Below are 53,029 nucleotides of genomic sequence, written 5' to 3' on the forward strand. Positions count from 1 at the left end.
GCGGGCTCGCCGCCCGCTCGCAGGCGCCGGGCCCGGTGCGCGGAAACGTGAGCGTGGAGCCGGTGCTGTCGCGGCTCTCGCACTGGCGGTCAGCAGTCCGGTCCCGGTGACCACCGGCGGTCCGTAGGCCCGCAGGCGGCCCCGCGGACCCGCGGATCAGTCGTGATCGTCGTGCGGGTATCGCAGGCCGATCAGTTGCCTCACAGCGTCCAGCGTACGGAGAACCGCGAGTGTGCCGTCCAGGGGCACCAGCGGCGACTCGCTCTGCCCGGCCAGCAGGCAGCGCATCACCTCGGCGGCCTCCAGCCCGTAGCCATTGCCGATGACGGCCGGAGCGGGAAAGTGCACCGGCTCGCCGACCTCGCGATGGAGGACGATCCCGGGCGGGTTGAACAGGTTCGCCGGGATATCGATGCGTCCACGTGTTCCGTAGACGACGGCCGCCTGGCTCAAGGTCGCGGCGAAGGAACAGGTCAGCGATGCGGTGGCCCCACCGGGGTGGCCGAGCAGAATGCTCGTGTGCTCGTCCACGCCTTCCGGCGTCAGCTGGGCCCGCGCGTGGACGCGGTCCGGGCTGCCGAGCAGGAAGTGCGCCAGCGCGACGGGGTAGACGCCGACATCGAGCAGGGCGCCGCCGCCCGCCGCAACGTCGCGAAGCCGATGCCCTCGGTCGACCTCGGCCCGCCAACCGAGTTCGGCGTGCAGGGATCGGACCTCACCGATCGCACCGTCGGCGAGCAGCTCGGCCGCCTTGCGCAGGGCGGGGTTCAGGAGCATCCACATGGCTTCCATCAGGAACGTCCCGCGCTCGCGGGCGAGGGTGATCAGCCCCCGCGCCTGCACGCTGTTCACGGTGAGAGGCTTCTCGCAGAGCACGGGCCGCCCGGCGTCCAGCAGCATCTCGACGGCCTGGTGGTGGTAACCGTGCGGCGTGGCCACGTACACCACGTCCACGTCCGGATCGTCCGCCAGGTCCCGCCACGATCCGTGAGCTCGCGGGACCGCGTGCCGGGCGGCGAACGCGCGCGCCGTCCCCGCGTCGCGGGAGGCGACAGCCGCGACCACCGCGCCCGGAGTTCGGCGAAGATCCTCGGTGAACGCCGTGGCGATCCCCCCGGTGGCCAGGATGCCCCAGCGGATGGGACGTTCATGAGCCGAGTCCACAGACCACCTCTTGTCTAGACCAATGATGCGTCGCGGCAGTACGGTACGGGAGGCTCCACGGACCGGCAACCATCACCCGGACTTGCCGTTCAGTACCCGCAACCCGCGCACCGCCCCCCTCAGCTCCCCGCGGTCCACCCCGTGAGCCCGTCAGGCTGCTCCAGCGGCCCGGCGCCGGGCGGGCATCGGTGCGCAGGTCGGCGTCCGCCCGCTGCCGGTGGCGTGCTCGGGTGGTGTCGCGCGTGGGGCGCCGGGGCGGTTGCCGACCTGGTCCGGTGCGCCGGTCCGGGTGTCAGCCCACGGGGTGGTTCGCCCAGAGCGCCGGATCGTTCACGTTGTCCTTGGTCACCAGGGGCGCGGGGAGCTGGTCCTCCAGGCCGTTGGGCAGCTGGATGATGGTGGACTGGTGGTCGGTGGGACCGGTCTGGAAGGACTTGCCCTGGGCCGCGGCCCGGGCGTAGAAGAGGGCGTACTTGGCGTAGAGGTCGGCGGGCTGGGAGACGGTGGCGTCGATCTGGCCCTCCCGGATGGCGGCGAGCTCGGTCGGGATGCCGTCGTTGGAGACGATGGTGATGTGGCCGCTCTGGCCCGCGGGCTTGAGTAAGCCCTTCTGGCGCAGGACGTCGAGGGTGGGCTGGAGGAACACCCCGCCGGCCTGCATGTAGATGCCGTTCAGGTCGGGGTGGGTGGCCAGCGTGGACTGGAGCTTCGCGGCGGCGACATCACCCTTCCAGTCGGTCGGCAGCTCGATGACCTGGATCTTGGGGTAGTTCCGCTTCATGCAGGTGGCGAACGCCTCGGAACGGTCGTAGCCGTTGACCGAGTTGAGCGCGCCCTGGAGTTCGGCGACCTTGCCCTTGCCGCCGAGCTGCTTGCCGAGGAACTCGCAGGCCTTGGTGCCGTAGGCCTTGTTGTCGGTGCGCACCACCATGTAGACGTTGCCGTGTTCCGGCTCGGTGTCGACGCTGATCGCGTTGATGTTGGCGGCGAACAGCCCGGAGAGCGTGACATCGGTGGTCACGGTGTTCTGCGGCGCCATCACGATGGACTTGGGGCGGCGGCGCTGCAACGCCTGGATGTTGGCGGTGAACTTCGCCTCGTCGCCCTCGGAGTGGGTGAGCGGCAGGACGTCCAACTGCTGGGCGCCGATCTCCTGCTGGAGGTACTTCGCGTAAGCCTTCCAGAAGTCGGAGTCGGTGCGGGGGATGTCGATGCCGATCTGCTGGGCGGAGCCGCTCGGCCCGCCGGAGCTTCCGCAGGCGCCGAGGCACCCGGCGAGGAGCACGACGACGCCGCCCGTGCAGGCGGTCCGGGTGGTACGTGTCTTCATGTGGCGAAACGTCCTGGGTGGTAGGGGTCCGGCGGATCGGGGCGAGGCGCCGGGGGCCGGGGTCTCGGCACGTCGCTGTCAGGCGGTGGTGCCGGGGCCCCGGAGGTCGGTGGTGGTTCCGGTGGCGAGCCAGTCCTCGACCGCCGCCACGTGCACGGTGCTGGCGCCGGCGGCGCGCAGGGCGTCGCGGTCGACCAGGGCCCGCCAGAGGGCCTCGTGCTCCAGGTGGGCCTGCTCGCGGGCGGGGGAGATCCGGGTGCCCGCGGGCGAGGACCGGGAGAGGGCGCCGCGCACGATCCGCAGCCGCTGGGTGTGGGTGGAGAGGATGCCGAGCAGGGCGGACAGCACCGGATTGCCGACGGCGTCGGCGATGACGCGGTGGAACTCGATGTCCAGCTCGACGAACTCCTCGATGCCGATGTCCGTGGCGCTCCGATCGAGGATCGCCCGGAGCGCCAACAGCTCGTCGTCGGTGAGCCGGCCGGCGGCGAGGGCGGTCACCTGGGGTTCGAGCAGCCGTCGGACCTGGAGGAGCTGCCGGGCGGTTCGGCCGTGGGAGACGTCGGCGGCGAAGGCCAGGGCTTCGAGGAGCAGGTGCGGCTCCAGCCCGGAGACGTAGGTGCCGTCGCCCTGTCGGGGGACCAGGATCCGCATCGCGGTGAGCGCTCGCACGGCCTCGCGCAGCGAGCTGCGGGACAGCCCGAGCTGGTCGGCCAGGTCGGCCTCGTTGGGCAGCCGGTCACCGGGCTGCAGGGCGCCGGAGACGATCATGCCCTTGATCTTCTCGATGGCCTCGTCCGTCACCCCGATGGTGATCGCCTCCTGGGTCCGGGTGTTCGCGCCTACGGGGGTCGGGCGAGGCCGCGGCGGCGAGGCCGGCCGGACCCGGTCCCGGCCGCGCCGCCGCGGCCCGCAGGCCGTACGACCCGTCACTCCTGCTTCTCGCCGGAGGCGAAGCGGGAGATGATCAGCGCGACGATGATGATCGCGCCGTTGAGGAACTGGTTCCACAGCGGCGGCACGCCCGCGAGGGTCATCACGTTGACCACGAGCTGGAGGGTCAGCACCCCGGTGAGCGCCCCGAACAGGGTGCCGCGCCCGCCGTTGAGGCTGACGCCGCCGATGACGGTGGCGGCGAAGACCTGGAAGATCCAGCCGTTGCCCTGGTCGGCGGAGATGGACCCGTAGTGTCCCGTGTAGAGGACGCCGGCGAAGGCGGCCACCAGGCCGCCGAGGACCAGCACCGTCCAGGTGATCCGGTCGACCCGGATGCCGGCGGCACGGGCGGCCTCGGGGTTGCCCCCGATCGCGTACAGCGCGCGGCCGTGGCGCAGCCAGGCGAGCGCGCACCCGCCGGCGAGGAAGAGCAGGGCGCAGATCCAGATCGCCGCCGGGACGCCCAACCAGCGGGCGCCGCCCAGGTAGGTGAACGAGCCGGGCAGGTTGACGATCGACTGGCCCTGGGAGACGGCGACCTGGAGCCCGCGGAGCAGGGTCAGCGCGCCCAGCGTGACGATGAAGCCGTTCAGGCGCAGCTTGAGGATCAGGAAGCCGTTGACCGCGCCGATGAGCGCGCCGACCGCCAGGCACAGCGGGACGGCCGTCCAGGAGGGGAACAGCCCCAGGCCGTTGAAGCGCGCGCCGTGGTCGGGCAGGACCAGCCAGACCGCGATGACCGGGGCCACACCGATCGTGGACTCCAGCGAGAGGTCCATCCGGCCGGCGATCAGGATCAGCGCCTCGGCCAGGACGAGCAGGCTCAGCTCGGTGGCCTGCTGACCGACGCCCAGGAGGTTGTCGGAGGTCAGGAAGGCCGGCGAGACGGCGAAGCCGATGACGCCCAGGACGAGCAGGACCGGCACCAGTGACAGGTCGCGGTAGCGGGCGAGGGTGAAGCGGCGGTCGGCGGGCGCGGTGACGGCACTCGCCGGGCGCGCGCGGACCTCAGTGGTGGGAGACATCGCGTTCCTTCGTGTCGGTCGGGCCGGCCAGGCCCTCCATGGCTGCGACCAGCTGTTCGTCGCTCCAGCCGTGTTCGAACTCGGCGACGACGCGGCCGTGGAACATGGCCAGGACCCGGTCGCAGACCCGCAGGTCGTCGAGTTCGTCGGACACGATCAGGGCGCTTCGCCCGGCGTCGGCGACCTGGCGGACGGTGCCGAGCAGGGATTCCTTGGACTTCACGTCGACGCCGTTGGTGGGCCGGACGGCGATGAGGACGTGCGGTTCGGTGGCCAGCGCCCGGGCGATGACCACCTTCTGCTGGTTGCCGCCGGACAGCGCGGACACGGGGGCGGCCGGTCCGGGCGTCTTGATGTCGAGTTCGTCGATCATCCGCCGGGCGAAGGCCCGGGTCCGCGAGGGCAGCACGGTGCCGAACGGGCCGAGCTGGTCGGTGACGGTCAGGGTGGCGTTCTCGGCGACGCTGCGCTGCGGAATGAGGCCCTGGAGGTGCCGGTCCTCGGGAACGAACCCGATGCCCGCGGCGAGGGCGGCGGGGACGCGCCCGGTGCGCACCGGGCGGCCGGCCACGGTGATGGTCCCGGTCTGGGGGCGGTGCAGGCCGGCCACGGTCTCGCCGAACCGGACGTTGCCGCTGGCGGCCGCGCCGGCCAGGCCCACGACCTCGCCGGCCCGCGCGGTCAGGGTCACGTCCTGGTAGGCGCCGGCCAGGCTCAGGCCGGTGACGGTCAGCAGCGGGGCGCGGTGGGTGCCCGCCCGGCCGGTCACCGCCCAGGACGGCTCGCCGCCCCGGGCGCTCTCCCCCGTCATCGCCTCCACCAACGCCTGCCGGTCGAGTTCGGCGACCGGCGCGGTGACGATGTGGCGCGCGTCGCGGTAGACCGTGACGGTGGAGCAGAGGTCGTAGACCTCCTGCAGATGGTGGGAGATGAACAGGAAGGCGACGCCCTGCTCCTGGAGCGAGCGCAGCTTGTCGAAGAGCAGCTCGATGCCGCGGGCGTCGAGCTTGGCGGTGGGCTCGTCCAGGATGATGAAGCGGGCACCGAAGGACAGCGCCCGGGCGATCTCGACGAACTGGCGCTGTTCGACGGTCAGGTCCTCGGCGCGAGCGGTCGGGTCGACGTCGACGTCGTACTCGGCCAGCAGCTCGGCGGCGCGCCGGCGCAGCCGCTTCCAGCCGATCGGCCGCAGCGCGCCTCCGTCGTCGGGGCCGTGCCGGTTCAGGAACAGGTTCTCGGCGACGCTCAGCGCGGGGATGACGGTGGAGCGCTGGTACACGCAGGCGACCCTGGAGCGCCAGGCAGCGGTGTCACCGGGTGCCGGGGCGGCCTCGCCGCCGAACCGCAGGGTGCCGGTGTCCGGGCTCTGCAGGCCGGTGAGCACCGAGACGAGCGTGGACTTGCCCGCGCCGTTGCGGCCGACCAGGGCGTGCGACTCGCCGGGCGCGACCGAGATGCGGGCGTCGCTGAGGGCGACGGTGGCGCCGAAGCGCTTGCTGATCCCGTCGGCCTCGACGACGGGGCCCCGTCCGGGGCTGGGGTCCGCCATGGCGGGGTCCTTTCCGAGGGCTCCGGTGAACGGCGGCGGGTGGCCGCAGGCTCGGCCGGCACCGCCGTTCACCGGGGGCGGGGACTACTTGCCGACGTTGTTGCCCCAGAGGCTCTGGTCGTCGACGTTCTCCTTGGTGACCAGGGGGGCGGGGAGCTGGTCCTCCAGGCCGTTGGGCAGCTGGATGATGGTGGACTGGTGGTCGGTGGGACCGGGCTGGAAGGTCTTGCCCTCGGCCGAGGCCTGCGCGTAGTGCAGGGCGTACTTGGCGTAGAGGTCGGCCGGCTGGGAGACCGTCGCGTCGATGTCGCCCTTGCGGATCGCGTCGAACTCCTGCGGGATGCCGTCATTGGAGACGATCGCGATGTGACCGGGCTGGCCGACGGGCTTGAGCAGGCCCTTCTGCTGCAGCAGGGCCAGCGTCGGCTGCAGGAACACGCCGCCGGCCTGGAGGTAGACGCCGCCCAGGTCCGGATGGGCGGCCAGGGTGGACTGGAGCTTCGCGGAGGCGACGTCACCCTTCCAGTCGGTGGCCAGCTCGATGACCTCGATGCCGGGGAACTTCTCCTTCATGCAGGCGGCGAACGCCTCGGAGCGGTCTCGTCCGTTGATGGAACTCAGGGCACCCTGGAGTTCGGCGACCTTGCCCTTGCCGTCGAGCTGCTTGCCGAGGAACTCGCAGGCCTTGGTGCCGTACGCCTTGTTGTCGGCGCGCACCACCATGTAGACGTTCCCCTTGTCGGGGCGGGTGTCGACGCTGATCACCGGGATCTTCCGGGCGGACAGCTGTTCCAGGGTGGAGGCGATCGCACCGGTGTCCTGAGGTGCCATCACCACGGCCTTGGCGCCGGTGTTCTGGAACACCTGGACGTTGGCGACCAGCTTGGTGACGTCGTTCTGGGAGTTGCTCACCGGCAGGGTGTTCAGGCCCTGGGCGGAGGCGTCCTGCTTGACGTACTGCGCGTAGGAGTTCCAGAAGTCGGAGTCCGCGCGCGGCAGGTCGACGCCGATCGCCGGCTTGCCGCCGGCGGAGGAGTCCGAGGCGCTACCGCGGTTGCAGGCAGTGGCGAACCCCGCCAGGACGACGACGGCGGCGAGCGTGGCCGCGGTTCCGGAGGAGCGGAACTTCATGGTGCAGATCTCCTTGGCTGGGATTGGCCGGGTCCTCCACGGGGGTGAGGGGAACCGGCGCGGCGGGAGGGGTGCGAAGCCCGTCCCGGTGAGGCGAGGCGGGAGGGGAAGCCGGCCGCCTTCTCCGGCCCTGGTCCGGAAGGGGAGCCGGTTCCTGGTCGTGGCGATCGGGGCGGCAGACGACACCGGAGCGCGCGTCCCGTAGTCATGGGATGCCTTGTGATACGGAGGACCTTATGAGCCTGACAGCTGACTGACAAGAGGAAACCTCGGATGATTCACAACCGTGACATCCGAGTTTCCCGGATGTGTCACGACGCACCGTCATATCGGCTCTGAGCTGCGAGGTTTGCAAGCTTCTGACGGGACCTCACCCGGTGTCGCCAGGAAGACATCGGAGGACTTCTTGCGATATGCGAGGTCGCTCCGTATCGTCTTGGCATCACTGATTCATCCGATGTATCGGCCCGTGGAGAGCCACGGCCTCCGGAGTGACCTGGGAGAGACAGCATGAGGTTCCTGCGGATCGGGCCGGCGGGGAAAGAGGTTCCGGCGGTCCTGGGCGAGGACGGGCGGGTGTTCGCGCTCTCGGCCCTGACCGGTGACATCGACGGGGCGTTCCTCGCCTCGGGCGGGATCGACCGCGCCCGGGCGGCCCTGGCCGCCGGGGAGCTGACGCCCCTCGACCCGGCCGGCCTGCGGACCGGCGCCCCCGTCGCCCGCCCCGGCAAGGTCGTCTGCATCGGCCTCAACTACCGCGATCACGCCAAGGAGACCGGGGCGGCCGTCCCGGACCGTCCGGTGGTCTTCCTGAAGGACGCCTCCACCGTGGTCGGCCCCTACGACCGGGTGCTGATCCCCCGGGGCTCGACCAGGACCGACTGGGAGGTCGAACTCGCGGTCGTCATCGGCCGGGAGGCCCGTTACCTGGCGAGCCCGGCCGACGCGGCGGACCACATCGCCGGTTACGCGATCAGCAACGACGTCTCCGAGCGGGAGTTCCAACTCGACTACTCCGCCCAGTGGGACCTCGGGAAGTCCTGCGAGACGTTCAATCCACTGGGTCCGTGGCTGGTCACCCCGGACGAGGTCGGCGACGTGCGGGCGCTCGGCCTGCGCCTGGCCGTCAACGGCGAGGTGCGGCAGGACGGCGACACCAAGGACATGGTCTTCGACGTGCCCTACCTGGTCTGGTACCTGAGCCAGTACATGGTCCTGCGGCCCGGCGACGTCATCAACACCGGCACCCCGGCCGGCGTCGCGCTGGGCCTGCCCGGCACCCCCTACCTGCGCGCCGGCGACACGGTCGAACTCGGCATCGACGGCCTCGGCACGCAGCGCCAGACCTTCTCCCACGCGTGAAAGGCACCGAGTTGTCCGCAACCACAGCGCGGATCACCGCCGTCGACACCTACGACATCCGCTTCCCCACCTCGCGGGAACTCGACGGGTCCGACGCCATGAATCCCGACCCCGACTACTCCGCCGCCTACGTCGTCCTGCGCACCGGCGCGGACGGCCACGAGGGCCACGGCTTCGCCTTCACCATCGGGCGCGGCAACGACGTCCAGGTCGCCGCGATCGACGCGCTGCGCGAACACGTCGTCGGACGCCCCGTCACCGAGCTGTGCGCGGACCCCGGCTCGCTGTACCGCGACCTGATCGGTGACAGCCAACTGCGCTGGCTCGGCCCCGAGAAGGGCGTGATGCACATGGCCGTCGGCGCCGTCGTCAACGCCGTGTGGGACCTCGCCGCCAAGCGCGAGGGCAAGCCGCTGTGGCAGCTACTGGCCGACGCGGACCCGGCCTGGCTGGTCTCTCAGATCGACTTCCGCTACCTCACGGACGCGCTGACTCCCGACGAGGCGCTGGAACTCCTGCGCAACGGCAAGCGCGGCGCACCGGCGCGGGCCACCGAGCTGCTGCGCCGCGGCTACCCCGCCTACACCACCTCGCCCGGCTGGCTCGGCTACAGCGACGAGAAGCTCACCCGCCTCGCCAAGCAGGCGGTCGCCGACGGCTTCACCCAGATCAAACTGAAGGTCGGCGCCGACCTGGCGGACGACACCCGCCGCTGCCGCGCCGCCCGCGAGGCGGTCGGGCCGGACATCCGGATGGCGATCGACGCCAACCAGCGCTGGAACGTCGACGAGGCGATCGAATGGACCAACGCCCTGGGCGAGTTCGACCCGTACTGGATCGAGGAGCCCACCAGTCCGGACGACGTGCTCGGCCACGCCGCCATCCGGCGGGGGGTCCACCCGATCAAGGTCGCCACCGGTGAGCACGTGCAGAACCGGATCATCTTCAAGCAGCTGCTCCAGTCCGGCGCCATCGACGTCCTCCAGCTGGACTCCGCCCGGGTGGCCGGCGTCAACGAGAACCTCGCCATCCTGCTGCTCGCCGCCAAGTTCGGGGTCCCGGTCTGCCCGCACGCCGGCGGCGTCGGACTGTGCGAACTCGTCCAGCACCTGTCGATGTTCGACTACGTCGCGCTGTCCGGCACGGACGAGGACCGGGTCATCGAGTTCGTCGACCACCTCCACCAGCACTTCCTCGATCCGGTGGTGATCGAGAACGGTCGCTACCGGGCCCCCACCACGCCCGGGTTCTCCGCGACGATGCACCGGGCCACCATCGACACCTACACCTACCCGGGCGGCGCGTTCTGGGCCGCGGAACCGGCGGAGCCGGCGGCGCAGGGGGGCCGGGCATGACCACCGACCTCGACGGGCTCACCGCCCTGGTCACCGGCGGGGCCTCCGGCATCGGCCTGGCCACCGCCCGACTGCTCGGCGAGCGCGGAGCGGACGTCGCCGTCCTGGACCTCGACCCGACCGACGCCCGCCCCCCGCTGCGCGGCTTCACCGCCGACGTCGCCGACGACCGCTCGGTGCGCTCGGCCGTCCAGGCGGCGGCCCGGGCGCTCGGCGGGATCGACATCCTGGTCAACAACGCAGGCGTCGGCGCGGTCGGGACGCTGGAGGACAACCCCGACGAGCAGTGGCACCGCGTCCTGGACGTCAACGTGCTCGGCATCGTCCGCACCACCCGCGCCGCCCTGCCCCACCTGCGCCGCTCGCTGCACGCCTCCGTGGTCAACACCTGCTCCATCGCCGCCACCGCCGGCCTTCCGCGGCGCGCGCTCTACTCGGCGAGCAAGGGCGCCGTCCTCTCGCTCACCCTCGCGATGGCCGCCGACCACGTCCGCGAGGGCATCCGGGTCAACTGCGTCAACCCCGGTACCGTCGACACCCCGTGGGTCGCGCGACTGCTGGGCGCCGCCGACGACCCGGCCACCGAACGCCTCGCGCTGAACGGCCGTCAGCCGACCGGACGTCTGGTGGCCGCCGAGGAGGTGGCCGCCGCCATCGCCTACCTCGCCTCCCCGGCGGCCGCGAGCGTCACCGGCACGGCCCTGGCGGTCGACGGCGGCATGGCCGGCCTGCGGCTGCGACCGGAGCCCCGCCCGTGAAGCCGCGCCGCCGCCCCCTCGGCCGCACGCCGGTCCAGGTCACCGAGCTCGGCTTCGGCGCCGCCGGAATCGGCAACCTGTTCACCGCGGTCGGCGACGACCGCGCGGAACAGGCCGTCACCGCCGCCTGGGAGTGCGGCGTACGGTACTTCGACACCGCCCCGCACTACGGTCTGGGCCTGTCCGAGCGCCGGCTCGGCGCCGTGCTGCGCACCCTGCCCCGGGGCGAGTACACGCTGTCCACGAAGGTCGGCCGGCTGCTGGAGCCGACCCCCGCCGGTGGGGGCGACGACCTGGCCGACGGCTTCGCCGTCCCCGCCACCCACCGCCGCGTCTGGGACTTCAGCGCCGGCGGCGTGCGCCGTTCCATCGAGGACAGCCTCCGACGCCTCGGCCTGGACCGGATCGACGTCGCCTACCTGCACGACCCCGACGACCACGCCGAGCAGGCGCTCGCCGAGGCCTACCCCGAGCTGGAACGCCTGCGCGCCGAAGGCCTCCTCGGGGCGATCGGGGTCGGTATGAACCAGGCCGAGATGCTGGCCCGGTTCACCCGCGAGACGGACCTCGACGTCGTCCTGCTGGCCGGCCGCTACAGTCTGCTCGACCAGCGCGGACTGGCCGAACTGCTGCCGCTGGCCCACCGGCGCGGCGTCGGCGTCGTCGTCGGTGGCGTCTTCAACTCGGGCCTGCTCGCCGACCCGCGCCCCGGCGCGACCTTCGACTACACCGCGGCCCCCGCCGAGCTGCTCGCCCGCGCCACCGCGCTCAAGGCCGTCTGCGCGGAGCACGGCGTACCGCTGCGCGCCGCCGCCCTGCGGTTCCCGTTCGGGCACCCGGCCGTCGCGAGCGTGCTGGTCGGCACCCGCAGCGCCGAGGAGGTCCGGGACGCCGCCGCGCTACTCGACCACCCGGTTCCGGCGGCGCTCTGGGCGGACCTCAAGGAGCGTGGTCTACTGCCGGCGGACGTCCCCACCCCGGCGCGGGAGAGCTGATGCGCATCGCCCTGTTCATCACCTGCTTCAACGACACCCTGTACCCCGGCACCGGCCGGGCCGTGCTGACCGTCCTCGAACGCCTCGGGCACACCGTCGAGTTCCCGCGGGACCAGACCTGCTGCGGGCAGCTGCACTTCAACACCGGCTACCGCCCCGAGGCCGTACCGCTGGTGGCCCGCTTCGCCCGGGCCTTCGCCGACTACGACGCCGTGGTCACCCCCTCCGCCTCCTGCGCCGGCATGGTCCGCGACCACCACCCCCTGCTGGCCCGGGAGTACGGGAACCCCGGCCTCCAGCGGCAGGTCGAGGACCTGGTGCCCCGGGTGCACGAGTTCACCGAGCTGCTCACCGACGTCCTGGGCGTCACGGACGTCGGGGCCCGCTTCCCGCACCGGGTCGCCTACCACCCCACCTGTCACTCGCTGCGCGGCCTCCGGCTCGGGGACCGCCCCTCGCGCCTGCTGCGCGAGGTCGAGGACCTCGACCTGGTCGACCTCCCCGCGGCCGACTCGTGCTGCGGCTTCGGCGGCACCTTCGCCGTCAAGAACGCCGACACCTCGGCAGCGATGCTCGCCGACAAGGGCGACGCGGTGCTCGACAGCGGGGCCGAGGTGCTGTGCGCCGCCGACAACTCCTGTCTGATGCACATCGGGGGCGGACTGTCCCGCCGGCGCGCCGCCGTGCGCACCATGCACCTGGCCGAGATCCTCGCCGCCACCGAAGGAGCCGCGCCGTGAGCGACCACCGTGACCGCGGCGTCGTCTGGCTGGGCGCCCCCTCCTTCCCCGACGCCGCCCGCGGGGCGCTGAAGGACACCCAACTGCGCGCCAACCTCAGGCGCGCCACCGCCACCATCCGCGACAAGCGGCTCGCGGTCGCCTCCGAACTCGACGACTGGGAGCAGCTGCGGGACGCCGGCGCCGCGATCAAGAGGCGCACCTCGCGGCACCTGGACCGCTACCTGGTGCAGTTGGAGGCATCCGTCACCGCGGCGGGCGGCATCGTGCACTGGGCCGCCGACGCGGCCGAGGCCAACCGCATCGTCACCGAACTGGTGCTCGCGACCGGCGAGCGCGAGGTGGTGAAGGTGAAGTCGATGGCCACCCAGGAGATCGGACTGAACGAACACCTGGCCGAAGCCGGCATCACCGCCTACGAGACCGACCTGGCCGAGCTGATCGTCCAACTCGGCGACGACCGGCCCTCGCACATCCTCGTCCCCGCGATCCACCGGAACCGCACCGAGATCCGCGACCTGTTCGCCGCCGAGATGCGCCACTGGGGGCGGCCCGCTCCCGAGGGCCTGACCGACGAACCGGCGGACCTCGCGGAGGCGGCCCGCCGCCATCTGCGGAGCAGGTTCCTCACCGCCAAGGTGGCCGTCTCGGGGGCCAACTTCGCCGTCGCCGACACCGGTACGGTCGTCGTCGTGGAGTCCGAGGGCAACGGCCGGATGTGCCTGACCCTCCCCGAGACGCTGATCACCGTCATGGGCCTCGAAAAGGTCGTCCCCACCTGGTCCGACCTGGAGGTCTTCCTGCAGCTGCTGCCGCGCTCCTCCACCGGCGAGCGGATGAACCCCTACACCTCCACCTGGACCGGCACCACCGACGGCGACGGCCCGCGGACCTTCCACCTGGTCCTGCTCGACAACGGCCGCACCGACACCCTCGCCGACCGGGTCGGACGGCAGGCCCTGGCGTGCATCCGCTGCTCCGCCTGCCTCAACGTCTGCCCGGTCTTCGAGCGCACCGGCGGCCACGCCTACGGCTCCGTCTACCCGGGCCCGATCGGTGCCGTCCTCACCCCCCAGCTCGTCGGCGTCGAGAACGCCGCGAGCCTGCCGTTCGCCTCCACCCTCTGCGGGGCCTGCTACGACGCCTGCCCCGTGAAGATCGACATCCCGGAGGTGCTCGTCCACCTGCGGGCCGAGGTCGTCGAGAGCGGGAGGGGCGGTGCGGAGGCGCCGGCCATGAGGGCGGCCGCCGCCGTCCTCGACTCCCCACGACTGCTCGGCGCCGCCCAGACGGTCACCGCCCTCGGTGGCCGGGCCCTCGCCCGCGACGGCCGCATCGGCCGGCTGCCGGGCCCGCTGCGCGGCTGGTCCGACACCCGCGACACCCCCGTGCCCCCGGCCGAGTCCTTCCGGACCTGGTGGCGCAAGAACCGGGAAGGCGAACGATGAGCAGCCGTGAAGCAGTCCTCGGCCGCATCCGGGCCGCCCTCGCCGACGTCCCCGCCGGCGAGGACCCGGACGATGTCCCGGTGCCCCGGGCCTACCGCCGCCGCCACACCGAACCGGGCGAGGACGTCGTCGCCCTGTTCGCCGAGCGGGTCGCCGACTACCGCGCCACCGTCACCCGCACCGACCGGGCGGGCCTGCCGGCCGCCATCGCCGCCGCCCTCACCGCCCGCGCCGCCGTCCGTCTGGCGCTACCCGACGGCTTCCCCGTCGAGCTGCTGCCGCCCGGCGACTGGCAGTGGCACCCGGAACCGCTGGACGTTCCCGAGCTGGACGCCCTGGACGGCGCCGTCACCCTCGCCGCCGCCGGCATCGCCGTCACCGGGACCGTCGTCCTGGACACCGGCCCCGGCCAGGGCCGCCGTGCGCTCACCCTGATCCCCGACTACCACCTGTGCGTCATCCGGGCCGGCCAGATCGCCGACGACGTCCCCGAGGCCCTCGCCCGCCTCGATCCGACGCTCCCGCTGACCTTCGTCTCGGGCCCGTCCGCCACCAGCGACATCGAACTCGACCGGGTCGAGGGCGTGCACGGCCCCCGCACCCTGCACGTCATCATCGTCGACCCCACCCGACCGGACCCGGAGCCGTCATGAGGATCGCCCTGCACACCCGCGTCCGCGAGGACCGGATCGAGGAGTACGAGGCCGCCCACCGCGCGGTGCCCGCCGAACTCACCGCCGCCATCCGCGCCGCCGGCGTCAACTCCTGGACCATCTGGCGCAGCGGCTGCGAGCTGTTCCACCTGCTCGAATGCGAGGACTACGCCCGGCTGCTCGGCGAACTGGAGCGCCTGCCGGTCAACGTCGCCTGGCAGGCGCGGATGGGCGAACTCCTCGACGTCGCGCACGACTACGGCGAGGGCGGTGCCGCGGCCGGGCTCCGGGCGGTGTGGGAGCTGTGACCGCCCCCGGGACCGTCGACGCGCACCACCACCTCTGGAACCTCGCGGCGAGGCCCCAGCCCTGGATCACCGGTGCGGCCCTCGCCCCGCTCGCCCGCTCCTTCCACGTCGAGGACCTGGCTCCGCGGGCCCGCGCCGCCGGTGTGAGCGCCACCGTCGTCGTCCAGACCGTCTGCGTCCCCGGGGAGACCCCCGAGCTGCTGGCCCTCGCCGCCGGCGGCGGCCTGGTCGCCGGCGTCGTCGGCTGGACCGACCTCACCGCCCCCGACGTCGCCGACGCGCTCGCCGCCCTGCGTGAAGGACCCGGCGGCGACCGACTGGTGGGCATCCGGCACCAGGTCCAGGAGGAGCCCGACCCGGGCTGGCTGCTGCGGCCCGACGTGCACCGCGGGCTCCGCGCGGTCGCCGGGGCGGGCCTCGCCTACGACCTGGTCGTCAGGCCGCACCAGCTGCCCGCCGCCACCGCCGCGGCCGCCCGGCTGCCCGGTCTGACGTTCGTCCTCGACCACCTGGGCAAGCCGCCGATCGCCACCGGGGCGCTCGAACCCTGGGCGGGGCACGTGCGCCGTCTGGCCGCCCTGCCCAACACCGTGTGCAAGCTGTCCGGCCTGGTCACCGAGGCCGCGCCCGGCCGCTGGGGGAGCGAGCACCTCGGGCCGTACGCCGACACCGTCCTCGACGCCTTCGGCCCGCGGCGGCTGCTCTTCGGTTCCGACTGGCCGGTGTGCACCCTCCGGGCCGGCTACTCCGACGTCGTGCGGACCGCCGAGCAGCTCGTGGCCGGGCTGAGCCCGGGCGAGCGGGACGCGGTGTTCCGGCGCAACGCGGTCCTGGTCTACGGCCTCGACGTACCCGTTCCCGGCGTCGCCGCCACCTGAACCGGGGCCCGCGCCGCCGCCCGTGACACCGGCCGCCCGTGACACCGGCCGCAGGTGGCGCCCTGCCGCGGCCGACGGGCCCCGGGCCGGGAGGGGCGGGGTGACTATGCTGTGACGATCAGGACCAGGGAGGCGACACCGTGCCCGTCACCGACGAGGCGATCGAGAAGATCAAGGCCATGATCGTCAGCGGTGAGCTGCGGCCGGGCGCGCGGCTGCCCAAGGAGGCCGACCTCGCCGAGCGGCTCGGCCTGTCACGCAACTCCCTGCGCGAGGCGGTCAAGGCGCTCTCCCTGATCAGGGTGCTGGACGTGCGCCAGGGCGACGGCACGTACGTGACCAGCCTTGAGCCGCACCTGCTGCTGGACGCGCTCGGCTTCGTCCTCGACTTCCACCAGGACGACACGGTGCTGGACTTCCTGGAGGTCCGCCGCATCCTGGAGCCCGCCGCCGCGGCCATGGCCGCCCGGGTGATGTCCGAGCAGGACATCACCGCCCTGGGCGAGGTGCTGGAAGGCCTGCGCGACGACTCGGCGCTGGAGGAGCTGATCGACAACGACGTCGAGTTCCACCGCCGGATCGCGGCGGGCTCGGGCAACTCCGTGCTCTGCTCGCTCATCGACGGGCTGTCCGGCCCGACCGCGCGGGCCCGGACCTGGCGCGGCCTCACCGAGGAGGGCGCCGTCGCCCGGACCCGCGAGCAGCACCGCGCCATCTTCGACGCCATCGCCGGCCGTCGCCCCGACGTCGCGCACGCCTGGGCCACGATCCACGTGGCCGGCGTCGAGCAGTGGCTACGCAACATCCTCGGCGCCCCCGGGTCCGCGCTCGGCTGACGGCCGCCCGGCCGCCGATCCTCCTGTCCGCCGATCCGCCGGCCGCCCCGCGCGGGTCCGTGCGACAGGCGTGTCCGTCCTGCGAACAGAGCCGTCCGCCACGGGCCTGTCACGGCTGCCGGCTGAGTGCCTGGCGTCGTTCCGCTCCCAGTGGTGAACGGATCGCCCTTGCGCGGGTTCCTCCGGATCGGGGTGGAGTCGAGCGGCTCGGGGATCAGGGCGCGTCCGTCGAGGGCGGCGCTGCCGGTGGCGCCGTTCATGAACCCATCCTGGCCGGCCGCTTGGCCTACCTGACGGCCAGCCCGACCGTCCAGCTCGGAGGGCGGTGCCGGTGACCGACCGGACCCTCACCGCGGACCAGCCGACGCCCGACCTCAAAGAGCAGGACACCAGGAGCAGCCGAGGGTAGGACCGACGGGGCGAGTGGGCGCTGCCGACCCGTACGGTCCTCGCCGCGGACTCCGGGGTGGAGGACCTACTGGTCGAGCACCTCACGGCCGAGCACCGGGCGCCGCACCACCGGATCGGCGACGAGCGAGTCCACGTCCTCCTGCACCCCCTCAAGCCGGAGGAGGCCGCCGTCGCCACGTGACGGGTCCCGCTGGTGCGGCACCGGGGGGAGGTAGGACGGGGCGCCCGTCCCGTCCTGCTGGAGCGAGACCGTCCGCGTAGGCGCGGGGATCGAGATGCCTTCCGTCCGGTACCGCTGGTGCAGGCGCTTGATGAACTCGTGCTTGATCCGGTACTGGTCGCTGAACTCGCCGACACCCAGGATCACCGTGAAGTTGATCCTTGAGTCCGCGAAGGTGTGGAAGCGCACGGCGGCCTCGTGGTCGGGCACGCCGCCGCTGATGTCAGCCATCACACTGTCGACGACGTCGAGGGTGACTCTCTCCACGTGCTCCAGGTCGCTGTCGTATCCGACCCCGACCTGGACCAGGATCGACAGCTTCTGCTCGGGCTGGGAGTAGTTCGTCATGTTCGTCCGCGCCAGACGGCCGTTGGGGATGATCACCAGGTTGTTCGACAGGTTGCGCACCACGCTGTTGCGCCAGTTGATGTCGACGACGTACCCCTCCTCCCCGCTGGTGAGCCGGATGTAGTCACCCGGCTGGACCGTCTTGGAAGCGAGGATGTGCACACCCGCGAAGAGGTTGGCGAGGGTGTCCTGCAACGCCAGCGCGACCGCGAGACCGCCCACGCCGAGGGCGGTGACCAGCGGGGCGATCGACACCCCGAGGGTCTCCAGCGCCACGAGGACGCCCATCGACAACACCACGATCCGGGTGATGTTGACGAAGATGGACGCGGATGCCGCGACACCCGTTCGGGAGGCGGCCACGGACTGCACCAGCCCGGCCACCACCCGGGCCGCGCTGAGCGTCGCGATGACGATGAACACGGCCATCAGCGACTGATCGACCAGTCCCCCGGTCCGCGCGGTGAGCGGAAGCGCCGAAGCGGCCACCGCGACCCCGGCGAGCACGGCTGCCCAGGGAACGATGGTGCGCAGCGCGTCGACGATGACGTCGTCACCGCTCCATTTGGTCCTGGTCGCGTGTTTGCCCAGCCATTTCATCAGGGCCCGCAGCAGGAGACCGGCCGTGCAGCCGGAGGCCAGCGTGATGCCGGCCACCACCCAGTCGTGCAGGACCAGGTCCCGGGTCACCGCGCCGCTTCCACAGCGTGGGGAGGGAGGGAACGGGCCGTAGCCGGCCGCTGTATGTGTTGTGTCGTCACCTTGTTGCCTGTCAGATTGTTCTGTTCATAGCCGCGTCGGAGCGGATGTACGCATTCCGAACGGACTGCCATCCTGCCCCATGGGCAGGCCGCCGCTACGAGCAGCCCGCCGTGCAGCCGGTCGACCGCACCCTGCCCGCCCGACGAACGGCCGACGATCACCAGAACCGAGCGCCGGTCGGGCCCGCGGGCTCCCCCGCGCCATGGGGAACGGTCGGCGGAAGGTCGCTACGCCGCCGCCAGCTCGAGCGCTCGGCCCGCCGGGGATGACCCGCCCGCCGCTCCGCGGCGGTGCTGCGCCCCCGGGGCGTGCGTGCCGGTGTGCGGCCGCCGCCGCGGAGCCATCCCCGCGGGCGCGGCGAGCAGCCGGCTGCTCATGGTGGTGTCTCCTGTGGTCAGTTCGCGTCCTCGGCAAGCACCAGGACCAACTCCTCCCGTCTGACGCCGACCTCCCGAGCCGCACGTCCGAGAGTCCGAGCCGGGGAAGGGGCGTCACCGATGGAGAGGTTCACCCGCAGCAGTTCCTCCACGCGCGCCGACCAGGTCGCGGCGGGCCCGCAGCAAGCTGTTGATCGCAGGCTCGACGGTGTTGCGCTTCGTCGTCACAGGTGGGAGACCAGCATCCATACGGCAATGGCGAGGAACGCGATCCCGACCACACGCTGCATCAGGTAACCCCTTCGCGTGGGCTCACCGGCATCAGGGTCCTTCACCCACCCCCGCTGGAGCCGCCGGTTCACCCCCCACAGGAGCTGTGGCCGCAGTGCCTGAAGAAGCCCCATCGCGAACACCGCGCACGCCACAATGATGAACATCCGTCCTCCTCGTCTGGCCACCGCGGGCGTTCCTCTCATCTGACACCCGCTCATCCAGCGGCTGCCCTCGGTGCCTCGCATGAAACAGGGTCTGCAACCCGCAGTGCGCCACCACCCGCCGGGCTGCTGATCGTGACGTTGACGCGCCGCCACGTCGACGACACGCAGCTGCTCTACTCCGAGTTCGCGGACTACGACCTCGGCCAGGCCGTCGCGCACCTGACCATCCAGGCCCAGGCCCTGGGACTGGCCGCCCGCCAGTTCAGGGCCTTCGACCCGGAGGGCCTGACCGAGGAACTGCGCCCGGACCCGGGATGGGCAATGGTCTCCATGATCGCGGTCGGCGGGGCCGCCGGCCACCGCCGGAGCCTCGCGCCCGGCAGCGCCGGCGATCTGCGTTCCGCCCCTTGGGCGTTGCCGCGGTAGCGCGGTGACCGGGGCGTCCCGGTCCGGACCGCTGGTGCGGAGGGCTTGGGGAGGTGTCCCGGTTCGTCGCGGAGCTGGTCGACGACGTGCCGGATCCGGGGCCGGGCACGCGGGAGGCCCGTCAGTTCGCGGTCCGCTCCCCGCCGGAACCGGTGAGGTCGGCCACCACCAGCCCGGCCGCCCGCACCGGGTCCCCGCCGGCGCGGGTGAGAAGCGGTGCCACGTCGTAGTCCGCGTCGGCCCCCTCCCGGTGGGTCGCTCGCAGGGTCAGTCGCATCCGGTGCACCGACTCGTAGCGCGGTGAGCTGAGCGCCGCGCCGATGCCGGGGCGCAGCCGCTCCAGCTCCGTCACGACCGTCCAGGCGTCGTCCTCCATCCGGGCCCGCCGCACCGGGTCGCAGGCCGCGACGGCCCGGTCGGTCTCGGGCGAGTCGGGCTCGCAGCCGGCCAGAGCCGGCAGGAGTGCGGGAACGCCCAGGATCTCCGCCGCGTCGAGGGTGAAGGAGTGGGACCAGCCGTCGCATTCCAGCAGTCCCGCGATCAGCGGGACGGCCCGGGGGTCGTGCCGTCTGGCGAGCCCACGCGCGCCCTCCTCCCGGACCTCGCCGCACTCGTCGGTGGCGCACCTCCACAGGGCGTCCCTGATGGCGGTCGTGTCCTGCTCCAGTTGAAATCCCAACGTGAAGGCCGCCCAGTTGCGGACGTCGGGGTCATGGTCCCGCATGAGCCGGATCAGCGCCTGGACATCTGGCCCGTCGGGCAGTCCGCTGTTGACGAAGGTGAATTCCGAGGCGACCAGACACCGCAGGTCGGCGTCCTCGTGCCGGGAGAGCCTGACCAGCACGGGAACGGCGCGCCGGTCCCGCGTCCGGCCCAGGCCGCAGGCGAGGGACGACAGCACGCGGGTCTCCGTCTCCGCCTCGGCCAGCGCCATCAACGCGGTCGCCGCCTCGCTCCGCACGGACTCGTGCGTGTCGGCCGCGTTTCCCAGCAGATCGCAGCCCACCTTCCGCTCCAGGGCATCGGCCGACCCCAGCAGCCCCGACCCGCAGCGCAACGCGGTCTCCCCGTTCTCCTCCTGCGCCGCCTCCAGGACCAGCGCCCAGTAAGCGTGCTCGTCGCGGTCGGCCTCCGAGTCCCGCGCCAATCGCGCCGCCGCCACCAACCGTCCCGCCGGCCCCACCACGTTGTCCATGTCCGCATTCTGGCCCGACGGCCCGGTGCCGGGCACCGGATTTCTTCACCGAAGGGTCTGTCAGGACCCACACCGCCACCCCGGCCGCCCGCTTCGGCAGGAGGCGCCGGCCGGCACACGGTGCGCCGGCCGGCGCGTGAGGGTTGTCACGGTCGGTGGATCGGTATCGGCGACGGGTGCGGCGGGCGGTGAGGAGGAGCGGGGTGCCGGCGGCGGTCGCCGTGTCGGTGACGCGCCCCGCGCCCACGTCCGCCTGCGTCACCCTGCTCCCCTTGGTTTCTACTCACCCTGGACGCGGGCGGGGCCGAGGTGCGGCGAGTGAGGGATCGGCAGGCGTGCCCTCCGGAAGCGAGGGCAGGCGGCCAACCGACATCACAGACCCGGCCCTCCCGTGGGCTCGCCGGCAGACGTCGGCACAGGGGTTGCCGGGCGAGTCCGGAGGGCGCCAGGGGCCAGGGGGCGGGGAGGTCGAGGGTGGCGAGGGCTCCGCCGTCGGGGGCGTTCGCGAAGGTCAGCCGGGCGTTGAGGACGACCGCCTGCCCGGTGGCGATGGTGAGGCCGAGGCCGTGCCCTTGGCCACGTTCGGCGGCCCCGGTGCGGAAGCGCTGCGGCCCGTCGGCGAGGAGGGCGTCAGGGAAGCCCGGTCCGTGATCGCGTACGGTGATCCGGCTGCCGGTGACGGTGACCTCGACGGGGGCGGTGCCGTGCCGGCGGGCGTTGGCGAGAAGGTTGGTGAGGATCCGCTCCACGCGGCGCGGGTCGGTGCGGACGGTGGCGGGCCTCGTCAGCCGGAGGCGGACATCGCCGTCGTCCCTCCCACTCACCTCGGCGACGAGATCGCCCAGGGGGACCTCGTCGAGTCGGGCGCTCTCGGCGCCGGCGTCGAGGCGGGAGACCTCCAGCAGGTCCTCGACCAGGGCGCGCAGGGCGCGGACCTGTGTGCGGACCAGGCCGGCGGCCTCGTCGTCCTCGGGCAGCAGACCGGCAGCCGTGACCAGGCCCATCAGCGGGGTACGCAGTTCGTGGGCGACATCGGCGGTGAAGCGCTTCTCCGCGGCGAGCCGGCCCTGGAGTGCCCCGGCCATCTCGTCCACGGCCGTGGACATCTCGGTGATCTCGTCCCGGGCGCGGCCCCGGCGGCCGATCCGGGCGTCGAGGTCGCCGTCCGCGATCCGGCGGGCGGTCCGGGACCCGTGGCGCAGGCGCCGGTTCATCCGCTCCGCCGCCAGCACGGTGAGGGGGACGACAACGGCCAGGGCGGCGAGGGCGGCCTTGACGATGCTGCGGTCCAGCAGCTGGAGGCTGCGCACGGTGGCGCTCATGTCGCTCCGCACGGTGAGCACCTGGCCGTCGCCGACCGGGACGGCTGCCCACATCCAGTACCAGTTCGGTGCTTTGACGTCGTACCACAGGGTGTACTCCCCCGGAGCCTTCGGGCCTTCGAGGGCCTGGGCCAGCGGCCGGGGCAGGCCGGCCCGGGGTTCGAGGGAGGCGTTGTCGGGACGGCGGCCGGTGCGGGAGAGCTCCTGCTCGGCGGCGTCCAGTCGCGCGATCGCCTGGTCGCGCCCGGTCCGCTCGCCGCGCTCCGCGGTCGCCCGGTGGACGAGCACGCCGATCACCACCGCGACCGCGGCGCAGGCGAGCACGACCAGGGCGGTGATCTTCCAGCGCAGGGAACGCGGGTCCAGGGGGCGCGGGCCGGTGCGTGGTGCGGTCATCGCGTCAGCTCCGCAGGAGTTTGTAGCCGAAACCCCGGACGGTCTCGATCCGCTCGGCGCCGATCTTCTTGCGCAGCCGTACCACGCACAGGTCGACCACCCGGGTGTCGCCCTCCCAGCCGTAGTCCCACACCTCGCGCAGCAGGCGGCGGCGGTCCAGGACCGTGCCGGGACTCTCCGCGAAGACCAGCAGCAGGCGCAGTTCGGTGGGCGTGAGGGCAACGGCACGCCCGTCCAGACGGACGTCCAGGCCGCGCGGGTCGATGGTCAGGGCGCCGAAGGTGAGCAGGTCCGGCACGTCCTCCGCGGGGAGGTCCCGGTGGCGGCTGCCCGGCCCGCCCGGCGCGATCGGCTCCTGCCGAACGGGCTCCGCGGCCGGGCGCTGGTGGAACGTGGCGCGGCGCAGCAGGGAGCGGATGCGGGCGACGAGGACGGGGACGTCCACGGGCTTGACCACGTAATCGTCGGCCCCGGCCTCCAGGCCGGCCACGACGTCGAGGGCGTCGCCGCGGGCGGACATCATCAGGACGGGGGTGAGGGTCTCCTCGCGCACGCGCCGGCACAGGCTGATGCCGTCGAGGCCGGGCAGCATGACGTCCAGGATCAGGACGTCGTGTGCGCCGGCCCGCACGGCGTCCAGGCCGTCCAGGCCGTCGCCGGTGACGTCGACCCGGTAGCCGTAGCGTTCCAGGGCCAGCTGGACCGAGCGGCGGATGACCGCGTCGTCCTCGACGAGGAGCACGTGGACCGCATCGGGTACTCGGGTGGCGGACAAGAGCTCTCCGGTGTCGTCGCCTGGGGGTTGGGTCATCATTCCAGCACGTCCGGGGCCGGTCCCCGTCGCCGGGGACCGCCGGGGGGAGCGCGCCGCCGGGGGCGGTGGCGGGTGGCCGGGGTGGTCACAGCTTCAGGGACGCCGCGACCGGGAGATGGTCGCTGCCGGTGTCCGGCAGGGTCCACGCGGAGCGCGCGGTGACGCCCTTCACCAGGATCTGGTCGATGCGCACCACCGGGAACGGCGCGGGCCAGGTGAAGCCGAAGCCGTCGCCGGCTTCCTGCTGGGCCGAGCGCAGCGGCCCGGTGAGCGGGTGCAGCGCGGAGTCGTCGAAGGAGCCGTTGAGGTCGCCCACGACGACGATCCTCGTGAGCGGCTCGCTGTGTACGGCCGCGGCGAGCTTGGCCGCCGCTTCATTGCGGGCGGCGGTGGTGAATCCGGCGTCCGGGCGTACCCGGACCGAGGCGAGGTGCGCCGTGTAGAGGGCGAGGGGGCCCTTGGGAGTGAGGACGGTGGCGCGCAGAGCCCGGGTCCAGGGCATGATCTCCACCGGCTCCACGTCCTGGAGCGGGTACTTGCTCCACAGTGCGATGCCGCCGTGCACCTCGGAGTGGGCGTAGGTGGCGGCCAGCTCGCGCCGGTAGGTCTCCTGCGCCCGGCCCGCCAGTTCCTCCACCGCCACGACGTCGGCTCCGGAGCCGGCCAAGGCGCGTGCCGTTCGGCGTGGATCGGGGTTGTCCTCGTTCACGTTGTGGCTGACAACGGTGAAGTCCCCGCCGCCCGCCCGCTTGTCGACCAGGGCCGGTGCGAACAGAACGCTCCAGACGAGAGCGGGCAGCAGGACGGCCACCGCTGCGAGGGCCGAGCGCCGTAGTGCCGCTAGGAGGAGAAGCAGCGCGATGCCCAGGCCTGACCAGGGCAGCACGGTCTGCCAGAGGCTGACCAGGTTGAGCGGGCCGCCCGGCAGCCAGGGGCCCAGGACCATCACGGCGGCGAGCACGGCGGCGGCCCCCGCGATCAGCCGTCCGCGCCGCCCCACAGGACGATGGGCCGGACGCGGCGAGCGCGTCGGACGTGCCGGGCGCGTCGGGCGCGTCGGGCGGCGAAGGACGCGGTCGCGAAGGACGTGGTGGAGAGGGACGTGGTGGCGGACCGTCCGACCGCGGGGCCCGTGCCCGCAATCGTCGCCGGGCCCGCGGGCCGACGTGGCGCTGTCCAGGGGCGGGGGTGTCGTCGCGGCCGTTCCGGTGCGCGCGCTCATGCCCACTCCTGCCGACCGCCGTCGAGAGCCGGCAGGACACCGGGCAGCTTCTGCCGCAGGGCGTCGACGAGCCGCCCGCTGCGCTCCAGGGCGGCCCGCAGGCCGTCGGCGGGAGTGGTACCGGCACGCTGGCCGAGCACCACGCCGTAGACGAGCCGGCGCCCCGAGCCGTCCGTGCCGTCAGCGACCTCCAGCGCCCACATCAGATTCCCGCCCGCCGAGGTGGTCGAACCGGTCTTGAGGCCCACCACCCCGGGCAGGTCGAGCAGCCTGTTGGTGTTGCGCAGCGGTGCGGCGCGGCCCGGGAGCGTGGTGTCGCGCAGGGCCACCGTGGCCCGCAGCGCCGGGTCCTTCATCGCCTCGCGAGCCAGTTTGAGCTGGTCGGCGGCGGTGGACACGGTCGTGGCCTCAAGTCCGCTGGCCCCGGTGTAGGTGGTACCGGTCATCCCCAGCCGGGCCGCCTGCGCGTTCATCCGGGCAACGAACGCGTCCTCACTGCCCGCGTCCCACCGGGCCAGCAGCCGGGCCACGTTGTTGGCGGAGGGCAACAGCATCACCTCCAGCAACTTGCGCTGGGTCAGGCGCTGCCCGGCGGTGACGGGGGCGGTGGACTCGTCCGTCGCCTCCGCCTCCTCGGCGGCCCGCGCGTCGACCGTGATCGTCGGCCCGTCCTCGCCGTCCTGGAGCGGGTGGTCCCTGAGAACGACGTACGCCGTCATCACCTTGGTGACACTCGCGATCGGCACCGGCTGCTGCGGCCCTCTGACACCGAGCACACCGACTTTCGCCGCCGCGACGGCCGACTGCCCTTCCTGCGGCCAGGGCAGGCCCAGCGCCGCGATCGCCTCCGGTACCGGCAGCACCAGCGTCCCGCCGGCCCGGTTGCCGTTGCCGACGGCCGCGTCGCCGCCCTGCCGGGCAGCCAGCGCGCCACCACCGGCACCGGCCCCGGCGAGCAGGACAACGGCCAAGGCCCACAGCGCCCCACGACGGACCGGGGCAGGCCGACCGGGCGAGGAACGCCGCTCCCGGTCCCGGTCACTGTTCCGGTCTCGGTCTCGGTCTTCGGATGGTGTGGGAACTGACACGACAACGGCCTCCCGGAGCCAGAGGGACAAGGTCCCGGGGCCGTGGCCACCGGGTGTCCCCACAGACTCCGCGACCGGCGCTTCGGCCCGGTCGTGGCGCGGCTTCCGCCATCACGCAGTCGTGTATCAACCATGTACCGGACCACCGGCGCCCCAGACCGGGCAGGAGCCCTGCAAAGCCGGACAGCCCGACCCGCCGGGGGCCCCAGGCGGTGCCCCGCCGGACCGATCACCTGACAGCGCACCTACGCCGATCGCCCTTTCGTGACACCGACCCTTGGTACCGCCCTGCCACCGGGGGAATCGCGGGTAGTCTCACGGCCCGGCGTCACGAAATCCCGACTCGCGCCGGGCCGGGCGGCCGGGGCAGGCGGCGAGGTGGGGGTGCGTCGGCCCGCCGCTCAGCCGGGTGGTCAGGCCGCTGACCCGTAGGTAGCGAGCCGGCGGGCGAGTTCCGCGGTGACGTCGCCGTTCCCCAGGGCGGTGGCGAGCGGGGCGGGCAGCGGGCCATCGGATGGCGTGGTGCCGTCGGCCCCCGGGTGTCGCGACACCCGGGGGGCCGTTGAACCAGGCACGGACGAAGTCGGCAACGGCGGCGGGGCCGGCAGCGCGCCGTCGTCGGCGAAGGCCTCGTCGGCGTGCTCGTGGCGGCCGTGGCGGGCCGTGGCCGTCGTGGCGGCCGTGGCCGTCGTGGCCGCCGTAGTCGATGCCGAGCCAGCCGGTGATCTGGCGCCGGCCGAGCGCCGTTCGTACGGGCTCGTCCTCGTCGTCCTGGTCGTCCTCGCCCAGGTCGATGAACGCCTCTCGCAGCATCGCCTCTCCGTCGTCGGTGGCGTAGTCGGTGGAGCGGTGCGGGCCGGTGTCGTCGCCGGCCTCGCGGACCGCTCGGATCACGGCGTCGAGGTACGGATCGTGCGGCAGGCGCTCTGTCGTCCGCGGCACTCACCCTGGCACTCCCTCTGCTCTCGTCACGACGGTGCCCTGCGTGAGCGTCAACCCTCGGCCGCGGTTCGGGGACTGGCCGCCAGCGCCTCGCCGGCCCGCCGCTCCCGCGATGCCGGCCGGGGAGGTGTCGACGGTCACGTGATTCCCCAGGCCAGGGTGACGCGATTCCCCAGGTGCCCGGGGCCGTGGCCGATGGGCGCCCGGGCCGTCCGGCGTGCTCGGATCGGCGCGGCTTCATGGCGCCCGGCATCGCCTGTCCGCCGCCCGACAACTCTAATCGGATAGTTCATCCGTTTCTATGCTACCGTCCCAGCAAGCGGATGAACTATCCGGATATCGGAGTGGAGGGGCACATGGCGAAGACAGCTGTGGTCACAGCGGGGACGGCCGGCATCGGGCTGGAGACGGCCCTGGGACTGGCCGACGCCGGGTTCTCGGTCACCGTGGTCGGACGCGACGCCGACCGCGGCGCCCGGGCGGTCGGCCGAATCAACGCGACGAACCCGGCACATCCCGGACGGTTCCTGGCCGCCGACCTCGGCTCGCTCGACCAGGTGCGCGCGCTCGCCGACCGGATCGCCGCCGAGCACGCCGCCTCCGGCGACCCGCTGACCGTGCTGGTCAACAACGTCGGGGCGATGTTCCCGCAGCGACGGACCCTGGACGGCATCGAAGCGTCGTTCCTCGTCAACCACCTCTCGCCGTACCTGCTGACGGAACTGCTGCTGCCCACGCTGACAGTCGGGGCGCCGAGCAGGATCGTGAACGTGACCTCGGGCGCGGTCGGGCTCGCGAAGAAGGCCTTCGACGCCGTCGAGCCGCCCGGCGGCTACTACGGCTTCCACTGGTACGGCCGCGCCAAGCTCGCCAACCTCGCCTACACGCTCGACCTGGCGAACCGACTGAAGGGCACGGCCACCTCCGTCTTCGCCGCCGACCCGGGAGGTGCCGCGACCGACATGACCAACGGCACCATGACCGACCCGAAGATCGTCTCACCGGCCCTGCGACTGCTGTGGCCGCTGGTGCGCCGCAAGTTCGACCGCTCCACCTCGGGCCCGGCGTCCGTGGCCGCCCGGTCCTCGATCGTCGCCGCCACCGACGAAGCCCTCGCGGGCCGGACCGGTATCGTCATCGGGGCCCAGGCGCGCCCGGTGACGCCGCTGCGCGCAGCCACCGACCCCCGCATCGCCCAGGACGTGCGCCGGCTCAGTGAACAGTACGCACCCCTCACCGCCGCCTGACCCGCCAGGCGGTGCGGGTGCCGGCGGCGGACCCCGGCGCCATCCGGATGGAGAATCCGGTTAGCATGTCCCCCATGACGACGCCCCTGCGCAAGGACGCGGCACGCAACTGGGACCGGATCGTCGCGGTCGCCCGTGCACTGGTCGACCAGGGCACACCCTTGCAGCTGAACGACGTCGCCGGCCGCGCCGGACTCGGAGTCGGCACCGTCTACCGGCACTTCGCCACCCCCGAGGCGCTACTGGAGACCGTCGCCGCTCCCTGCCTGGAAGCCCTGGCCGACCACGGCCGGCAGGCTCTGGCCGGCACCGACCCCTGGCGCGCCCTCGAAGGTTTCCTGTTCCGCACCGTCGAAGCGCAGGTCACCGACGCGTCCCTCGCCCCGGTCACCGCGGCAGCCACCGACACCCTGCCGCGCACCACGGAACTCAAGGAGACGCTTCGGTCGGTCGGCACCGCACTCCTCGACCGGGCTCGCGATGCCGGAGCGGTCCGACCTGACCTGGCCGCCACCGATCTCGTCCCGCTCATGTGCGGCATCGCCCACGCCGTCAACGTCCACGGCGGAGAACCCGCCGCCCGGATCGACACCGCCCACCGCTACCTGGCCACGCTCCTCGAAGGACTGCACGCCACGCCACAGCACGCATGAGAACACCGCCCGCGCACCGACCGGGATGATCCGTACCGGGGTGATCCGTACCTGCTGCCACCACCTGTGCGGCGCACCGGACCGCGATCGCCGTCCCCCTGGGGACATCGTGACCACGAGGGTGGGGCGCTCCCTGACGCGCGGAAACGGTCGAAGGCGGGGAACTCCGTGACCGCCGACAAGGGTGCAACGCACCACGCACCCGCCTCAACACGGCCTGTCAGCCATCCAGCAGAAGTAGAGGCCCGGTTCAGGGGTGCAACACGCAGTCTCGCGTCGCACCCCGCGACACGTCAGGGGCCGAGACACAGGTAAGCAGCAGCCACCACAGACCGCGCCGCCAGGACCAGGAGGCAGACAGCCCGACAGCGGACATCAGGCGGCGGGCGCCGGCGGCCCCCGCCGCCGGCGCCCGGTGTCCGGTGTCCGGTGTCCGGCCCGTCCGGGTCGGGTCAGCAGGTGCCGACGCGGCCGTTCAGCCGGGACCAGACCGCGGTCCACGGACCGTCGCCGTGGGGACGATAGATGACCAGGTTCCCGTCGTTCTGCAGGCGCAGCCAGTTGACAGGCGGGTTGCAGCCGAGAGCGGTTCCGGAGGCCCACAGGGCGCGCATGGAGCGGTCGTAGACGACGAGGTTGCCGTCCGACTGCATGATGACCCTGCCCGGCGTGGTGTTGGCGGTCCCGGTGGTCCAGACCGCGTGGCCGCCCTCGTCGTACTGCACGAGGTTGCCGTCGTTCTGGTAGACGAGCCGCTGATCGCCGTTTCCGGAGACCAGCGAGTCGCCGGGGAGCAGACAGGTGCGCCAGTCCATGTGGTCCCATCCCCGCGGGTTCCGCGTGCACTTCCACTCCTGGTCGACGGCGTCGGCCGACGCGCTGGTGGCGGTGGTGAGGCCGATGCCGCCGGCCAGGGCGGTCGCGGCGATTGCGAGTGCGACGAGCCGTTCGGACGTCCTGCGGATGGTCATGGCGTTCCTCCTCGCCCCGGAGCGTTCCCGACCGCTCCCGGGCCTACAGTTCATGGCGGCGCGGTACCCCTCCCCGCCCCACCGATGGTCCGGAGCCACGTTCAGCGGCCCCGTACCTGACAACGCTCCGCACACGACCAGCGGTTCAGACACCCGGACGACGAAGCGGTCACCCGGACGAGCACACGTCGAACCTCCGGGGACAGGGCGGTCATCCCCTCCAAGCTGATCGGCTGGTGCTTCCGGCCCGGCAGCAGTACTACCCGGCCCTCCCGAGGCTGCTGTTCGTCCTGGCCGACACCCGCGAGCGGGCCGCCCGCCAGCGCGTACGCGACCTCAAGGCCGATGCCGACGGCCACCCGATGGTGCGGCGGATGCCGACCGGCGTGAACGCCGGCGCTGCCCGCCCGGCCGACCTCGAGGACCCAGTGCGGGGCCTGGGACCTGTAGTCCTGCCCGCCGGCCCGGCCCGCGCCATGCCGGGCCGGGCCGGGCCGTGCAGACGACGACAGCTGCGGTGAGAACACGACACCTGTCCGAGCGGCGCCCGGTGCCGTCCGGAGTAACCATGGCCTTATGGACGCCCCCGAGTCGCCGTTCGAGGGCGACGCGACCGCCAAGCCGAGGAGTGGCCCATGACCGGTCAGGTGCTGGCGAGCTGGAGCGAGGGCCCGGCCAGGCGAGCGATCCTGGACTACGTCCACGAGGCGACTACCCCGGGGACGGCGTTCGTCGAGCCGGCCGACCGGATCGCCACGTTCGACAACGACGGCACGCTGTGGGTCGAGCAGCCGCTGCCACCGCAGTTCGACTTCGTGTTCCGCGCCTGGGAGGAGGAGGCGAAGGCCGACCCGTCGCTCGCGGAGCGGCAGCCGTACAAGGCGCTGATCGAGCGGGACCGGGCGTTCTTCGAGGGCGTGGCAACGCAGGAACCCGAGACGGTGGCGACCCTGCTGGAGGCGTTCGCCCGGTCGTGGGCGGGCACGACGCCCGAGGAGTTCGACGCGCGGGTGCGGGAGTGGACCAGGACGGTGCGGGACCCGCAATTCGGTGTCCCGTACGTGGAGCTGGTCTACCGGCCGATGCTGGAGCTGTTCGACCTCCTGCGGGAACGCGGGTTCCGGGTGTTCGTCTGCTCGGGCGGCGGCCGCGACTTCATGCGCGTGTTCTCCGAGGAGACGTGGGGAATCCTCAAGGAGGACGTCATCGGCTCGGCGGCCGCCTACACCTACACCGGCGGCGGGCTCGTCCGCTCCCCCGAGCTGCTGGGCGGCCTGGACCTGGGGCCGGGCAAGCCCGAGCACATCTTCGCCCACACCGGCCGGCTGCCCGCCTTCGCGGGCGGCAACGCCGACGTCGACATCGAGATGCTCACCAGCGCCGCGTTCGCACTGCTCGTCCGCCACGACGACGACCAGCGCGAGTACGCCTACACCAAGGGCGCCGAGGCCTCACTCACCACGGCCGAGCGGCTCGGCTGGACCGTGGTGAGCATGAAGAGCGACTGGACGACCCTGTTCTGACCAGGAGGACGCGGTGGACGACCTGACCGCCGTCGACATACTCGTCAACCCGGACGAGACAACCATGCGGCACGCCCACGCCTGGAACGCCCGGATGCGCCAGAGCGTGCCGGACGGCTTCGCCCTGGACGCCTCCCACCAACCCCACATCACCACCCTCCAGCGCTACGTCCGGACAACCGACCTGGACGACGCCTACCAGGCGGTCCACCGAACCCTGGCCGCGACCGACACGCGCGCCCTGTCCTACCGGGCCGTCGCCATCAGGCACGCCGACTGGGGCGTGCCCGGACAGGGCCTCGCGGTCATCCTCCTGCGCCCCGGCCCCCAGGTCCTCGACTTCCAGGCCGCGCTGCTGGCCGCGATCACCCCCTTCACCGAGTCCGGCGGCACGGCCGCCGCCTTCGTCACCGACCCCGGCGAGGGCATCAGCCAGAGCACCCTCGACTGGGTCGCCGGCTACGTCCCCCACCAGATCGGGCCCGACCGGTACACCGCTCACATCACCGTCGGCTTCGCCACCCTCGACGACCTCAAAACCATCGAGGCCGAGCCGTTCGACGCCTTCACCGTCCGCCCGGCCACCGTCGCCGTCTACCAGCTCGGAAACAGCGGAGCCGCCCGCAAGCTCCTCCGGAGCTGGCCCGCACCGACCTGACCGGCCGCACTGCGGATGTCGCCCAGCCCGACCCAGCCCAGGCGCTCACAGAGAGAAACGACACGTGAGTCCCACGCCGCCGGTACGTGGCCGTCGACGGCGCGGCGCTGCCGATCTCCGGCTCGGTCCGGTCCGGTCCGGTCCGGTGACGGGTACCGCACCCGGCCGGCCCTCGGAGTGCCGACCTCCTGGCTGAAGGGTGCCCGCCAGGGCAGTCCCTCCTCCGGCCTGGTGGTGTCCGTCCAGTCCGGCAGCGACCCGAGCCGGTACGTGGTGGTGGACGGTCCGGCGCTGCCGATCTCCGGCGCCGAGTGGACGGCCAACGGCTACGAAACCCGCTCGCCGATGGGCGTTCCAGCCCCTGCCGGATAGCCTCACCTGCGACTCTTCCTCCAAGCAACCGCTGGCAGGAAGCCGCATCCCACTGACACCGCGCCCGAACATCCCTACCGGCCGGCTCGACGGGCGCGCCGATACTGCACCCTGCGCGGTGCCCCCGAGGCCGTCTCGAACGACCGTCCCGCCGCTACCGGGCGAGCAGGGCGCTGACGGTCTTGCCGCCGCCCTCCCGACGTACGACAGCGGTCGCTCGGGCAAGACGGTTGACCATGGGCCAGCCGAAACCCCCGGTGCCGCCGTCGAGGTCCGGGGTCCGCATGCGCGGCAGCCGCGAGCTGCGGTCGTGCACGGCCACCTCCACACCGTCCGCCTGCGCGGTCAGGTCCAGAGTGAACGTGCCGCCGCCATGGCGCAGGGCATTGGTGACGAGCTCCGAGACGACGAGAAGTACCGTCTCCGCAGCCTCGGGCGCGGACGCCGGGACGAGGCCGTCGAGGAACCCGCGCGCTCTCTCGCGCGCGGCCGCGACACACGAGCCCGAACCGAGGGCCGCGACCTCAACGCTCACCATGCCCATCATTCACCTACTTCCTGCGTCGCCAACCCCGCTCCATCCTGCCCGAACCTTGTGCCCCGCCAGGAGAGCGCCAACCCCGCCACGATCAACCCGCTGCCCACGCCGGTCCCCCGCATCCGCCCCTTCCATGCGCGTGAACGGTTTGCTCGTTGCGCCTGCTGACGTTGCGGACCGGGGCCGGGCGCTGAAGGATGCCGACCTGCTGTGGGCGATCGGCATCGAGGAGGATCCGGAGCCGGTGGCCGCGACGGCCGCGGCCGAGGCGAAACCGAAGGGGCCCGCACCGGCCTCTTCCGGCAGGGCGTCGCCGCGCTCGCCCGGGTCGTGGAGCGGGAGCGGCATCCCCCGGGTGCCCTGCCCGCGCGGGGAGCCGGTGGAGGCCGTGGAGGCCGGCCCCGGGGGTGGGGAGGTGGTGGTGTCGCACCTCGCGGTGGGCGCCGGGCTCAATCACCCGGAAGGCCCGGCGGGAGGCCCCCGGGGCAGCTCGCCGAACACGGCGGGGAGTGGCCGTGGAAGCGGGCACTGCCGGGGGTCCCCGGGCACCCCCGCAACTCCCGCAAAGCCGGCGCCATCGCCACCCGCCTGCCCCTCGCCGGCACCTCCACAGCCCGCGACCGCGCAACCGCCGGGCAAGGGACCGGCAACCGCCAGAGCCGCCACCCCATGCCGGGGCTCGACGACCGCTGACCCGCGGCCCCCCACTTCCCCGGCGCCGCCGGAAGGGCCGCGCCATCTCCGCCTCCCGGCGGCCCCACGCATGCCCCCACCCGCAACGGGCACACGTCCGAACAGACCCCACCATCTCGGCGGATCAGGAGAGACGATGAGCATAAAGCCCGAACTCGAACCGGTGCTGCGCGGCATCGCCGAAGCCGTCCACGACCGCGACGACCACGTCCTGCGCCGCCTGCTGGCCCGCCTCGCCGAACAAGCCACGATCGACGACCTCTACGCCCTGCGCGACGCACTCCCCCGCCTGCACACCTCCACCAGCGCCACCCACTGACCCCATCACCCGGCCGGCGGGTCCGCCCCGCGCGCCTGGCCGCAGGAGGGCAGCGGCGCCCACCGGCTGACCAAGGTGTGTACGTCTCAGGTGCCGGCGGCGGCCTGCCGCAGACGCTGTCGGCCGCCGGCTCCAGGGTACGGACAGCGCAGCGGCCGGCTGGGGCACTCTCGGATCTTCGGCAGTATGGCCTGACCCGCAGAACCAGCTGAGCCAAAAGGGGAGAAGAACGGTCGGCAGGCGAACGCCGTGGGTGCACCAACTCAGGGACTGCCGGATGTCCAGGATGTCGAGGCCCTGGCCGAGGAGGAGGGTCGGCCCCCGCGGTCCTGGCCCTCAGACGTGAGCAGCAGGCGCACGGGGGCCTGTTGGTGTGGCTGTCCATGGGGTATGTGACGGTGGTGCGCCAGGAAGCGAAGCCGCCGACGCGCCGACCGGGAGGGACGGACAGGTCGTCTGGTAGCCACCTCGCCGGCCCTCGGGAGGGCATGCGAAAGCCTCGGAGCGGTGGGTTTCGGGACCCGGCAATCCCGTGGTGCAATGCGACCCGCGGGCCCGGAGCGAATCCTTCGCCCACCGGGGCCGGGGTCCTGAGCGTCGTCGAGCAGTGAGGAGTCACCGTGACCGCAAGGAAGCCGGAGGAGGACGACGGGTGCTCGCCCCGTCCTGCTGAGGGCGGGAGCCCTCTGGGCAGGGCGATGACTCTGGCGGGGATGTTGGAGGCTGCGGAGGCCGCGGCGCCCGTGGAGTCCCTGGACGTGGTCGCGCGCATCCTCAAGGAGCGCGTCGGGGCATCGTCCGTGTCCTTCCTGATCATCGACTTCACCGGCAGCTCAGTCGTGCGACTGGGCGCCGCGGGCAGCGTCAAGACCGGCGAGCCGGCCCAGCGCATCTCCGTGCGGGGCACCCCGTACGACGACGTGATCCGCAGCCAACGCCCGAGCGTGGAGCAAACAGGTGCCGCAGAGCTGGCGCGGATCATCGTCCCGGTGACCAACCGCGGGGACGCCATCGGGCTCCTCGAACTGTTCCTGCCCGCCGCACCGAACCCCGAGGTGATGCGGGAGATCGGCGAGAGCGCGCACGCGCTGGCGTACATCATCATCGCCAACCGGTCCTTCACCGACGTGTACCAGTGGGGCCGACGCACCGTCCCACTGAGCTTGGCCGCCGAGATCCAGCACCGGCTGCTTCCGGCGTCGCTGGCGTGCGAGGCCGCGCAGTTCGCGGTCGCGGGCGCACTGGAGCCCGCCGACCACGTCGGGGGCGACACCTTCGACTACGTGATCGACCGGGACACCGTCCAGTTGTCCGTGACCGACGCCATGGGCCACGACGTCGGCGCCGCGCTGCTGGCCACCCTCGTGGTGGGCGCCCTGCGCCGGGCCCGACGGGCGGGTGCCGGCCTCGACGAACAGGCGCGCCAGGCCGACCAGGCCATGCGGGACCACGGCCGCCAGGGCTACGTCACCGGCCAGCTCCTGCGCATCAGCCTGCTCGACGGCACCACCGAGTTCGTCAACGCCGGGCACCCCTGGCCGCTGCGGCTGCGCGACGGAGAAGTGCGGGAGATCGTCCCGAAAATCGATCCGCCGTTCGGCCTCGGACTGCGGGCCGCCCCCACCAACACCTACCGGGTGCAGTCCCTGGACCTGCGGCCCGGGGACCGGCTGGTGATGCTGACGGACGGCATGCTGGAGCGCAACGCCCAGAACCTCCACCTTCCGGACCTGATCGTCCGCACCCGCGCCCTGCACCCCCGGGAAGCCGCCCGCACCCTCATCGGGGCGATCCTCGACGCCGGCCACGGCCACCTGGACGACGACGCGACCGTCATGTGCCTGGACTGGCACGGCCCCCGCAACACCCAGCGCGACGCCGCCACCGGCGCCAACCTCACCGACGCCTCAGAACCCGCAGAAACGACCCGCACCCCGACCATGACCCCGGACGTGCGCTGAGGCCCAGGCCATTCCGGCAGCGGCACGGTCGGCGCGTGAACCGCAACCGGGACAGCCACCGCTACGGGGCGCCCGGGCCCGGCTCGACCGTCCCAGCCGGTGTCGGGGCCGTCCTCCTGGTCGCAGTCGTGGTCGGTGCCGACCACGACGCCGTCCTCGACGAGCCCACCGTGCTCCGCCAGCAGCGGTCGACGCTGGGGATCGACGCTGGGGATCCGCTGCACCGCGGCGGCCAGCCCGGCCGGGCGGTGAGCCATCGGGTGGACGGGGAAGGGGACCGTGGTGCGGGGGCGCAGCGCCCGCACCAGGTCCGGAAGGAAGATCGCGTCGGGGATGAAGGACGTGTCGGAGGCGTCGATGTGGAACGAGTCGGCGTGCGGGCCGATCCGCTCGACCTCGGCGGTCAGCGCTCCCGGGTCGGCGGACCACAAGGAGGCGTCGATCATCGTGCCCTCGCGCGGGCGGTCGGTGGGGGAGGGCCGAGGGGACTCATCTCGTCGAGGTTGCTGGGGCGGGGCGCGCGGGCTGGGGGCGGGGAGCCGGTCGGTGATCGCGGCGGCCATCTCGTAGGCGACTTCCGGTGCTTCGCACAAGCCGACCTGAAGGGGCAGGATGCGCGGCCGGTGGGCGTCGAGGACCCGCCACCGCCCTGCCCGTCGGCCCGACCTGCCGGTCACCGGGTTCGAAGAACCGCAAGCCGGCACCCCGCCACGACGTCGGCACGACCGTCGACCCGCTCTTTGGCACCACGCACGGTGTCGAGGAGGTCGTGGCGTTCTTCACCCGGTTGGGCGAGTCGGGCTTGCAGGCCGCGCATGGCGCTCAGGCCATGTCGGCCTGCGCGCTGTCCGCTCCGCGCCGGCCCGCTCCTACTCGGCGACCGCCGTGCTGTAGACCCACCGGTAGACCCGGAGTGCGCGGCCCTCGACCATCTCGACCTCGTCGGTCAGCTCGAAGTGGACGTGCTGCCCGTAGTACGTCACGGCGACCTTCTCCGCTCCCTCGGCGGCAAGGACCTGCGAGACCGGGCCCAGTCCGCTCGGCCCGCCCCTCAGTACGACCCTGATCATGACAGGACTCCTGTCCGTCGGTGGTTGATGCCACGCGGCACCCATGCCGTCGCGGCAGGTTGACGCGAGGGCGGGAAGGGGACACCTCGACACCCGTGCTCCGGTGCCCGGCCACCCGAGGCGCGGGCGCACGTGCGGGGCTCCTCCGCGCCGCACGCGTCGGAGCCGGCAGTGGGCGGACCGCGTCCTCGTCGCTCGCCTGCGCTCAGTGCCTTCACCCAACAGCGGTGCCGGGGAGGCGTCAACTCCAGCTTTGCGAAGCCTCGTTGCTTGTCAACGTTCGACGGCGCACTCCTCGGCCCGCGCGCCCCCCGTCCGCCGTGCGCCCCCCGGCCGGTCATGGAACGTCCGTGCTGGTCGGCACCGCACCGGTCGGCCAGGCGGCCTTGACAGGACACTCCTGGTGCTGCTGGGGGTATTGCCAGAACCGGTGCGGAGGCGTTCCATGTCCAGTCGAGAGCGCCACGCGTCGGCGGACGACCCGCAGACGACGACGCGCCCGCAATCCCGGTGCTGACGGATCCGCAGCCGGGAGATCACCAGAGAGCCACATCGGGGGACCGACTTCCGGAGGCTTCGACATGTCCGCATCCCAGCGAGAACCCATCGCCGTCGTCGGTACCGGCTGCCGCTTCCCCGGCGGCGTGCAGGACGGCAGCGGCCTGTGGCAACTGGCGGCCGACGGCCGCCGAACGGCCGGCCCCGTCCCCGCCGACCGCTGGTGCGCCGCGCGCCTCGCGCGCGGCCACGACCCGGACATCGCCGTCCGTGCCGGGTACGGCTGCTTCCTGGACGGCGACATCTGGGCATGGGACCCCGAGGCCTTCTCCGTGGCGCCGATCGAACAGCGCTGGGTGGACCCGCAGTTCAGGGTGCTGCTGGAGGTGGCCTGGGAGGCCGTGGAACACGCCGGGATACCGATGGACCAGGTGCGCGGCTCCCGGACCGGCGTATACGTGGGCACCTACGCACCGGACAACCTCTTCCGCGAGGCCAGGCCCGTACAGGACGCCCCCAACAGCGCCTACCTGTTCGGCAACTTCACCGCCGGCGCGGCGGGGCGAGTGGCCTTCGCGATGGACCTGCGCGGACCTGTGATGGTGGTGAGCACCCACTGCTCCTCCGGCCTGGTCGCGCTGGACACCGCGTGCGGGGCGCTCACCCTCGGCGAGTGCGACCTGGCACTGGCGGGCGGCGTGCTCCTGATGGTCTCGCCCGAGACCCACCTGTACGAGGCGCCACTGCTGCTCTCCGGACACGGTGCCTGCCACGCGTTCGACGCCCGGGCGGACGGGTACGTGCGCGGCGAGGGCGCCGGAGTGCTCGCACTGAAGCGGCTGACCGACGCCCTGCGGGACGGAGACCGGGTCCTGGCCGTGATCAGGGGCAGCGCCGTCAACAACGACGGACAGGCCAGCCGGCTGACGGCGCCGTCCACACGGATGCAGCAACAACTGTTCCGCCGAGCCGTGGAGAACGCGGGCATCGATCCGGGAGAGGTCGGCCTCGTCGAGGCGCACGGCCCGGGCACCGCCGTCGGTGACCCCATCGAGTACACCTCGATCGACGCCGTCTACGGGCAGGGGAGCGGGGGCTGCGCACTCGGCTCGGTGAAGACCAACATCGGCCATTCGGAACCCGTCTCGGGGATCGCCGGAGTCATCAAGGCGGTCGAGTCCCTGCGCCGCGGAGTGATCCCGCCGAACCAGCACTTCCGCACGTGGAACCCGTCCATCCCGCGGGACGGGAAGTCCCGGCTGTTCGTCCCGACCGAACTCGTCGACTGGCCGGTCCCGGGCACCACCAGGCTCGCGGCGATCTGCTCCTACGGGGTGACGGGGACCAACGCCCACGTCGTGCTGGAGGCCGCGCCCACCGTGTCCACCGCACTCCGCCCCCGTCCGGGCGGCGGGGACAGCGCTCCGGACGCGAGGGCCAGACTGTTCCTGCTCTCGGGCAATTCGCCGCAGGCCCTGGCGGGGGCCGCCAGGCGACTGGCCGACTGGGCGGATGTCGGAGCCGGCCGGGCTGTGCCGCTCCAGGACGTGGCGCACACCCTCGCCCTGCGCCGCTCGCACGCCGACCACCGGCTGGGAGTGGTCGCCCGCAGCACCGCCGAACTCGCCTCCAGAGCAAGGAGCTTCGCCGCGGACGAGACGCCCCGGGGGGTGAGTGCCGGGGTACCCGTCCTGCCTCCGGAACACGCCGGTCCCGTCTTCGTCTTCACCGGACAGGGCTCGCAGCGCCCCGGCATGTGCCGCGGCCTGCTGGCCACCCAGCCAGTCTTCGCTGCCGCCGTCGAGGAACTCGAACCGCTGATCGCGGCCGAAGCCGGCTTCTCCCTGGTCGAGATGCTCACCCAGCCGGACCGGCTGACGGGCATCGACCGCGTCCAGCCCACCCTGTACTCCGTCCAGGTCGCGCTCGCGGACCTGTGGCGCTCCTGGGGCGTCGAACCCGCGGCCGTGATCGGCCAGTCGCTCGGTGAGATCGCCGCCGCCACGGTCATCGGAGCGCTCGGTCGGGAGGAGGGGGTGAAGGTCATCTGCCGCCGGTCGGCGCTGCTCGCCACCGTCTCCGGCGGGGCCATGGCCTCCGTGCGGCTCGGCGCCGAGGAGACGGCTGCGGCGATCGCGGCGATGGGCGCCGACGGGGTGACACTCGCCGTGCTCACCTCACCGACCAGCACCGTCGTCTCCGGCGACGCCGGCCAGGTCGCCGCACTGGTCCAGGGCTGGGAAGCCGCCGGCGTCGCGGCACGGATGATCGACGTCGACGTGGCGTCGCACTCCCCCCAGGTCGATCGGATCCTCACCCGTCTGGGTGCCGCCCTCGACGAACTACCCGCCGCCGACACCGGCGGCGCCTTCCTGTCCACCGTCACGACGGATCCGTCGGCGCCGGGCCTGCTCGACGCGTCCTACTGGGTGCGCAACCAACGCGACCCGGTACGGTTCCACGCGGCGGTGCGGGAGGCACTGGCTCGCGGGCACCGGCTGTTCGTCGAGTGCACCCCGCACCCGTTGGCCGTGCAGCCCATCCAGGAGAGCGCGCGGGCCCAGGGCGTCACGGACGTGGTCGCGGTCGGCACCCTGCGCCAGGGCACCGAGGACACCGACGCCTTCCTCGCCCACCTGGCGGCCGTGCACTGCGCGGGCCACCGCGGCATCGATTTCGCGGCCCACTACGGGGACGGCCACCTCGCCGACGTGCCGGGCACCACCTGGCACCGGGTGCGCCACGGCGGCGACGGCACGCCGTACCAGCTCGTCGCCCCGCACCTGGTCGGAGCGACCCAGCATCCCCTGCTCGGCGGCCACGTCGCCGACCCCGACCGCCCCGGCCGGCACCTGTGGCAGACACCGATCGGCCCGCGGCGGCTGCCCTGGCTGGCGGACCACCGGGTCGCCGGGGTACCGGTCCTGCCCGGCACCGGCTTCGCCGAAATGGTCCTGGCGGCCGGCGCCGCCGCCTTCGGCACCGACACCGTGGCCGCGGAGGACCTCCGGGCACACTCACCCCTCCTTCTGGACCCGGAGCCGGAGGTCACCACCCGGCTGACCGTGGAGGACGGCCAGGCCCGGACGCAGATCCTGTCCGGCACCGGTGAAGCGCGGGTGATCCACGCGCACGCCACCGTACGGCCGCTGCCCGCCGCGTCCCCCCGCACCCTCGCACCTCCCGCCACCGATGGCTGGACCGACTTCCCTCCCGCCGACCTGTACAGGTACCTGCGCACCCGCCACGACGTCCTCCACGGCCCAGCCTTCACCGCGATCGAGCGTATCCAGGTCCACCCCACCCAGGACCGCGCCGTCTCCTGGCTGCGGGTCGCCGACAGTGCCCGGGTCTCGGCCTGGACGATGACCCTGCACCCTGCCCTCACCGACCAACTGGTCCAGACCGTGGTGGCGGTCTGGCTCGCACACCACACCCTCAGCCCCGGGCCGGTCGTGGTCGCCGGCTTCGACGCGGTCAGGTGTTACGGGCCCTGGAGCCACGCCCGGCGGGCCGAGGCCGAACTCGACCGCGCCGACGACCTCTCCTGCACCGCCTCCGGACGGCTGCTCACCGACGACGGCACCGTGGTCGCCGAGATCCGCGGACTGCGCCTGGCCAACATCACCCCGCCCGAGGAGCGCTTCGCCTCCCGGCTCTCCCACCTGGCGCAGGTGCCCGCACCCGTTCCCGCACCCCCCACCACCTCGGGCGACGACGGGCGGCGCGGGCACGGGGGCTGGCTGGTCGTCACCGACGAGGACACCGGGTGGGCGCACGACCTCACCGCGCTCCTCACGCGGGAGGGCGCGCCGGCCCGGACGGTGCGCACCGCCTCGCTGCCCGAGGCGCTGGACGATCCCGCCCCGGAGGGGGCCGCGGCGGTGGCCCTCGTCCTCGGACGGCCGGACCCCGCCAGGTCGCCCGCCGTGGCCGCACGCGAGGTGGTCACTCGGCTGGCCGCCGTCCTGCAAGCGCTCAGCACACAGGCCGCCCCGCCCCGCATCTGGGTGGTGTGGCGCGAGGAGGAGGCGGGTCTGGCCGGCGCCGGGGTGCCCGGCCTGCTCCGGGTGGCCGCCTACGAGCACCCGGGACTGGTCGGAAGCATCGAGATGAGAGGGCGGACAGCACCGCAGGACATCCTCCCGGACCTGCTCGCGGACCGGCCGGTCGCCGAGATCTCCTGGCGGCACGGAGTGCGCCACCTGGCACGCGTCAGACCCGGCCCCGCCGGCGGGCCCGTGGACCCGTTGCCCTCCGGTCCCGTTCGCGAGGACGGCCGCTACCTGGTCACCGGCGGCCTCGGCGGCCTCGGCCTGCTGACCGTCCGCTGGCTCGCCGAACGCGGTGCCGGGCGGATCGTGGCCTGCGGACGCGGAGCGCCCTCCGAGGAAGCGCGACGAGAACTGGCGGTACTGCGCACGGCCACCGGCGCGAGGATCGACGTGCTCCTGGGCGACATCGCCGATCCCCGCACCGCCGAGCTGGCCGTCCGGACGGCGGCGGACGACGGCAGGGGCAGCCTGCACGGGGTGTTCCACAGCGCGGGGCTGGTGGAGGACGCCGTCCTCACCAGGCTCGACGCGACACTGACCGCACGGGTCTGGCGCGGCAAGGCCGAGGGAGCCTGGGCCCTGCACCGGGCCACCGCCGGACACGACCTCGACCTCTTCGTCCTCTACTCCTCGATCGCCGGCCTGGTCGGCTCACCGGGACAGGGCGCGTACGCCGCCGCGAACACCTTCCTCGACGCCCTGGCCGAGTACCGCCGCGACCGGGGCCTGCCCGCCACCTCCATCGCCTGGGGCGGCTGGAGCCGGGTCGGCCGCGGCCGACACCTGGCGCAGCGCGGACACGTCATGATCTCACCCGAGGACGGCATCGCGGCTCTGGAGCGGATCCTCACCGAAGGCCACCACCGGATCGCCTACTCGCCGATCGACCTCGACCGGTGGATCGAACCGTTCCCCGCGCTGCGCGACTCCCCCCTCCTCGCCGGGATGCTGACCACGCCCTCCCCCGACCGGGGAGCCACTCCCGCACGCGACGAAGTCCTGTCCGCCGGGACCGCCGCCGAACGGCGCCGCCTGCTGAACGACTTCATCACCGCACAGGTGCGCGACCTGCTCGGCGGCACCGCCCGCCACATCGGCCCGCACACCAGCATGGTCATCCTCGGCCTCGACTCGCTCGGCGCCGTCCAGCTCCAGCAGCGCATCCGGCGCGGGCTCGGCATCGACGTCAAACCCGGCATCATCTGGGTGCGCCCCACAGCCGCTGGCCTGACCGACCACATCCTCGACACCATGGGGCTCGCCGACGATGCCGAGGAGCACCACTGACATGAACGGCAACCCGGCCCCGGCCACCCCCGGGCCCGCAGCGCCGCGCCAAGGCCAGGCACTGCCCGCGAGCCGACGGCGCTCTCCCGTCGGCTACTGGGCCGCCTTCGGGCTGGCCTGCCTGATCCTCCAGAGCGTGGTCTACGCACGCTGGATCATCGGCGGAGACGCCCACGCCCACTCCGCGCGGGGCTACAGCATCCCCCACGCCCTGAAGGTCACCACCCACATCGGGCAGGGTACGGCGGGCCTGCTCTTCCTCGCGCTCACCGCGGTGGTGTGGCGGGAGTGCCGCACCCAGGGCCGCATCACCTTCAAAGCAGCCGTGTTCACCGGCTTCTGCTTCTCCTTCTGGAGCAATCCCTACGTCAGCCAGTTCCACTACGCGGCCGGGAACAACCGCTACGACCTCAACGTCGAGACCTGGGGGCCGTACCTCCCCGGCTGGCGGGGAGACACCCCCGCCGTCGAGTCCTTCCTGATGGAGATGGCCTACCCGGTGATGCTGCTCTGGCTCGTCGTCGCGCTGACCCTCGCCCGACTGTTCGGCCACCGCCGGCCGAACTGGGGGCGGGGGCGCCTCTTCGCCGCGACAACCCTGGCAATGCTGGTGTGCGAGCCCGTGCTCACCCACCTCTACCAGCGGCTCGGCGGATTCGCCTACCCACGCGCCCTGCCCGGCCACCTCACCCTCTTCGAGGGGCGGTGGTACCAACTGCCCGTGACCTCTACGCTCGCCGTCGTCGGATTCTTCATCGTGCCCCTCCTGGCCATGGTCCTGTACGCGCGGCCGGGCCACGAGGTCCACCTCTTCCGCGGCTGCGAACTCCTGCCCCAGCGGCTGCGCCCCTGGAGCCGACTGCTCGCCGGAGCCGGCCTGATGAACGCCTGCACCCTGGGCTTCCAGATCACCATGGCCCTCGTCTCCCTGGTCAGCCACCCGATCGACCTGCCGGGCTGGCTGGACCGGCCCGCCCGTTGACGCCCCGTCGGGAGACTTCGTGAACTCCGCAAGCCGCCACCCCGGCCCCCACCCGCCAGCACGCGGGCACGCCCTCGTCATCGGCGCCGGCATCGCGGGGCTGCTCTGCGCACGCGTACTCAGCGAGACCTTCGAGCGCGTCACCCTCGTCGAGCGCGACCACCTGCGCCGTGACACCCGGCCACGCCCGGGAGCGCCACAGGGGCGGCACGCACATGCCCTGCAGGCCCGGGGACTTCAGGCCTTCGAGGAACTCTTCCCCGGCCTGTCGCAGGAACTGACGCTCGCGGGAGCGCCGCCGGTGGACTTCTGCCGTGACACCCGCCTGCAGCTCCCGCACGGCGCGCCGCCTCCGCGCACCTCCGGCATCCGCGTCCAACCCGTCAGCCGGCCGCTTCTGGAGGAGACGGTACGGCGCCGCGTCGAGGACCTCGACGGTGTCCTGACCGTCGACACCCGCACCGTGACCGGTCTCATCGTCCCGCCGACCGGCCTCCGGGTGACCGGCCTCCGGGTCGAACGCCGCAGCTCTCGGCACGCGCGCTCGAACCCCGCCGAGGAGCTCCACGCGGACCTCGTCGTCGACGCCTCCGGACGCGGCACACACCTTCCGGACTGGCTCACCCGGCTCGGCCTGCCCGGCGTGCCCGAGACCGTCGTCGACGCCCGGGTCGGCTATGCCACCCGCGCCTACCGCACCGACCCCGAATCCGCCCCCGCCTGGCGTGCGCTGTTCGAACTGCCGTCACCGCCCCACCATCCCCGCGGCGCCGTCGCGCTCCGGATCGAGGGCGATCGGCTCCTGGTGACGCTGCAAGGAGCCGGCGGGGACCACCCGCCCACGGATGCCCACGGGTTCGAGAGCTTCCTGGAATCCCTCTCCAGCGGACTGCACGGCGCGCTGCGGCCGCTGGAGCCCGAACCGTCCGTAGCCCGCTACGGACGGACGGCCAACCGACGCGCGCACTACCACCGGCTGCCCCGCTGGCCGGAAGGACTCGTCGTCCTCGGCGACGCGCTCTGCGCCTTCAACCCCGTCTATGCGCAGGGCATGACGATCGCCGCTCTGGAAGCGCAGGCCCTGGGGCAGCTGCTCACCTCCTGGCCGTCCGAGTCCCTGGACGGCCTCGCCCGTCAGGCGCAGCGGCGGATGGCCCGCCTCACCCTGTGGCCCTGGTTCCTCGCCACCCTGACGGATCGCGGCTGGGCGGACGGACGGCCTCCCGCCCACATCCGCGCGGGGCTGCGGTACCTGGAGCGCTGGCAACGCTCGGTGCCCCACAGCCCGCGCCTGCACCGGGACTTGGCACGAGTGACCAACTCCCTTGCCGGTCCCGCGACAGTCCTCCATCCCTTGCACCTCGCCGGCATCCTCGGCCCTCTGCCATGGGTCCGCCGCAGTCGAGGGACAGCGCCGGCACGGGAGTGACCCTGTCCGGGGCTCCCACTGGTGGGAGCAGGCTGATGCGGCACTGGCGAAGCTGATGCAGTCGCTGCTACCTCACGTGAACGAAGCCAACGCCTCGCCGGGATGAGGGAGGCGGCCGCGCAGGATGCCCTTGCCGTGCAGGCCGGCCCATACCCGGACGCCTGCTCGGGCGCGTCGCGCGCGGCGTCGTTGAACTCCCGCCTCGACCTCGCCACGGCGCCTGTGGTGCCCATCCAGCGTTCTGAGCAGCCAGCCCCGGGCGCAGCGGAATGATGCCCGATCACCTCGACCGCATCGCCAGCTGATTGACCAGACGAACACCACCGCTGCAAGCGGGTCGTCGTTGAGCCGCTGCGCGGGCGCTTTGCCCGCCGCAGCGGACACGGGACCGAGAAGGCCGTGCCCGACGTGATCACCGACGAGCACGGGGCAGCCAGCGCCAGCGCCTTGGCCGGCGCCTCTCTCCTGTTTCACGGATCTGCCACGTTCCCGATGCGGGGTACCACACGAGTTGGACTTGTCCCTGGTCTGGCCGGCGATGCGTCAGCTCGTCCAAGTCGAGTGCTGAGAGTGCCCTCAGTGCCTCGTCTGACGCATTCGACCAGAGGTAGAGCGCGATCCCCGCGTCCGGATCCTGAACGATGGCGAGGCCCGGCTCACCGCCTGGCTCAAGTGCGGAGTGCTGCGAGGAGCCCTCGACGCCGCTGCTCTCGCGGCCCCTGCGCAACAGTCGATGGACCAGCTGCCGGGCCTGCCCGTAAGCATCTTCGGCTACTTTGGACGCGATGGCCTGGACAAACGGCACGATCGCGGTGGTGACCACCGCCGTTATCACGACTGACCCGAGATCCGGCGCGGCCCCAGCCGCATGTCGGCGAGCTTCCTCGTCTTCGCGGCCCCGGAGCGCCAGGGCCTGTGCACGCCATTCAGCGGCCTCTTCGGCATGGCCGAGCTCGTGGTACAGGTCGGCGAGTTTCCCGGCGGCTCCTGACCATTTGGCGTCGTCTTCGGCCTCCTTCGCACACCTCAGCGCCTCGCTCGAACGACCCTGGCCTGCCAGCGGGGAGGCAAGGGCCGGGCGAGCGCTCGGGACGCCCTGGTCGATGGCCGATCGGTACCAGCGTTCCGCTTCGGCCGTCTCCCCCTTCGCTTCCAGGAGCTCGGCAAGCTCCAGCATTGAGGGCGGCGCGCCGCCCTCAGCAGCGCCCCGGAGCCAGAACTCGCGCTCGTGCGGATCGCGGTTGGCCATGGACACCAGGGCCGGGAGCCAGCCCGACTCCGCTGCTCGCCGGCACCACGCCTCCGACGCGGCCTCTTCGGTCTGACCACGCGGGCGCTTGTTCGCCGACTGATCCCAGTAGAAACGAGAAAGGTCGTACATTGACTCGGCGTCGCCGGCTTCCGCGCCGGCGAGAAGCCACCGCTCCGCCAAGCCGATCTCGTGACGCACGCGGTAGAAGTACCTGCCCAGCAGCCTCATTGCAGTTGGATCGCCTACCTCAGCGGCCAACTTGACGTTCGGATCCATCATGCCCGGCACGTTCGGTGCTGCCACTCGCCCTCCCGGATCCACGGCCCTGCCGTCGGCCCTCCCCTGGGCGACGTGGCACGGATGCCCGCAGGATAAGCGGTCACGGGTCAGCGATGCACCGGCTCTCCCAACTTCCAAAAAGGACCAGAAGCCAGCAGCAACACAGCAACTGCGTAGCGGTAGCCCTGCGAACCACCGACCGATCGTCGGTCCGGTCCGGTGGCGCAGGGCAGAGCCCAACCCCGCCGACACCACCCAGACCCGGAACGCGGTGTGGCTCTACGAGCACTACAAGGGCGTGTTCCCGGCCGGCCTGAGCAACGAGTCCCGCCAGAGCCCGGTCCCCGGCATCGACGGCTCGCTCAGCACGGTGACCTCCATCGGCGGGCCGCAGTACGACGAGAACATGGCGTACTACCAGAACCTCCGCCTCTCCGGGAAGGACTTCTGGCTCTACTACTGCAACAACCCCACCGACAAGCACCTCAACCGCTACATCAGCTACCCGCTGTCCGACTCCCGGCTGACGCCGTGGATGGTGGCGTCCGCCGGCGGCAACGGCTTCCTGCACTGGGGCTGGAACATCTGGACCGACCCGTACAACAACTACGCCCCCCTCGACACCTTCAACGGCAGGATGGACGGCGACTTCTACCTCGTCCGTCCCGACAAGGCCACCAACGGCGTCTACGACAGCGTCCGCAGCGAGGCCCTGCTCGCCGGCATCCAGGACTACGAGCTGCTTCACCAGCTCTCCGCCACCAAGCCGGTGCTGGCCCGCGCCCTCATCGGCTCTCTGATCAGCGGCACCACCGCGTTCTCCACCTCCGGCGCGGCGGCCGACCAGCGGCACAAGCAGATCCTCGACGCGCTCGCCTCCCCCGCCCCGGACGCGGTCTTCCCGTTCGCCGACGACTTCGGCCCGGACAAGGACGCCGCCTGGCGCACCGCCCGCGGCTCCTGGTCGGCGGCCGGGGACGGCGGGTACGTGCAGGGTGACGCCAACTCCGGCTGGGACGTGGTCGCGGGGCTGACCGGCCGCGCGTACCAGGACGTCTCCGCCTCCGTCGACCTCCGGATCACCGGGGTCAGGCCCGACGGCGGCGACACCAACTGGGCGGGCATGGTGGTCCGCAACCAGAACCCGACCGAGTCGCAGACCGGGTACCTGGTCGCGCTGCGCAACAACGGCGAGGTGTTCGTCAACCGCAGCGGCGTCCCACTGGCGTCCGCCACGGTGCCGGGCTACGCCCCGGGCCAGACGGTCAGCCTGCGGGTGTCCGCCCAGGGCGGCACGATCACGGTCTACGCCGGGGCCGTCCAGCTGCTCACCGTGACCGACCAGGGCTACCCGGTCGGCGGCTTCGGCCTCGCCACCGGCGGGGCGTCCGCCCGCTTCGAGCACGTGCGGCTCGATCCGGGCACCGACCCGGCGCAGAACGCCGCCGTCACCACCTCCAGCACGTACGAGGGCGACGGGTGGAGCACGGCCGCACTGACCGACGGGCGCCGGGGCCTGGCCACCGGCACCAACGGCTGGAGCAGCAACACCACCGTGAACGCGGACCACAGCGAGTGGGCCCAGCTGGACCTCGGCTCGACCAGGCGGATCAGCCGGGTGGACCTCCACCCGCGCGCCGACGGTCCGGCCGCCGGCAAGGGCTTCCCGGTGGACTTCACCATCCAGGTCTCCGCGGACGGCTCCACCTGGTCGACCGTCGCCGACCGCAAGAACTACCCGAAGCCGTCGGACGCCTCCGTCCAGACCTTCCCGTTCCAGCCCGCCGACGTGCGCTTCGTCCGGGTGACAGGGACCAGGCTCGGCACCGACCCGAACGGCCACTACCGGATGCAGCTCGCCGAGATCGAGGCGGCGGGCGGCGAGCTGGCGGTCAACCGGCCGGTCCAGGCGTCGAGTTCGGCGGGCCCCTACAGCTGGCGGCCGGCCGCGGTCAACGACGGCGTCGCGAACTCCACCCTCGACCACTCGATGGGCTGGAGCAGTGCCCGCTCCGCCGGGGCGGTCGCGAACGAGTGGGTCACCGTGGACCTCCAGGGCCCCAGCCTGGTCAGCCGGGTGAGCCTGACCCCGCGCACCGACGGTGCCAACACCGGTCTGGGCTTCCCGGTGGACTACACCGTCCAGGTCTCGGCGGACGGCAGCACCTGGTCGACCGTCGCCACCCGGACGGGCACGCCGCGCCCCGGCGCGGCGCCGCAGGTCCTCACCTTCGCTCCGACCACGGCCCGGTACGTGAAGGTCACCGGCACCCGGCTGAGCGCCGACCAGTTCGGCGACCACTACCTTCAGCTCGGTGAACTCGGCGTCAGCTGACCCCGGACCGCTCTCGGGCCCCTGACGGCACGGCGGTGTCCAGGGGTCGTTGCAGCACGTGGTTCGTCGTTCAGGCCGCGAGCACTTCGTGCGGGCGCTCGGCTGGGGTCTCCCAGCCGAGCGCTTCGCGTGGCGGCCGTTGAGTTCGGCGGCGACGGCAGCGAGGTGTGCTGGGTCGTGGGCGGCCAGGCCGGTGCCCTTGGGGGAGCTTTGCCGCAGCGAGCCGTTGACGCCTCCCTGCCCAGCGGCGAGTTCGCGTGGGGTGATGTGGTGCTGTCGGCGCCGAGCTACATGCCGCCGGCGCCCGGTGCGGCCTCCGGACTCCCCGAGGCGTCCCAGCCCCGTCCCCTCGTCCCAGGGTCTGCTGGAGTCCCGCCTCGTGCCCGGTAGTGCTGGCACCGATCGCGGCTCCGGCACCCGATCGGTGGCCGCTCTGGACATGCTCAGTGGTTCCGAGGTCCAGGTTCGGCCTCGGGGCGCCGTTGGCCCCCAAGGCCGAGGCCGCGTCAGCGGCACCATACCTCCGAAGGCGGCGCCAGAAACTGCCTGGCTCGTGGCCTCGACGCCGATGGCCCACACACCAGCAGGTGTGGGCCATCGGGTCCCGGGCCGTATCCGGGGCTGTCAGGCGGTGGCCCTGCCGAACAGGTGGTTGGCAGGAGCGTCCGGGTCGTCGCCGTAGAAGAACTCCGAGACCGCCTGGTGGAACTCGGTGCGGTCCAGCGCGCCGGAGCCGTCCCGGTCCAAGGCGGCGAAGACCTCGGCGCAGTCCTCGCCGGGAACGCCTGAGATCGAGTTGAACATCAGCTGGAACTCCGCCTGCTCGATCCTGCCGTTTCCGTTGAGGTCGACGAGGTCGAAGAAGCAGTTGCTGACCGGCTCGATCTGTTCCGGGAACCGGGCAGGGTCGGTCAGGGCCCGCTTGAAGCCTTCGGTCATCTCCCGCAGATCGACCTTTCCGTCACCGTCCTGGTCCATCGGGGCGATCACGTTCGTCCAGAACTCGTCCATCCCGTCGGTGAGCCGGCGGGCGGTCCCGGAGTCGGGCGCGGTGCCCCGGGCGGCGATGTAGCGCTCGCTCATCGCACGGACGTCCTGCCGGGTGATGAACCCGTCGCCGTCGGTGTCGGCGCCCCTGAACCACTGGCCGTACTTGAGGTCTCGAAGTGCACTCATGACTGCGCACAGTATTCACTCGGTTACCCATTCGCAAACGGGTGAGTGGGGTATCCCGCCGGGCCGGCCAGTGGCCGCGCGCTTGACGACGGCGAACCCGGGACACGCCCCGGCGGGGTCGGGAGTTCTTCGTGTCAACGTTCGAGGTGTGGCGGCATGAAGGCGAGCACCTCCGGAAGAGGGCCGTCGTAGACCTCGACGTCGACCAGCGCGCTGTGCGCACTCGGCCCCTGGGACAGGCGCGAGCAGCCTCGATCCGCGGTGAGGGAGTTCGGATTGCCGTGGCGGTCCAGGGTTCCGCTCAGGCCCGGCCGGACCGGATCCCACCACGCTCCCGTGGACAGCTGGACGACGCCTGGCATGACGTCGTCCGACAGGACTGCGCCCGCCAGGCAACTGCCCCGGTCGTTGTGGACCCGCACGATCATGCCGCTTTCGATGCCGCGGGACGCGGCGTCCAGCGGATTGATCGTCACGGGCTCACGACCGAGGATCTTCGACTTGAGGCTGTGGCCGCCGTTGTCGTACTGGCTGTGCAGACGCGAGGCCGGCTGATTCGAAATCAGGTGCAGGGGGAATCGGTCCGACAGGCCGCCACGGAGCCACTCCACCGGTTCGAACCACGCCGGATGCCCGGTGCAGTCGTCGTAGCCGAACGAGTCGATCTCCTCGGAGAAGATCTCGATCCGACCCGACGGCGTGGTCAGGGGGAACCGCTGCGGATCTGAGCGCAGCGCCTCGAAGCTGCCGGGGAACGGTCCGCTCAGCGCCGGCAGCTCAGCGGTGGAGCTTCGCCAGAAGTCGTCGAAGCTTGGCAAGGCGGTGTCGTCGCCGAGGTTGGCCCTCGTCTGCTCGTAGAGGTGCCGGACCCATTCGATCTCGGAGCGCGACTTCGTGAACTCCTGCTCGTATCCGAGCCGGGAGGCCAGGGCGGTGAAGATGTGGTGGTCCGTGCGCGACTCACCCTGCGGCTCGCGGACCTTCGGCATCGCGACGAGGTGAGGGTCGGAGAACCCGGCGGCGAAGTCGTCGCGCTCGAGGCTGGTGGCGACGGGAAGGACGATGTCAGCGAACTTGGCCGTGGTGTTCCACCAGGCTTCGTGCACCACCACCGTGTCAGGAGTCTGCCAGGCGCGCGCCAGCCGGTGGAGATCCTGGTGGTGGTGGAACGGGTTGCCTCCGCACCAGTAGATCAGGCGAAGCTCGGGCAGGGTGAGGCGCCGGCCGTCGTAGTCGATGGTCTTGCCCGGATGCAGCAGGGTGTCGGCGATCCGTGCGACGGGGATGAAATCCGCAACAGGGTTGGGACCCTGGGGAATCGACGCCACGGAGGGCCGGCCGGGGGCGACACCGGTCGCGTCCATCGTCGCGTAGCCCGCGCCCCAGCCGCAGCCGGGCCGCCCCATCGAGCCCGCCATGGCAGCCAGCACGACCGACATCCAGACTGGCTGTTCGCCGTGGTCCGCCCGCTGTATCGCGTAGTTGACCATGATGAGGGAAGGTTGCGTGGTGAGGCGGCGCGCGAGGTCGGTGATCGTGTCGCGGCTGATGCCCGTGATCGTCGCCGCCCAGTCAGCGTCCTTCGGGACGCCGTCCAGGTCGCCGACCAGGTAGGAGGCGAAGCGGTCGAACCCGACGCAGCACCGGCGCAGGAAGTCTTCGTCGTGCCATCCGTTGACCAGCATCGTGTGGGCGATGCCGAGCATCGCGGCGGTGTCGGTGTTGGGAATGACGGGTAGCCACTCAGCGTCGAGGAAACCCGCGGCGTCGCTGCGGATGGGGCTGACGTTCACGAACCGCACCCCGGCCGCTCGGCACTTCCGTTGCAGCTCCTGCGTCTGGTGCCGGGCCAGCCCGCCCGGGTTGACCTGGCTGTTCTTCAGGGCCAGCCCTCCGAACGCCACCACCAGCTCACAGTTCTCGGCGATCTCGTCCCACATCGGCATCCGGGACTGGTAGCTCCACGGGGCCCCGCCGATCACATGGGGAAGGATGACCTCCAGAGCCGCAGTGCTGTACGTGTTGCGCGAGTCGGTGTATCCCCCGCCCAACGCCAGGAACCGGTGAAGCTGACCTTGCGCGTTGTGGAAGGCCCCCGCACTCGCCCAGCCGTATGATCCACCGAACACCGCGCTGTCTCCGTGCTGGGCACGCACCCGACTCAGCTCCTCGCTCACCAGGGTGATCGCGTCGTCCCAACTCACCTCCACGAAGGCGTCCGTGCCCCTGGCCGTGTCGTGGACGCGCGGCAGGCCGTTCAGCCAGCCCCTGCGGACCGCTGGGCGCAACACGCGAGCGCTGTCGTCGGCGGCCGTCACCATCCCGGGGCCGATGGGCGACGGCGCCGGGTCATCGCTCCTCGGCTCGATGCGCACCAACCGGCCAGAATCGACCACCGCGATGAAACTGCCCCAGTGCGTCGCAACCGACATGCGTCGTTCCACCGTGCATCAACTCCACCCCTGATGTGTGCCCGGCTCCCGGACAGCGGTTGCCTACGCCGCCGGGCTCCACTTCACTCGGCGGGCCGCAGAACACAGGCTCCCCCTGCGGCCCGCCGCCCAACCCTGTAGGTGACGAGCCTTCCAAGGGCCGCACGGCAGCGCCGACCGACGCCCGGCAGGTCGCCAGCCTGTTCGAGCCAGCGGGCCAGCAGGAGGGAAGTCGAGGGCGCGAGAACGCAGGTGCGGCCCCTCATCCCCCGGGGCAGCCAGGAAGAACGTCACCGAAGTCGCCTCGTCCGCGGACTTCCGGGACGCGACGAGGAGCAGGCCGACGGCCACGCCGGCCAGCTCTGGTACCCGGCTTTCGGGCACGCCCTCACGGACCGCTCGCTGCACCATCGGGTGGACCCGCACGGAGCGGTGCCGGTCCGCCGGGTCGTGGTCGAGCAGGCTCCAGCGGCGTGACGATGCTCCCACTACCTCCCGACGATGCCCTCGGTGCCGGTGGTGTGCTGCGCGGGCTCACGCGACCGGCAGGTCACGGACGGCGGGACGGTGGACGTGCTGACCCGCCGCGACCGACTGCCCGATCCGGTCCGCCCGCTGACCACCTGGCGCGCCTCCAGGCCGTCGACCCGAGCTACCTGCCGCGCTCGGCACGCCCGCCAACGTCCAGCCTCTCCGGGCCGCCCACGAGCCGCGGAGGGACGAGCTGACCATCCCGTTCCTCGATCCCGAACGGGCCGCCTGGCAGTACACGTTCGGCGGACTGCTGCGGCCCGGCGCCACCCTGGAGCTGCTGCCGGAGCGGCAGTTGAACGAGGGCATGGCGGTGGCGGTGTCCGGCATCGTGGTCGGC

The 53,029-nt window shown here is 72.5% G+C and carries 41 protein-coding genes and 4 pseudogenes; 24 read left to right on the forward strand and 21 right to left on the reverse strand.

Features of this window, described 5'->3' with window-relative positions; all coding sequences use genetic code 11:
* Positions 1-156 precede the first annotated feature (156 nt).
* The 6 genes from ABZ497_RS28990 to ABZ497_RS29015 all read right to left on the reverse strand — a co-directional run bounded on the left by ABZ497_RS28990 (position 157) and on the right by ABZ497_RS29015 (position 7,135).
* Complete coding sequence (locus ABZ497_RS28990; protein WP_359809416.1) at positions 157-1,164, reverse strand: Gfo/Idh/MocA family oxidoreductase; 1,008 nt, start codon at positions 1,162-1,164, stop codon at positions 157-159.
* Positions 1,165-1,456: 292 nt separating this feature from the next.
* Positions 1,457-2,494, reverse strand: coding sequence for a sugar ABC transporter substrate-binding protein (locus tag ABZ497_RS28995; protein WP_359809418.1), 1,038 nt, complete (start codon positions 2,492-2,494; stop codon positions 1,457-1,459).
* A 78-nt stretch (positions 2,495-2,572) separates the two neighbouring features.
* Positions 2,573-3,304 carry a FadR/GntR family transcriptional regulator gene (locus ABZ497_RS29000; RefSeq protein WP_359809477.1) on the reverse strand — a complete coding sequence of 244 codons (732 nt, stop codon included), beginning with the start codon at positions 3,302-3,304 and terminating at the stop codon, positions 2,573-2,575.
* 119 nt (positions 3,305-3,423) lie between these two features.
* Complete coding sequence (locus ABZ497_RS29005) at positions 3,424-4,455, reverse strand: ABC transporter permease (RefSeq protein WP_359809420.1); 1,032 nt, start codon at positions 4,453-4,455, stop codon at positions 3,424-3,426.
* Positions 4,439-6,004: a sugar ABC transporter ATP-binding protein gene (locus tag ABZ497_RS29010; protein ID WP_359809422.1), complete on the reverse strand. Its 1,566-nt coding sequence runs from the start codon at positions 6,002-6,004 to the stop codon at positions 4,439-4,441. The genes ABZ497_RS29005 and ABZ497_RS29010 overlap by 17 nt, the downstream gene beginning before the upstream one ends.
* An 84-nt stretch (positions 6,005-6,088) precedes the next feature.
* Positions 6,089-7,135 (reverse strand): sugar ABC transporter substrate-binding protein, encoded by a 1,047-nt coding sequence (locus ABZ497_RS29015; protein WP_352294446.1) that lies wholly within the window; start codon positions 7,133-7,135, stop codon positions 6,089-6,091.
* A gap of 510 nt (positions 7,136-7,645) precedes the next feature.
* On the opposite strand from ABZ497_RS29015, the gene ABZ497_RS29020 reads away from it, so the two are divergent.
* The 10 genes from ABZ497_RS29020 to ABZ497_RS29065 all read left to right on the forward strand — a co-directional run bounded on the left by ABZ497_RS29020 (position 7,646) and on the right by ABZ497_RS29065 (position 16,468).
* Positions 7,646-8,497 carry a fumarylacetoacetate hydrolase family protein gene (locus tag ABZ497_RS29020; RefSeq protein WP_359809424.1) on the forward strand — a complete coding sequence of 284 codons (852 nt, stop codon included), beginning with the start codon at positions 7,646-7,648 and terminating at the stop codon, positions 8,495-8,497.
* 11 nt (positions 8,498-8,508) lie between these two features.
* Complete coding sequence (locus ABZ497_RS29025; protein ID WP_359809426.1) at positions 8,509-9,852, forward strand: L-fuconate dehydratase; 1,344 nt, start codon at positions 8,509-8,511, stop codon at positions 9,850-9,852.
* Entirely contained in the window at positions 9,849-10,610 is a 762-nt protein-coding gene (locus tag ABZ497_RS29030; RefSeq protein WP_359809428.1) for an SDR family oxidoreductase, read from the forward strand. The genes ABZ497_RS29025 and ABZ497_RS29030 overlap by 4 nt, the downstream gene beginning before the upstream one ends.
* A complete protein-coding gene (locus ABZ497_RS29035) occupies positions 10,607-11,605 on the forward strand; it encodes an aldo/keto reductase (protein ID WP_359809430.1) in 999 nt (332 codons plus the stop codon). Before ABZ497_RS29030 ends, ABZ497_RS29035 begins: the two co-directional genes overlap by 4 nt.
* Complete coding sequence (locus ABZ497_RS29040) at positions 11,605-12,345, forward strand: (Fe-S)-binding protein (RefSeq protein WP_359809432.1); 741 nt, start codon at positions 11,605-11,607, stop codon at positions 12,343-12,345. Before ABZ497_RS29035 ends, ABZ497_RS29040 begins: the two co-directional genes overlap by 1 nt.
* Positions 12,342-13,793: a LutB/LldF family L-lactate oxidation iron-sulfur protein gene (locus ABZ497_RS29045; RefSeq protein WP_359809434.1), complete on the forward strand. Its 1,452-nt coding sequence runs from the start codon at positions 12,342-12,344 to the stop codon at positions 13,791-13,793. Before ABZ497_RS29040 ends, ABZ497_RS29045 begins: the two co-directional genes overlap by 4 nt.
* The gene (locus tag ABZ497_RS29050) at positions 13,790-14,446 is read left to right on the forward strand and encodes an LUD domain-containing protein (RefSeq protein WP_359809436.1); all 657 of its coding nucleotides are present in this window, start codon (positions 13,790-13,792) and stop codon (positions 14,444-14,446) included. Before ABZ497_RS29045 ends, ABZ497_RS29050 begins: the two co-directional genes overlap by 4 nt.
* The gene (locus ABZ497_RS29055; RefSeq protein ID WP_329485071.1) at positions 14,443-14,754 is read left to right on the forward strand and encodes an L-rhamnose mutarotase; all 312 of its coding nucleotides are present in this window, start codon (positions 14,443-14,445) and stop codon (positions 14,752-14,754) included. The genes ABZ497_RS29050 and ABZ497_RS29055 overlap by 4 nt, the downstream gene beginning before the upstream one ends.
* The gene (locus ABZ497_RS29060) at positions 14,751-15,632 is read left to right on the forward strand and encodes an amidohydrolase family protein (RefSeq protein ID WP_359809438.1); all 882 of its coding nucleotides are present in this window, start codon (positions 14,751-14,753) and stop codon (positions 15,630-15,632) included. Before ABZ497_RS29055 ends, ABZ497_RS29060 begins: the two co-directional genes overlap by 4 nt.
* Positions 15,633-15,772: 140 nt before the next feature.
* On the forward strand, positions 15,773-16,468 hold the full coding sequence (locus ABZ497_RS29065; protein WP_329485073.1) for a FadR/GntR family transcriptional regulator: 696 nt from the start codon (positions 15,773-15,775) through the stop codon (positions 16,466-16,468).
* Positions 16,469-16,943: 475 nt separating this feature from the next.
* Here the strand turns inward: ABZ497_RS29065 and ABZ497_RS29070 are convergent, their stop codons facing one another.
* Positions 16,944-18,137 (reverse strand): mechanosensitive ion channel family protein, encoded by a 1,194-nt coding sequence (locus ABZ497_RS29070; RefSeq protein ID WP_352294430.1) that lies wholly within the window; start codon positions 18,135-18,137, stop codon positions 16,944-16,946.
* Positions 18,138-18,810: 673 nt separating this feature from the next.
* Positions 18,811-19,023: a DUF6199 family natural product biosynthesis protein gene (locus ABZ497_RS29075; protein ID WP_359809479.1), complete on the reverse strand. Its 213-nt coding sequence runs from the start codon at positions 19,021-19,023 to the stop codon at positions 18,811-18,813.
* 117 nt (positions 19,024-19,140) lie between these two features.
* On the opposite strand from ABZ497_RS29075, the pseudogene ABZ497_RS29080 reads away from it, so the two are divergent.
* Positions 19,141-19,449 (forward strand): annotated as a pseudogene (locus ABZ497_RS29080) (nitroreductase); the annotation flags it as partial.
* Between the two features lie 121 nt (positions 19,450-19,570).
* Here the strand turns inward: ABZ497_RS29080 and ABZ497_RS29085 are convergent.
* From ABZ497_RS29085 to ABZ497_RS29110, 6 genes and pseudogenes are all read right to left on the reverse strand, one after another.
* The gene (locus ABZ497_RS29085; RefSeq protein WP_359809440.1) at positions 19,571-20,644 is read right to left on the reverse strand and encodes a HEAT repeat domain-containing protein; all 1,074 of its coding nucleotides are present in this window, start codon (positions 20,642-20,644) and stop codon (positions 19,571-19,573) included.
* Positions 20,645-21,099: 455 nt separating this feature from the next.
* Positions 21,100-22,362: pseudogene (locus tag ABZ497_RS29090) on the reverse strand (HAMP domain-containing sensor histidine kinase); the annotation flags it as partial.
* A gap of 4 nt (positions 22,363-22,366) precedes the next feature.
* Positions 22,367-23,137, reverse strand: a complete 771-nt coding sequence (locus ABZ497_RS29095; RefSeq protein ID WP_359809442.1) for a response regulator transcription factor — start codon at positions 23,135-23,137, stop codon at positions 22,367-22,369.
* A 124-nt stretch (positions 23,138-23,261) separates the two neighbouring features.
* Entirely contained in the window at positions 23,262-24,176 is a 915-nt protein-coding gene (locus tag ABZ497_RS29100) for an endonuclease/exonuclease/phosphatase family protein (RefSeq protein WP_359809444.1), read from the reverse strand.
* Between the two features lie 218 nt (positions 24,177-24,394).
* Complete coding sequence (locus ABZ497_RS29105; RefSeq protein ID WP_359809446.1) at positions 24,395-25,369, reverse strand: serine hydrolase; 975 nt, start codon at positions 25,367-25,369, stop codon at positions 24,395-24,397.
* 432 nt (positions 25,370-25,801) lie between these two features.
* A complete protein-coding gene (locus ABZ497_RS29110; protein WP_359809448.1) occupies positions 25,802-26,428 on the reverse strand; it encodes a hypothetical protein in 627 nt (208 codons plus the stop codon).
* A gap of 356 nt (positions 26,429-26,784) precedes the next feature.
* Between ABZ497_RS29110 and ABZ497_RS29115 the strand changes: the two genes are divergently transcribed.
* Positions 26,785-27,675 carry an SDR family NAD(P)-dependent oxidoreductase gene (locus tag ABZ497_RS29115; RefSeq protein ID WP_359809449.1) on the forward strand — a complete coding sequence of 297 codons (891 nt, stop codon included), beginning with the start codon at positions 26,785-26,787 and terminating at the stop codon, positions 27,673-27,675.
* Positions 27,676-27,749: 74 nt separating this feature from the next.
* On the forward strand, positions 27,750-28,328 hold the full coding sequence (locus ABZ497_RS29120) for a TetR/AcrR family transcriptional regulator (RefSeq protein WP_359809451.1): 579 nt from the start codon (positions 27,750-27,752) through the stop codon (positions 28,326-28,328).
* Between the two features lie 452 nt (positions 28,329-28,780).
* Here ABZ497_RS29120 and ABZ497_RS29125 read toward each other — a convergent pair whose 3' ends face one another.
* Positions 28,781-29,299, reverse strand: a complete 519-nt coding sequence (locus ABZ497_RS29125) for a hypothetical protein (RefSeq protein ID WP_359809453.1) — start codon at positions 29,297-29,299, stop codon at positions 28,781-28,783.
* Positions 29,300-29,535: 236 nt separating this feature from the next.
* On the opposite strand from ABZ497_RS29125, the gene ABZ497_RS29130 reads away from it, so the two are divergent.
* The 4 genes from ABZ497_RS29130 (at position 29,536) to ABZ497_RS29145 (ending at position 31,852) form a co-directional block, all read left to right on the forward strand.
* Positions 29,536-29,820: a hypothetical protein gene (locus ABZ497_RS29130; protein ID WP_359809454.1), complete on the forward strand. Its 285-nt coding sequence runs from the start codon at positions 29,536-29,538 to the stop codon at positions 29,818-29,820.
* 114 nt (positions 29,821-29,934) lie between these two features.
* Positions 29,935-30,822 carry an HAD family hydrolase gene (locus ABZ497_RS29135; protein WP_359809456.1) on the forward strand — a complete coding sequence of 296 codons (888 nt, stop codon included), beginning with the start codon at positions 29,935-29,937 and terminating at the stop codon, positions 30,820-30,822.
* 13 nt (positions 30,823-30,835) lie between these two features.
* On the forward strand, positions 30,836-31,480 hold the full coding sequence (locus ABZ497_RS29140; RefSeq protein WP_359809457.1) for a hypothetical protein: 645 nt from the start codon (positions 30,836-30,838) through the stop codon (positions 31,478-31,480).
* A 177-nt stretch (positions 31,481-31,657) separates the two neighbouring features.
* Complete coding sequence (locus ABZ497_RS29145; protein WP_359809459.1) at positions 31,658-31,852, forward strand: hypothetical protein; 195 nt, start codon at positions 31,658-31,660, stop codon at positions 31,850-31,852.
* Between the two features lie 154 nt (positions 31,853-32,006).
* On the opposite strand, the gene ABZ497_RS29150 is transcribed toward ABZ497_RS29145, so the two are convergent.
* Complete coding sequence (locus tag ABZ497_RS29150) at positions 32,007-32,396, reverse strand: ATP-binding protein (RefSeq protein WP_359809480.1); 390 nt, start codon at positions 32,394-32,396, stop codon at positions 32,007-32,009.
* A gap of 823 nt (positions 32,397-33,219) precedes the next feature.
* Here ABZ497_RS29150 and ABZ497_RS29155 point away from each other — a divergent pair.
* Together ABZ497_RS29155 and ABZ497_RS29160 are read left to right on the forward strand one after the other, a co-directional pair.
* Positions 33,220-33,402, forward strand: coding sequence for a hypothetical protein (locus tag ABZ497_RS29155; protein ID WP_359809461.1), 183 nt, complete (start codon positions 33,220-33,222; stop codon positions 33,400-33,402).
* A gap of 698 nt (positions 33,403-34,100) precedes the next feature.
* On the forward strand, positions 34,101-35,363 hold the full coding sequence (locus tag ABZ497_RS29160; RefSeq protein ID WP_359809481.1) for a PP2C family protein-serine/threonine phosphatase: 1,263 nt from the start codon (positions 34,101-34,103) through the stop codon (positions 35,361-35,363).
* 248 nt (positions 35,364-35,611) lie between these two features.
* Here ABZ497_RS29160 and ABZ497_RS29165 read toward each other — a convergent pair.
* Positions 35,612-35,926: pseudogene (locus ABZ497_RS29165) on the reverse strand (hypothetical protein); the annotation flags it as partial.
* Between the two features lie 306 nt (positions 35,927-36,232).
* Complete coding sequence (locus ABZ497_RS29170; protein ID WP_359809462.1) at positions 36,233-36,433, reverse strand: DUF5988 family protein; 201 nt, start codon at positions 36,431-36,433, stop codon at positions 36,233-36,235.
* Positions 36,434-37,014: 581 nt separating this feature from the next.
* On the opposite strand from ABZ497_RS29170, the gene ABZ497_RS29175 reads away from it, so the two are divergent.
* Genes ABZ497_RS29175 through ABZ497_RS29185 form a run of 3 tightly spaced genes read left to right on the forward strand, consistent with a single transcriptional unit; the run spans position 37,015 to position 44,684 of the window.
* Positions 37,015-42,273, forward strand: a complete 5,259-nt coding sequence (locus ABZ497_RS29175; RefSeq protein WP_359809464.1) for an SDR family NAD(P)-dependent oxidoreductase — start codon at positions 37,015-37,017, stop codon at positions 42,271-42,273.
* A 1-nt stretch (position 42,274) separates the two neighbouring features.
* Positions 42,275-43,255, forward strand: a complete 981-nt coding sequence (locus ABZ497_RS29180) for a spirocyclase AveC family protein (RefSeq protein WP_359809466.1) — start codon at positions 42,275-42,277, stop codon at positions 43,253-43,255.
* A gap of 19 nt (positions 43,256-43,274) precedes the next feature.
* Positions 43,275-44,684 carry a monooxygenase gene (locus tag ABZ497_RS29185; protein ID WP_359809468.1) on the forward strand — a complete coding sequence of 470 codons (1,410 nt, stop codon included), beginning with the start codon at positions 43,275-43,277 and terminating at the stop codon, positions 44,682-44,684.
* Positions 44,685-45,096: 412 nt separating this feature from the next.
* On the opposite strand, the gene ABZ497_RS29190 is transcribed toward ABZ497_RS29185, so the two are convergent.
* Entirely contained in the window at positions 45,097-46,239 is a 1,143-nt protein-coding gene (locus ABZ497_RS29190) for a hypothetical protein (protein WP_359809470.1), read from the reverse strand.
* Positions 46,240-46,486: 247 nt separating this feature from the next.
* Here ABZ497_RS29190 and ABZ497_RS29195 point away from each other — a divergent pair, with 247 nt between their 5' ends.
* Positions 46,487-48,550, forward strand: a complete 2,064-nt coding sequence (locus ABZ497_RS29195) for a discoidin domain-containing protein (RefSeq protein WP_359809472.1) — start codon at positions 46,487-46,489, stop codon at positions 48,548-48,550.
* Positions 48,551-49,174: 624 nt separating this feature from the next.
* Here the strand turns inward: ABZ497_RS29195 and ABZ497_RS29200 are convergent.
* On the reverse strand, positions 49,175-49,726 hold the full coding sequence (locus ABZ497_RS29200) for an EF-hand domain-containing protein (RefSeq protein WP_359809474.1): 552 nt from the start codon (positions 49,724-49,726) through the stop codon (positions 49,175-49,177).
* A gap of 134 nt (positions 49,727-49,860) precedes the next feature.
* Positions 49,861-52,170, reverse strand: a complete 2,310-nt coding sequence (locus tag ABZ497_RS29205; RefSeq protein WP_359809476.1) for a molybdopterin-dependent oxidoreductase — start codon at positions 52,168-52,170, stop codon at positions 49,861-49,863.
* A 608-nt stretch (positions 52,171-52,778) separates the two neighbouring features.
* Here ABZ497_RS29205 and ABZ497_RS29210 point away from each other — a divergent pair.
* A pseudogene (locus tag ABZ497_RS29210) lies at positions 52,779-52,963 on the forward strand (amidohydrolase); the annotation flags it as partial.
* Positions 52,964-53,029: the final 66 nt, after the last annotated feature.

The sequence above is a fragment of the Kitasatospora sp. NPDC005751 genome (genome assembly GCF_040630835.1).
Taxonomy (GTDB): Bacteria; Actinomycetota; Actinomycetes; order Streptomycetales; family Streptomycetaceae; genus Kitasatospora.

Bases quoted from the DNA above. Each gene is read 5' to 3' on its own strand.
- ABZ497_RS28995 (WP_359809418.1), bottom strand. From the start codon at position 2,494: ATGAAGACACGTACCACCCGGACCGCCTGCACGGGCGGCGTCGTCGTG.
- ABZ497_RS29005 (WP_359809420.1), bottom strand. From the start codon at position 4,455: ATGTCTCCCACCACTGAGGTCCGCGCGCGCCCGGCGAGTGCCGTCACC.
- ABZ497_RS29010 (WP_359809422.1), bottom strand. From the start codon at position 6,004: ATGGCGGACCCCAGCCCCGGACGGGGCCCCGTCGTCGAGGCCGACGGG.
- ABZ497_RS29015 (WP_352294446.1), bottom strand. From the start codon at position 7,135: ATGAAGTTCCGCTCCTCCGGAACCGCGGCCACGCTCGCCGCCGTCGTC.
- ABZ497_RS29020 (WP_359809424.1), top strand. From the start codon at position 7,646: ATGAGGTTCCTGCGGATCGGGCCGGCGGGGAAAGAGGTTCCGGCGGTC.
- ABZ497_RS29030 (WP_359809428.1), top strand. From the start codon at position 9,849: ATGACCACCGACCTCGACGGGCTCACCGCCCTGGTCACCGGCGGGGCC.
- ABZ497_RS29040 (WP_359809432.1), top strand. From the start codon at position 11,605: ATGCGCATCGCCCTGTTCATCACCTGCTTCAACGACACCCTGTACCCC.
- ABZ497_RS29050 (WP_359809436.1), top strand. From the start codon at position 13,790: ATGAGCAGCCGTGAAGCAGTCCTCGGCCGCATCCGGGCCGCCCTCGCC.
- ABZ497_RS29055 (WP_329485071.1), top strand. From the start codon at position 14,443: ATGAGGATCGCCCTGCACACCCGCGTCCGCGAGGACCGGATCGAGGAG.
- ABZ497_RS29075 (WP_359809479.1), bottom strand. From the start codon at position 19,023: ATGTTCATCATTGTGGCGTGCGCGGTGTTCGCGATGGGGCTTCTTCAG.
- ABZ497_RS29085 (WP_359809440.1), bottom strand. From the start codon at position 20,644: ATGGACAACGTGGTGGGGCCGGCGGGACGGTTGGTGGCGGCGGCGCGA.
- ABZ497_RS29115 (WP_359809449.1), top strand. From the start codon at position 26,785: ATGGCGAAGACAGCTGTGGTCACAGCGGGGACGGCCGGCATCGGGCTG.
- ABZ497_RS29120 (WP_359809451.1), top strand. From the start codon at position 27,750: ATGACGACGCCCCTGCGCAAGGACGCGGCACGCAACTGGGACCGGATC.
- ABZ497_RS29125 (WP_359809453.1), bottom strand. From the start codon at position 29,299: ATGACCATCCGCAGGACGTCCGAACGGCTCGTCGCACTCGCAATCGCC.
- ABZ497_RS29135 (WP_359809456.1), top strand. From the start codon at position 29,935: ATGACCGGTCAGGTGCTGGCGAGCTGGAGCGAGGGCCCGGCCAGGCGA.
- ABZ497_RS29150 (WP_359809480.1), bottom strand. From the start codon at position 32,396: ATGGGCATGGTGAGCGTTGAGGTCGCGGCCCTCGGTTCGGGCTCGTGT.
- ABZ497_RS29155 (WP_359809461.1), top strand. From the start codon at position 33,220: ATGAGCATAAAGCCCGAACTCGAACCGGTGCTGCGCGGCATCGCCGAA.
- ABZ497_RS29160 (WP_359809481.1), top strand. From the start codon at position 34,101: ATGACTCTGGCGGGGATGTTGGAGGCTGCGGAGGCCGCGGCGCCCGTG.
- ABZ497_RS29170 (WP_359809462.1), bottom strand. From the start codon at position 36,433: ATGATCAGGGTCGTACTGAGGGGCGGGCCGAGCGGACTGGGCCCGGTC.
- ABZ497_RS29175 (WP_359809464.1), top strand. From the start codon at position 37,015: ATGTCCGCATCCCAGCGAGAACCCATCGCCGTCGTCGGTACCGGCTGC.
- ABZ497_RS29180 (WP_359809466.1), top strand. From the start codon at position 42,275: ATGAACGGCAACCCGGCCCCGGCCACCCCCGGGCCCGCAGCGCCGCGC.
- ABZ497_RS29200 (WP_359809474.1), bottom strand. From the start codon at position 49,726: ATGAGTGCACTTCGAGACCTCAAGTACGGCCAGTGGTTCAGGGGCGCC.